The sequence below is a fragment of the Chryseobacterium sp. NFX27 genome (assembly GCF_049887855.1).
Classification (GTDB): Bacteria; Bacteroidota; Bacteroidia; order Flavobacteriales; family Weeksellaceae; genus Chryseobacterium.
This window is the reverse complement of the sequence record NZ_JAGEKK010000010.1, coordinates 1-57,671: the sequence shown is the minus strand read 5'-3', so window position 1 is coordinate 57,671 and position 57,671 is coordinate 1. Positions and strand designations below refer to the sequence as shown.

Below are 57,671 nucleotides of genomic sequence, written 5' to 3'. Positions count from 1 at the left end.
GTTTCATAAGCTTGGCAACCGTTGCCGTCCATCCGGTCTGATGAGAGGCTCCTACACCGCGGCCGTTGTCTCCGTGGAAATATTCAAAGAATGTAATATAATCTTTGAAATGTTCATCATAATTAAACTTGGCATTGCCTCCGTTAAAAGGTCTCTGCCCGTCTTCATCCTTTAAGAATAGTGAACATAATCTTTTGCTGATATTCTGTGCCACTTCATCCAGGTTTTTCTTCTCGCCGCTTCCGGTAGGAAATTCCACCTTTAAGCTGTTGCCATAGTAAAAATGAAAACGCTGTAAGCTTTCCACGATCAGAAAATTGATCGGGAACCAGATAGGACCTCTCCAGTTACTGTTGCCTCCGAACATCCGGCTGTCACTTTCTGCAGGCGTGTAATACACTACATTTTCCGTCCCGTGAACAGAGAATACAAACGGATTTTCTTCATATACTTTCGACATGGCACGGATCCCGTAAGAACTTAAAAATTCGTTCTCATCAAGCATTCTTTTCAGAACCTTTGTCAGCCTGTTCTTACGTAAAATGCTCATCAGATGCTTTCTTCCCTGTCCTTCCTCATCCCAGTGAGAAACAAGTTTCGTGAGTTCCGGTTTGTTTTTTAATACCCAATCCATTCTTGCCTGGAAATTAGGCATTTTCTCCAATAGTTTATGGTCTACAATTTCCACGGCAAACATTGGGATCAATCCTACAATACTTCTTAACTTCAATGAAACACTGTCTCCGTTACCGAGTTGCAGTACATCATAGAAAAATCCGTCCTCCTCATTCCATAAACCTTCCTTACCGTCACCCAGATTTTCCATGGCTTCAGCGATATACAGATAATGTTCAAAAAACTTAATCGCCATATCTTCATAAACCTGGTAGTACTGTGCAAGCTCCATGGCAATCCGCATCATGTTAAGCGCATACATCGCCATCCAGCTTGTTCCGTCGGCCTGTTCCAGATGCTGTCCGTCTTTCAGCACCATATTGCGGTCGAAAGCTCCGATATTATCAAGACCAAGGAAACCGCCGCCAAAAATATTCTTACCGTTTTTATCCTTTCTGTTCACCCACCATGTAAAGTTCAGGAGGAGTTTCTGGAAAACTTTTTCAAGAAATAAAAGATCAGGTTTTCCGTTCTGCTTTTCATCAATTTTGAAAACCCGGAAGCATGACCATGCATGTACCGGTGGATTCACGTCGCTCAGGTTCCATTCATAAGCAGGAAGCTGACCATTGGGATGCATATACCATTCCTTTGTTAAAAGCAGAAGCTGTCCTTTAGCAAATTCACCGTCAATAATGGAAAAAGGTACACAGTGAAAAGCCAGATCCCATGTCGCATACCACGGATATTCCCATTTATCAGGCATAGAAATGATATCCTTATTGTGAAGATGGTTCCATTCCGTATTTCTTACATACTCATTGAAATTCCTGGGAGCTTCGTGGTTGGGGTCACCTTTCAGCCATTTTCCCACATTATAATGATAGAATTGTTTATTCCAGAGAAGTCCTGCAAAAGCCTGTCGCTGAACATTCCTTTCATCTTCGGTTGTTGTTTCACTCTGGATATCATTGTAGAACTCATCGGCTTCGGCTGTTCTTGTACTGAAAATTTCATCGAACTTATCGAAAGGTTCGTCTGTTTCATCGGGGCACAATCTGAAATCAAAAGTTTTGGATTGTCCCGCACCAATCATTTCATCAATAATAAAAGATGCTTTGGTCCCTCTCTTTTCAGGATTTACCGTATTGCTTCCATAAATAATATGATCATTGATCCCGTCTTTAAAATAGGTGTTTCCGGGATAAGGGGCTCCGTATAATTTGGGAGTATTTGTTTCATTTTCGCAGAAAGCACTTTTCGCAGCCAGATTCCTTGAATAGAACTTCTTGATCGAAATGCTGTCATGGTTAATATCAATGCAGCCGTCATATGAAGCATGCATCTGGGCTTTGTAGGTATTGTAGCCCCATTTCCAGTTATTCCGGAACCAGGCAGTCGGAGCTATCACAATGGGAGCATCCTGATTGCTTCGGTTATGGATGGTTACCCTAGCAAGAATATCATTATGGTCTGCTTTACAGTATTCAATGAAGATATCGAAATATTCATCATTATTAAAAATTCCGGTATCAAATATTTCGTATTCCGGTTCCTTTTTACTTCGTCTGCCGTTTTCATCAACAAGATCATCATAAGGAAAGGCATTGACAGGATATTTGTACACCATCTTCATGTAGCTGTGGGTAGGTGTATTATCTAAATAATAAAAAATTTCTTTGATATCCTCGCCGTGGTTACCCTGGGGGTTGCTTAATCCAAAAAAACGTTCTTTTACAATTTTATCTTTTTTATTCCAGAAGGAAAATGCAAAACAGAAAAGCTGTTTCACATCGGAGATTCCTGCGATACCCTCTTCGCCCCATCGGTAGGCGTAGCTTTCTGCATTATTATGGTTCGCGTAATGCCAGGCATTTCCGTTCGGGCTGTAGTCTTCACGTACATTTCCCCATTGTCGGTTGCTGACATAGGGACCCCAGTTTTTCCATTTAGCATCTTGTAATCTTTCTTTCTCAACAGTCATATTTCATCACTTTTTCAATACGAAGTTAGTTTTTTTGAAAAATAATTCCAATTCCTTTCACCTGAATAATTATTAACATACCCTTGAAACGCTTATTATTACAGACTTTTTTAATAATAAATATTTTTTCTTTTTAATTTTAAAAGAAAAGACTTATCTTTGCAGAGCGTTCATTCAAATATTGAAAATGTTATCAAGAAAGGTTGAGGGATTAGACCCTATGAAACCTTAGCAACCCTTTGTGCAAGCAGAGAAGGTGCTACGTTCTACCAATTTATTTTGGACAGATAACTTACTGAAGTTCTTTTCAGCCATTTCCTGTGGCATTTTCAATTGTATTAAAATAATAATAGAATTGAAAACAGAACTAAACTATATTAATCTTTCGTATCGTACCCATTCCCAAAAGGAATACCATATCCCGTTGACCTATCAGATCTTCGGGAAAGACCTGTATACAGCACCCGTTATATTAGTAAATCATGCCTTAACCGGAAATTCAAATGTTTCCGGAGGAAAAGGATGGTGGAAACAGCTGATTGGTGAAAATCAGGTTATTGATACGAATAAATACACAGTTCTGTGTTTCAATATTCCCGGAAACGGGTATGATCATTTTTTAATTGACGAATACGAAGACTTCACGCCATCAGATATTGCTGAAATATTTCTGAAAGGCCTGGAAGCTTTACATATCAAAAACCTTTATGCCATTATTGGAGGCTCTCTCGGAGGAGGAATTGCATGGGAAATGCTTACCAAACAACCACAGTTGGCAGAAATCCTTATTCCTATTGCCTGCGATTTTAAAACCCACGACTGGCTTCATGCCCAATGCCTGGTTCAGAAATTTCTGCTGAACGGAAATGACGAGCCCCTGCAGAAAGCAAGAATTCATGCGATGCTGTGTTACAGAACACCTCAGTCATTAAATGACAGATTTCAAAATAGATACGATCAGGAAAAACAGAGATTAGAGTCAGAAGATTGGCTCGTTTATCACGGGAATTCATTAAACGAAAGGTTTAGTTTAAGATCTTATAGATTGATGAACCATCTGCTGATGAATATCAATACTGAAGAAGAACAGTTAGATAAAATAGGTGCCCGAATACACCTTATCGCTGTAGATACAGATTTATTTTTTCCCGCTTCAGAAATCCGAATGTGCTTTGAACAGCTGAAAGAGAAAAAGAAAGAAGTTTTCTATCATGAAATACAGTCAATTCACGGGCATGATGCCTTCCTAATGGAATACGAACAATTAAATACTATCATAAAAAATATTTTGTAGAATGAGAAATGCTAACGAGATAAAGTTTTTAAAAAACAGATCAATCATCAAGTTTGAAGGAGAAGATTTCCTGGGTGAAATCGGGATCGACGGAAGAGTTTTTAAAGCGCTTACTTTGGCGCGTATCAGTGTTGGAGTGATCTCCCAACAGGCCATTGAAAACGGAATATCCATTCTGGTAAATGAAGCCGATGCAGAAAAAGCAGTGACCTGCCTGATCGATGAGTTTGAGCCGGAGAGAAAATCAGGAAAGGTTTCACAGATTTACAGCATCAATAATGTTTCCGTACTTGGATTTGTAGCGGAAGATTTCAATAAAGTTCTTGCAGAGCTGGCCAGAAACAATGTTTTTCCCCTTCTTCTCAACCAGATTGCAGGAGAAAACAGAGTCAATATTGTTGTTACCTCTTCCCAGGATGAAAAAACGAAGAACATCATTGAATCCGAAATATTCAAAAAACCTAAAACAGTTCATCTGGCAATCATTGGCCACGGAAATGTTGGAAAAACATTAATAGAGCAGGTTTTACAGTCGTCTGAAGAAATCAGAAGACGTAAAAAGATAGATCTTAAAGTAGTTGCAGTAGCCAATTCAAGAAAAATAGCTTTCAATAAAAAAGGCTTCAATGCAGACTGGAATGATGAGGTTTTAACAGCAGAACATCCGTCAAATGTAGAGGAGCTCATCAATTTTTCAAAAGAAAATCAGTTGGAAAATCTGATCGTCGTAGACAATACAGCAAGCAAAGATTTTGTGAAAAATTATCATGCACTGGCTGAAAACGGTTTTGACCTGGTTTCATCCAATAAGATTTTCAATACACTTCCCATAGAAGAATACCGTAAACTAAGATATACGTTGAGTAAAAATAACAGACGTTATCTGTATGAAACCAATGTAGGAGCCGGTCTCCCATTGATTGACACCATAAAACTGCTGCATCTTTCAGGAGAAAATATTACAAGAATAAAAGGAGTTTTCTCAGGATCACTAAGCTATATCTTTAATAATTTCTCGGTGAGAAATGATAAATTTTCAACCATTATCGGAGAAGCAATGGAAAAGGGATATACAGAACCTGATCCGCGTGAGGACCTTTCCGGAAATGACGTGGCAAGAAAACTTCTGATCCTGGCAAGAGAATTAGATCTTATCAATGAATTCCAGGATATCAACATCCAAAATCTAATTCCTGAAGATCTTCTGTCCGTAGATAAAAATGAATTTATCTCAAGGCTGGATGAACTGGATGAAGAGTACCGGAAAATTAAAGAAGGGCAGGAGCCCGGACATGTGCTTCGTTATGTGGGCGATCTTCACGGTGATCTTCAGAAAGACAAAGGACAACTTGATGTGAAATTGGTTTCTGTACCCGGCACTTCTGCATTAGGCCAGCTGAAAGGTTCAGACTCTATTTTTGAAATCTATACAGAAAGTTATGGTGAAAACCCAATCGTGATTATGGGTGCCGGAGCCGGAGCTCAGGTAACAGCAAGAGGCGTTTTCGGAGATATTTTAAGAGTAAGTGAAACCAAGTAAATCATTGTATCAATCTAACAGTATAACAATGTACCAATAATGCTGTCTCAGAATTGATGCAGATCTCATAAGTACAACGATGTACTGATATATTATTAAATTAAACTATATGGAGAATTTTGAAACATCAGCGATAAGAACCCAGACTGAAAGAACCCAGTTTGATGAACATACAACACCATTATATCTTACATCCAGTTTTATATTTCAGGATGCAGAAGATATGAGAGCAAGCTTCGCTGAAGAAAAGCCTAAAAACTTATACAGCCGTTTTTCAAACCCGAACGTGACAGAATTTACCGATAAGATTGCCATAATGGAAGGGGCAGAAGCCGGTTATGCATTTGCAACGGGAATGGCTGCCATTTATTCAACATTTGCGGCTCTATTGAATGCCGGCGATCATATCGTCAGCTGCCAGTCGGTGTTCGGGTCTACACATACCTTGTTTACAAAGTATTTCCCGAAATGGAATATCGAAACTACTTATTTTAAAGCTGGAGATGCTGAAAATGTAGAACAGTATATTAAGCCCAATACAAAAATCTTATACCTAGAAACCCCAACCAATCCGGCTATTGAAATTCTGGATCTTGAGTTTTTTGGTCAGATTGCAAAAAAACACAACCTTATTTTTATTGTAGACAACTGTTTTGCAACACCTTATCTGCAACAGCCAATTAAATATGGGGCAGATGTTGTTGTACATTCTGCAACAAAACTTATTGACGGTCAGGGAAGAGTATTAGGTGGAGTAGCTGTAGGAAAAGCCGACCTTATAAGAGAGATCTATCTTTTTGCAAGAAATACCGGACCGGCGATGTCTCCTTTTAATGCATGGGTATTATCAAAAAGTCTTGAAACACTGGCTATCCGTGTTGAAAAGCATTGTGAAAATGCTTTGAAAGTGGCTGAGTTTTTAGAAAGCCATCCCAATGTAGAATTAGTAAAATATCCTTTCCTAAAATCCCATCCAAGTTATGAAATTGCTAAAAAGCAGATGAAACTGGGCGGAAATATCGTAGCTTTTGAAATTAAAGGAGGAATAGAAGGCGGAAGAAACTTCCTGGATAAAATAAAATTATGCTCGCTTTCTGCCAATTTGGGAGATACGAGAACTATCGTAACTCATCCTGCATCAACCACACATTCGAAACTGACGGATGAGGAAAGAAACGAAGTAGGTATTACCGCAGGTTTGGTGCGCTGTTCCGTAGGCCTTGAACATGTAGATGACATCATAGCAGATTTAAAACAGGCTTTAGACTAACTGGACAATGGTTAGCTTAGTTACGGCAGAGCAAATTCTATTAATAATAATTAGCGATCAAATGATAATTTAAAATGAAAAATTCAGAACAACTATACCAGGCCATATCTGAGAGAATATTAATTCTTGACGGAGCCATGGGAACTATGCTTCAGCGTTACAAGTTTGAAGAAGAAGATTATCGAGGGGAGCGTTTCAAAGACTGGGAGCATCCGGTAAAAGGAAATAATGACCTGCTTTCCCTGACACAGCCTCAGGCGATTGAAGAGGTTCATAAAAAGTACCTGGAAGCAGGAGCAGACATCATAGAAACCAATACATTCTCAGGAACCACTATTGCCATGGCAGATTATCATATGGAAGACCTGGTGTATGACCTGAACTATGAGTCCGCAAAAATTGCCAGAAAAGCATGTGATGAATTTACAGCTAAAGACCCAAAAAAGCCCAGATTTGTTGCCGGTTCCATAGGACCTACTAACAGAACGGCAAGCTTAAGCCCGGATGTAAATGATCCGGGATACAGAGCGATCACCTTTGAAGAATTAAGAATGGCCTACAAACAGCAGTGCGAAGCTTTGCTTGATGGTGGTTCGGACATTCTTCTGGTAGAAACCATCTTTGATACCCTGAACGCAAAAGCGGCTCTTTTCGCGATCGATGAAATTCAGGAAGAAAGAAATATAAAAATTCCTATTATGGTTTCCGGAACCATTACTGATGCTTCAGGAAGAACATTAAGTGGACAGACTGCAGAAGCATTCCTGATCTCAGTGTCACACTTAAATTTACTGAGTGTGGGGTTCAACTGTGCCCTGGGAGCGGATCAGCTGACTCCTTATCTGGAAACGTTAGCGCATAATTCAGAATTCTATGTTTCAGCTTATCCGAATGCCGGACTTCCCAATGCTTTCGGAAAATATGATGAAACACCTGAGGATATGGCTAGACAGATCAAAGAATATGTGGAGAAAGGATTGATCAATATTATAGGCGGATGCTGCGGAACCACGCCGGATCACATCAGGGCTATTGCAGATCTGGTGGCAGAATATTCACCAAGAAAATTGAAAAAATTTGTCTGATTTAATAGATTTTTTTAATTAAATATGGGGTAAGTGCTTGATTATAAATGTTATCTTTAAATAAGTCACAAAATTTAACATTATGGAAAAGCCAAGTTACTTGAAAAATTCAGAGGATATAAGACTTTTTAATGAACTGAGAAAGAAAGTGAATCAGCGTTTAGAACAGATTCCCGAAAACAGGGACATTTATATACAGATCAAAGCAGTTATCCTGCCTTTGGTCTATTTTGCGTTGTATTTCTTTGCTTTATTTAATGCGGACAAATCCTGGATGTATATCGGAAGCTTTGTTTTAATGGGGATATGTTTAGTCCTGATTTATTTAAACCTGATCCATGAAGCAGCCCACAATAACATTTATAAAAGTAAAAGACTGAACTCTCTCGTGCTGCGTATTTTTGACCTTGTAGGAGCTAATTCATACATCTGGAAAAAAAGACATATTGCCAGCCATCACGCCTATCCGAATGTGGACGGATGGGATACGGATATAGAACAGAGCGGTCTGCTGTTAATTGTTCCGTGGGTTAAAGCAAAAGGAATCCAGAAATATCAACATAGATTTTTCTTCATGGTGTATCCTCTTTACCTGTTCAATTGGATGTTTATCAGGGATTTCAGAGATTTTTTTGATAAAGAAAGAGTGATTTTAAAAACTCAGGGTTCCATTCCCTCCATTGAAAAAATAAAAATGGTGATATATAAGCTGTTCTATTTCTTTTATCAGATTGTGGTTCCCATCCTGTTCTTTAAAGTATCCCTAGGCCTGGCTTTGGGAGCCTGGAGTCTTCAGATCATTGCGGCAAGTATTTTTGCGCTGTTTGTATTACTGCCATTGCATCCGCTTCCTGATAACGCTTTTCCAAAGCTGGATACAAAAAACGGGCTTCCGTTCAGCTGGCTTCGTCATCAGTTTGAGGTGACCAATGATTTAAAAGAAAATAACTGGCTGGTGAGAAATGTTTTAGGAAATTTTAATTTTCATGTGGCCCATCATCTTTTTCCGAATTACAGCTATATGTACTATAACGAGATCACAGAAGAGATCGAAGAATTTGCAAAAGAACATGGCTTGGAATATAAAAGATTTCCAATTTTTACTGCTTTAGGCAAGCATGTAGATCTGTTGCGGCAGAATGCAAACAATGCCTATTATATTTTAGAAGAATAAAAATTAATGAAATATTTAAGATTGTCGGGCCTTGAGCCTCTTATTATAACGCCGGAAAGTAATTTCATCAATGTTGGTGAGAGAACCAATGTTGCCGGCTCCAAAAAATTTTTAAGACTGATCAAAGAGGAGAAATTCTCGGAAGCACTCGATATAGCCCGCCATCAGGTAGAAGGAGGAGCTCAGATTCTTGATGTCAATTTCGATGACGGATTGATTGATGGAAAAGCTTCCATGATCAAATTTCTGAATTTGATAGCTTCAGAACCGGATATTTCACGAATTCCCATCATGATAGACTCGTCCAAATGGGAGATTCTGGAAGCCGGGCTTCAGGTGGCACAGGGTAAATGTGTTGTCAATTCCATCAGTCTCAAGGGCGGTGAAGAAGAATTTATCAAGCAGGCCAAAGCCGTTAAAAGATACGGTGCGGCAGTTATTGTAATGGCATTTGACGAAACAGGTCAGGCAGACAATTATGATCGGAGACTTGAAATTTCAAAGCGGTCGTATGATATTTTGGTTAATCAGGTGGGTTTCCCAGCTGAAGACATTATTTTCGACCTGAATATTTTCCCTGTAGCAACAGGAATGGAAGAACACAGAAGAAATGCCATCGATTTCATCGAAGCTACAAGATGGGTAAGGCAGAATCTTCCTTATGCTTCCGTGAGTGGTGGGGTAAGTAATGTTTCGTTTTCGTTCCGTGGAAATGATACCGTAAGAGAAGCCATGCATTCCGTATTTCTTTATCATGCCATTCAGGCTGGGATGAATATCGGGATTGTAAACCCTTCCATGCTGGAAGTATATGATGAGATCAATAAAGAACTTCTGGAGCTTGTGGAAGATGTGATCCTTGATAAGAGAGAGGATGCTACGGAAAGGCTTCTGGAGTATTCTGAAAAAAATAAATCCGTCAAAAAAGAAATAGTTGAAGAGCTGGAATGGCGTACAAGGCCCTTACAGGACAGGATTACCCATGCTTTGGTAAAAGGAATCGACCGCTTTATCGAAGAAGATGTAGAAGAAGCCAGAAAACAGGCTGCAAAACCGCTGCACGTTATTGAAATAAATCTTATGACCGGAATGGGCGTTGTGGGAGACCTGTTCGGAAGCGGAAAAATGTTCCTTCCGCAGGTGGTAAAATCTGCCAGGGTAATGAAAAGAGCTGTGGCTTATCTGCAACCCTATATTGAAGCGGAAAAAGACGGCACAAGGCCTGCCAACGGGAAAATTCTGATGGCTACAGTAAAAGGTGATGTCCACGATATCGGAAAAAATATTGTGAGTGTGGTATTAGGGTGTAACAATTATGAGATTGTGGATCTTGGGGTAATGGTTCCAGCTGAAAAAATTATTCAGGCTGCTATAGAACATAAGGTTGATGTAATAGGATTAAGCGGACTGATCACACCAAGTCTTGATGAAATGGTATACATCGCTTCAGAATTGGAAAGGCAGAATCTCAATTTTCCTCTGTTAATTGGTGGTGCAACCACATCAAAAGCCCATACGGCTGTGAAAATCGATTTAAAATATAAAAATGCGGTAGTTCATGTGAACGATGCCTCAAGAGCAGTAAATGTAGTAAGCTCATTGTTAGGAGACAGAAACAAAGACTACGTTTCAGAGCTGAAGGACGAATACTCTGATTTCCGTGAAAAGTTTCTGAACAGACAAATTGATAAAGATTATGTTTCTATTGAAGAAGCCAGAAAAAGTCATTTCAGCATCGATTGGAAAAACGAAGAAATTTTTACACCGAATAATTTAGGGGTAACCGTAATAGAAGATCAGGACTTAAATGAATTGCTCCCGTTTGTTGACTGGTCGCCATTCTTCAGAAGCTGGGATCTTCACGGGAAATACCCGAATATTTTTGAAGATGAGGTGGTAGGAGCCCAGGCTAAAGAACTGTTTAAAGATGCACAGGTTATTTTAAAAAGAATCCTTGATGAAAAACTGCTGAAAGCAAAAGCGATCTTCGGAATTTTCAAAGCGAACTCCAATGAAACGGATGATATCTTAATCTTTAACGAAAATAATGAAGAGCAGGCCAGGTTCCTGACTTTAAGACAGCAGGCCCAGCGTTCAAAAGGAAAAGAATATTTGGCATTAAGCGACTTTATTGCACCCCAGGCTTCCGGCAAAACAGATTATGTAGGAGCTTTCTGCGTTACTACAGGCTTCGGTACAGATGAACTTGCGGAAGAATATGAAAAAGCAAATGATGATTATAATGCCATCATGGTAAAAGCTTTGGCAGACAGATTTGCAGAAGCTTTTGCTGAATTTTTACATAAAAAGGTAAGAACAGAATACTGGGGCAATGCCAACCAGGAAAATTTAAGCAATGAAGAGCTGATTGCAGAAAAATATAAAGGGATCCGCCCTGCACCGGGATATCCTGCATGTCCGGACCACCTGGAAAAGAAGACCATCTGGGACCTTTTAAAAGTAGAAGAGAACACCGGGGTTTTCCTTACCGAAAGTCTGGCGATGTTCCCGACAGCATCCGTTTCCGGGTATTATTTCGGAAGTCCGCATGCGAAATATTTCGGCCTTGGAAAAATCACAGAAGATCAGCTTAAGGATTATGCAGAAAGAAGAGGCTGTAGTATTCAGGAAGCAAGAAAGTGGTTGTCACCCAATTTAGCGGATTAAATAAATATATCAACAGGCACTTTAAAGCTAAAATAATAACTAAACTATAAAATGAAGATCACTGAACATATTAAAAATGCAAATGGCAAGACTTTATTCTCCCTAGAAGTTGTTCCGCCTCAAAAGGGGATCGGAATTGAAGATCTGTATACCAATATAGATCCGCTTATGGAGTTTAAGCCCCCTTTTATTGATGTAACCACTTCCAGGGAAGAATATATTTACATTGATAAAGGAAATGGCCTGATGGAACGCCGGATCACCAGAATGCGTCCCGGAACCCTGGGGATTTGTGCCGCCATCCAGCATAAATATAATGTAGATACCGTTCCCCATCTCCTTTGCGGCGGCTTCACCAAAGAAGAAACCGAATACCTTCTTGTAGACTGTATGTATTTGGGGATAGATAATATAATGGCCCTGAGAGGTGATGCTATGAAAGGACATCAGTACTTTGAGCCAACACCCGGAGGCCATGCCAGTGCTATGGATCTCGTTCATCAGATCAATGATCTGGGAAGAGGAAAATATCTTCACAATGATGAAAAAGCCTGTGATGAACTCAATAAATTCTGCATAGGGGTAGCCGGTTATCCGGAAAAGCATATGGAAGCACCCTCCATGAATTATGACCTGAAATGGCTGAAAGAAAAAGTAGATGCCGGAGCAGATTATATCGTTACACAAATGTTTTTTGACAACAAAAGATTTATTGAATTTGTAACGAAGGCGAGAGAGATGGGAATTACCGTTCCTATTATTCCGGGAATTAAACCTATTGCGACCAAAAAGCACCTGAAAATCTTACCGCAGGTCTTTAAAATAGACCTTCCCGAAGAATTGATTAATGAAGTGGAAAACGCTAAAAATAATGAAGCGGTAAAACAGATCGGGGTAGAGTGGGCCATTGCCCAATGCAAAGAACTGCTTGATTTTGGAGTTCCTGTGCTGCACTTTTACTCCATGGGGAAAAGTGATAATATTAAAAAAGTAGCCGGAGAGCTATTCTAATAGAGTTCAAAATGAAAGGAGCCCTGCTATTCAACAGCAGGGTTTTTTATTTAAAGGATAGGATGCCTTTCAAATTCTTTCTCACGGTCAAATAAATATCGGTACGTAGCCAGCTTCCTGGTAACAGTTGTATCAAGACTCTCTGCTATTTTGATCATTTTCGGATTGAAATCTCCTATCCACTGAAGTTCTGTAGTTTTAAAATCCGTATGTTTTCTCAGATGCTGTGTTCCTTCCCAGATCATATAGCCATCGATCCCTTTCTTCTGCCATTCCGGAACAACCCCGAATACCAGTCCTACCATTTTTTCATTCTTTTTGAATTGCTTTATCCACAAAAATTTAAGCTTTTCCAGAATTCCGAACTTCCCGTTCAGATATTTGAACCACTGGTTCACATCCGGAAGATTCATCCACATGGCAATAGGTTTTTCATTTTCATATACAAACCAGGAAATATGTTCATTGATGATAGGTTTCATGGTTCTGAACATTTTGAGGACTTTTGCTTCTTCCAGCTGTTTGCCTTCACCGTGGGAGGCCCATGCCTGGTTATAGATTTCTGTAAAATCTTTTGCAAATTTGGGCAGATCATTCTTTTTCATCGGTCTTGCAGAAATGGCTGGATTTCTGCTGTGCTTGGTATGCATCAGCGTGAAAATCCTTGAAACTTCCGCGAAAATAGGCCTTGAAAAACAAAGCTGTTCAAAATATATTTTGAAGCCATAATTCTCAAAAAGTTCTTTATAATAAGGAAAATTGTAATTCATTCCGAAAAGCGGCTCAGCGAAGCCTTCCGTCAGAAGTCCCCAGAATTTATCCCGTTCCCCGAAATTAATCGGTCCGTCCATTGCTTCCATACCTCTTTTCTGAAGCCAGTTTTTGCAGTGGTCAAAAATAAAATCCGCTGTTTCCTGATCATTGATACAGTCGAAGAAACCCATTCCTCCCGTAGGCTGTTTCTGTTCATAAAGACTGGAGATGAACACGGCCACTTTTCCTACCGTTTCATTCTCTTTGTTTTTAAATAAAAATCTGGCACACTCCCCATCCAGGAAAGACTTATTCTTTTCAGGATCAAAAATCTCCTCGATATCCTGATTTCTGGGTCTTATATAGTTTTCGTCGTGCCTGTAAAGTTGGGCAGGAAATTCTAAAAATTTCTTTTTTTGGTTTTCATTCTGTACTTCTTCGACAATAATCATAAGGCTAAGTTGAGAAAGGATAATGTTTTTCGTTCAAAATGAAATTGATGAACAGATTTTATCCGTATTTTTGTTGCAAATTAAATAAAAATGGTTGATTTTACCGATAACGACGATGATATTTTCACAGGAAAAGAACATACGCCTATTAGGAAAGATGCTTTTGATAAATCGCCACAGGAAAAAATAGAAAAAATTACCGAACTTTTCGGTGAAATTATGGAAACACTGGGGATGGATATGACGGATGATTCTTTAAAGGATTCGCCCAAGCGTGTTGCCAAAATGTATGTCAATGAAATTTTTGGAGGGCTTCTTCCTGAAAATAAGCCGGGAATTTCCACGTTCTCCAATAAATATAAATACCGACAGATGCTGGTGGAAAAGGATATTACGGTATATTCTTTCTGCGAACATCACTTTCTGCCAATCATCGGAAGAGCACACGTTGCCTATATTTCAAATGGTGAGGTGATAGGGCTTTCCAAGATCAACAGAATTGTGGATTACTATGCAAAAAGACCACAGGTTCAGGAAAGACTGACGATGCAGATTGTAGATGCTTTGAAAGAAGCATTGGGTACCAAAGATGTAGCATGTATTATTGATGCAAAGCATTTATGTGTCAACTGCAGAGGAATAAAAGATACGGCAAGCTCTACCATTACGGCAGAATTAAGTGGTATTTTTAGAACCAACCCGATCACCAGACAGGAATTCCTGCATTATGTAGGAAGCCATGCCAAATTAGATTATTAAAAATATGAACTATCAGATTCTAAAAAATATTGTTACTGCCGAACTTCAGAGATTTGAAACAATTTCTGAGGAAGAATGGTCTTATAAAATTTCACCGGAAAAGTGGTCTAAAAAAGAAATTTTAGGTCATCTTTGTGACAGTGCCCTGACTAATATCAGGAGATTTGTGGTAACACAATACAAGGAAAATGATAATATTGTATACGATCAGAATTTTTGGGTAAAAGCACAGAATTATCAGAATATTCCGGTTACAGAATTGATAGGCCTTTGGAAATCCTTAAATTTTCAGATCGTTCATACGGTAGAAAATATTCCTGATGAAGACCTGAAAAGAACCTGTGATACTACAAAAACAGTTCCTCAGACCTTTACGTTGGAGTACATTATTCAGGATTATATTGATCATCTGCAGTATCACTTAAAAGCAATTTAATAATGGTAATATTTAAAAAAGTTTCAAATAAAATTTTTCTCACGACAATTATTTGTTGTGGACAGAATTATTTTAACTAATTTTTAAATTCTTTAATCATTGAATCTTTTAACTTTAAAAAATGCAATTAAAACTATATAACTCCCTTACAGGAGAAAAAGAAATATTTAAACCAATTTTAGAAGGCAACGTCGGCATGTATGTCTGTGGTCCTACGGTGTACAGCAATGTACATTTAGGAAACGTAAGAACATTTCTTTCCTTTGATTTTATATACCGTACCCTGATGCATTTGGGGTATAAAGTAAGATATGTAAGAAATATTACAGACGCAGGCCACCTTACAGACGACGGGAATGTAGATAACGACAGATTCGTAAAACAGACCCGCCTTGAAAAGCTGGAGCCTATGGAAATCGTACAGAAATATACAGTCGATTTTCACAAAGTGCTGGAAATGTTCAACCTGCTGCCTCCCAATATTGAGCCTACAGCAACAGGACATATTGTAGAACAGATTGAATTAACACAGAAGCTTATTGAAAGAGGTTTTGCGTATGAAAGCAACGGTTCCGTATATTTTGATGTTCTGGAATACAATAAAAGAGGCTTGAATTACGGAGAACTTTCAAAGCGTAATATCGAAGAGCTTTTTGCCAATACCCGTGATCTTGACGGACAGGGTGAAAAGAAAAACCCTCAGGATTTTGCCTTGTGGAAAAAAGCATCTCCTGCACACATCATGAGATGGAATTCTCCCTGGGGCGAAGGTTTTCCGGGATGGCACCTTGAATGTACTGCCATGAGCACAAAATATTTAGGAGAGAAATTCGATATCCACGGCGGTGGAATGGACTTGAAATTCCCGCACCATGAATGTGAAATTGCACAAGGAAAAGCTTGCAATGATACGGCTCCTGTTAATTACTGGCTGCATGCCAACATGTTGACTATGAATTCCCAGCGTATGAGTAAATCTACAGGGAATTATATCCTTCCGATGCAGTTGGTTACAGGAGAAAATGATTTTTTTGAGAAATCTTTCCATCCGTCTATCGTACGATTCTGTTTCTTACAGGCACATTACAGAAGTGTGCTGGATATTTCCAATGATGCGATGATTGCCAGCGAAAAAGGTTTCATCAGGTTAATGGAGGCTGTTAAAGTACTGAATTCTGTTACTCCGGATAATGGCAGACAGTCTGAATTTAATCTTAACGAATGGAAGAATAAATGTTATGATGCTTTGAATGATGATTTCAATTCTCCTATTCTGATTGCTCATTTATTTGAAGCTGTAAAATATATTTTTGCTTTAAATGAAGGTAAAGAGACCATCTCAACTGAAGATTTTGAAGACTTAAAATCAACGTTACATGCATTTATATTTGATGTCTTAGGACTTCAGAATATCGAAGAGAATAATAATGAGAAGCTTGACCAGACCTTAAAAGTTTTAATAGAACTGAGAAACCAGGCAAGAAAATCAAAAAACTTCGACCTTTCAGATCAGATCAGAGATAAACTGCTTGCTGAAGGCATCGAATTAAAAGATGGAAGAGACGGAACAACTTACGTTCTGAATTAATCCAAAATACATAAGTACAGCTCCCGCTGGTGACGTGGATTCCGCAGATAAAACTGTTGCAATCCGCGTGATCAGCGGGAGTTCTTTTTTGCCTATTCTGCTTAAGGCCCAATTTTCTTATGACACGAAGCTGGCAATCTTTGCCTACTAAAAATAATATAGCATAATGATCAATCTTTGCGTTTAAAAAACATAAATATTATTAATCTTCTCTACGCCACGCATGCTACTGTCATACGGTAGTGTTATTTGTGAAAACATTTGTGCAAAGGAAAATGACGATTACCAAAACATCAACGTTTTCATTAAATGATTGTAAATATTATGTAAATGATATTATTTTTTTATGATTCAATTTGTAAATTATGTAACTTAGTTGGACTAAAATAATCACGAATCTAAATTCTACATTGTATGAAAAAACATTTATTCCCTCTTTTCCTGCTTGTGTTTGGTGCAAATGTCCAGGCACAGCAGGACTTTTTTGCTATTGCCGGAAAAGAAACTTCCAGTATAGTTTTTAGTGATTTCCGTGTTATGGATGCGGCAAGCGGTGCTTCCGGAGAAAAATTATTTTCGGCAGATACTGCAGCAAAGGTATTTTCCCAGGACAGGAAAGGCATTGTATCTGAAGATAAGAATTCCTACAGCCATTCCCAGGCGGTTACTATGGCGGCTCTGGCCTATGATTCTTCCCATAATAATCTGGTATATATGCCGATGTTTTCTTCCAATATTTATGTTTTGGATGTCAGGACTAAAGAAATTAGTCTGATAGAAAATACTGTTTCAAAAGTAACTTCCTGTGATATCAATTCCCATATGACAAGGATGACTACGGGATATGACGGAAATATTTATGCTCTTAATAATGCAGGAACACAGTTCCTTCAGATCAGCAGAAAAGGAAGTCAGTACACCGTCAGTGATCTTGGGATTATTAAAGACGATGCTTCCAATGGGAAGAATTCATTTACGGCTATTGAAACAGGTTTCGGAGGTGATATGATTGCAGATGCTGACAATAACTTTTATGTTTTCTCAGCTTCAGGAAATGTTTTTAAAGTAACAGTAAAAGAACTGAAAGCAAAATTCGTGGGTAAGATCTCCGGTATTCCTGAAAATTATTCTGTAAACGGATCTGCTGTTAATGCTAAAGGAAAAGTAATCATTGCAAGCGCTAAGGGAGACAGCTTATATGAAGTGGATCTGTTGACTCTGGAGGCTAAAGCTCTTCCAGGAGGAGAAAAACCTCATATTTATGATCTTGCGAGCAGATATTTTGCCAATGACAGAACTTCTTCGGTAAATACGCTGGCTAATATTGATATCTATCCGACCAGAGTAGATGAACATTTTATCAACGTTAATGTAAATGATAAGGCTGTAAAAGGAAATTTAAAACTTAGTGTTTTTGATATTTCCGGGAAAAATGTGATGGAACAGGGCCTGTCTGTAAAAGATGGCTCGCTCAATCAGCAGGTTTATCTCAAAAATTTAGTTAATGGAGCTTATATTATAAGCATTATAAATGAATCCGGTAAAGTAATATTAAGTAAGAAAATTATTGTTACAGAATAAAGCTTAGATTATTGATGTAAATTCCTTTTAACTCTAATAAAATATAAAGCCTTTTCAAGTTATTTTGAAAAGGTTTTTTAATGATTATTTGATCTTCATAAGTTTTATTTTTCGATATTAAAATGTATTTTTATAAAAAAATATAGATGAAGCTATACTTTAATGTAGGATATAATGCAAAGGCCGGACAAAATCTACAGCTCCTGATTGTGGATGGGGAAGGCGCTGTTATCCAGACTCATATCCTGTTTTATGCAGAAAACGGTATTTGGAAATGTGAAGTAGATTATTTCTCAAAATCAATCTCCTATAAATATCAGCTTACCGATGAAAAAAGCAATATTATTAGAGAGGAATTTGTACTCCACAATCTTAATTTCCCTCATAACTACAAGGAGTTTATTATTTTCGATGAATGGAATAACAAGAACTTTCCTGAAAATTATTTAAACAATAAAATCCTTTATAATAAGCTCAACCAGTTTATTCCTGAAAAAGTTGCCGTTTTAAAAAAACATACCCATTTATTCAGGGTTGAAGCACCTGTTTACAATCCGGACTGGGAAATTGCCCTTTTTGGAAGTACAGCTTCTCTGGGAAACTGGAATTATGATAAAGCAATCCGCCTTTCACAGACAGATTTTGGAATCTGGGAAACCTCTGTTGAAATCCCGGAGAACGAATTTATCCAGTTTAAATATTGTCTTTACAGTAAAAAGGAAGGGAAAATTATTGATGTTGAAACAGGCGAGAACAGATTTACAGTTGCCAATCCGTTTAAGGATGTTTTGCAGATTGTTTCCAGCCATTATTTTAAATTCAAGTCTTACCAGATGTATCACGATGCCGGGGTGGCAGTTCCTGTATTTTCTTTAAGAAGCGAGAGCGGTTTCGGAGTAGGAGAATTTTCCGATCTTAAAAAGCTGGCTGACTGGACAAAGGAAACCGGATTGGGAATTATTCAGATCCTTCCCATTAATGATACTACCGCCAATTACTCCTGGACAGATTCTTATCCTTACGCTGCAGTTTCTGTTTATGCTTTGCATCCGCAGTATATTTCCTTAGAAAATCTTGATTTTGCTTTACCGGAAGAATTAGTTTCTGAATATCAGTCTGAAAAAGAAGCATTAAATACTCTTGATCTGATTGATTATGAAAAAATGATCCAGGGAAAATGGAAATTTTTAAAAGCAGTTTTCAATGCAGAGAAAGAGAGAATTTATAAGGACAGGAACTTTAAAAAATTTATAAAAGATAACGATTACTGGCTGACTCCATATGCTGCCTTCTGTGTGCTTAGGGATAAATATAAAACTCCGAATTTCAACGACTGGAAAACCCATAAGAAATATATTGCAGGAAAAATTTCACAGTTTTTTACTACAAAAAGTAAAGATTATGATGCTTCCATGCTTCATGCCTGGGTACAGTATCAGCTTCATTTACAGTTGAAAGATGCCGTAGATTATACCCACAGCTTAGGAGTGTCTTTAAAAGGGGATCTTCCGATCGGTATTTACAGGTATTCTGTAGAAGCGTGGACGGAACCCGAGCTTTTCGGAATGGATTTTCAGGCCGGAGCACCACCTGATCAGTTTACAGAGCTGGGGCAAAACTGGGAATTTCCGACATACAATTGGGAGGCAATGAAGGAAGATGATTACCGCTGGTGGAAGAACAGGTTTAAGGCACTTGAGCAGTATTTCGATGCCATGAGAATCGACCATATCTTAGGATTTTTCAGGATCTGGAGAATGCCAATTTCTGCTACACAGGGGATTTTAGGCTATTTTTATCCTGCGGTTCCAATTGTTCTTGATGAGTTTAAAGCAAGACATATTCCTTTTGATTTCAACAGATATTGTAAGCCTTTCATCAATGAAAAAATTTTGTGGGAGTATTTCGGAGAAGAAAGCAGCCAAGTTTTTGAATTTATTAACAGCAATAATGACGGGACCTATTCATTCAGAGAAGAATTTGATACCCAAAGAAAACTGGCTGAATTTTTCAAAAAAAATCCTAAAGGCTCTATAGAGGAAAAGCTTATTTCTTTATGTGCTAATGTTTTGTTCCTTACTGAAGAAAGGAATGGTGAAACGGTTTATCATCCAAGATTTAATGTATTCAATACCGACTCCTATACCTATCTTCCGGAATGGGAAAGAAAAGCAATTTATGAGCTGTATCATGATTATTTCTTCAGAAGACAGGATCATCTGTGGTATGAAAAGGCCATGGAAAAACTTCCGGTTATTCTTAACGCAACGAAAATGCTGATCTGTGGTGAGGACTTAGGAATGGTTCCTGCCTGTGTACCTGTTGTAATGGATGAATTGGCGATCATTGCTTTAAAAGTGCAGCGAATGCCATCGGAGAATATTCCGTTCTATAATCCTAAAAAAGCTGATTATATGAATGTAGTGACGGCTTCCTCACATGACAGCTCAACGCTGAGGCAATGGTGGCAGGAAGATCCTGCACTGACGCAGAAGTACTTTAATCAACAGCTGATACAGTACGGAAAGGCTCCGGAAGAAATGGATTCCTATCTTGCAGAGATCATTATGAAACAACATCTTTACACTGAAGCGATGCTGGCTGTTTTCCCGATCCAGGAGTTCCTGGCAACGGATCCAGAGCTGACCAATCTGAACATGGATCATGAAAGGATCAATAATCCTGCGGTTTTCCCTCATTACTGGCGATACAGAATGCATCTAAAACTGGAAGATCTAAAAGATAAGAAATCTTTCAATGAAAAAATAGCCTATTGGATAAAAGATAGCGGAAGGTCATAAATTTAACATTTGATTATCAGTGAGTTAAAAGTAAATTAAAAGAAGTTTCATCTTAGGATTTAACTTCTTTTTTTTATTTACATCCAAAAGATAGAATAGAGATATTCTGCTATATACTAACCAATTAACGATTAGAGATGAAAAAAATACTTTTGGGATTTGCCTTGGGACTGGCAGCTTTGTCTTCCGCCCAGCAGTATCCAAATAACGGATGGGGAGATGACGGATATTACCAGAATGGAGATGGATATTATGATGATGAGGACGACAGAGATTATTTCCCGGATGACTATTACTATAACTATCCTCAGGATTATTACCCAAGCGATTATTACCAGGGATACTATAACGATTACAGAAACAGTGTTGTGAATATCAACTGGAATGTATTTTTCAGAGATAACAGGTTAAATAGATGGCAGATTGATCAGATTTTAAGTCTTAACAATCTTTATGTAAATTTTTCTACCTGGAATAATTTTTACAGATACAATCCGGACAGATGGTATTATGACAGATTTTATGCATTGGAAAGAATTTTAGGACCCAGAGTATTTGTTGTTTTCCAAAACAATTATTACCGTGGAGCCAGCCCGATTGTTTACTTTCAGAATTACAGAAGAACGTATTATGCACCGAGATATGCAGTAATGCCGAGATACAGAAATGTAAATATCAATGTATACAGAGTAGACAGGTCGAGATTCCGAAGAACGGATAATCCAACTTTTAATGTGATCAGAACAAGCAGATCTGATGGATTCAGAGGATCCAGGGATCATCATAATTCCGGAGGCTTCCGTAAGCAAGCTGAAAATAACAACGGTTTCCGCAGTAATGAAAATAATGGAGTAAGAAATAACGGAGGATTCAGAGGAAGTTCTGAAAATAAAGGAGCAAGAGACGGGTTTGGAAACAATGGTGGTAATGGTGGTTTCAGAGGAAATGATGAAGCGAACAGAGAAAGAGCTCCGAAAAGAGAAAATAACAGTGGAGGCTTCAGAGGAAACAACGGAGGTTCCAGAACTGAAAGCTCACCTTCAAGATCACAGAAGAACAACAGCAGTGAAAACAGAGGTGGTGGTTTCAGAAACAGATTAGTAAGCAACAGATAATAATTTTCATATATTATATTTAAGTGGTGTGAAGGGCAGGTTTTAGGATCTGTCCTTTTTTTATGTATTGTTTATTATTTTGATATTAAAATTTAACATTTTTTATGAATATTTCGATTTAACTTGTGTTTTAACTATTAATCAAAGATATATATAACAATTAATTAAATATTTTTTAAGATGAAAAAATTAGTTTTAGCAATAGCATTTATCGGAATCGGAGGTTTTGCAATGGCACAACAAACCACAACAGCTCCACAGGACAAACAGGCAAGAAGAGCAGAGATGCATCAAAAAATGCAGCATAAACATCAGGAGCATCTTGATCAGATGCAGAAAGATCTTAATCTGAACGATTCTCAGGTAGCGCAGATTAAAAGCCTTCATGAAAAAAGAAAGTCTGAAATGAAAGCTGACTTTGAAAAAAGTAAAGAAGCAAGACAGGCTAAAATGGAAGATATGAAAGCCAAGAGAGCCCAAATGGATGCGGACATGAAAAAAATCCTGACACCTGATCAATATGATAAATGGCAGGCTGACAGAAAAGCAAAAATGGAGCAGAGAAAGATGGCAATGAAAGATAGAAAGATGATGAAAAAGACTATGAATACTGCAGCTCCGGAAGCAAAATAACAATTCATAATTTTGATTTTTTAATGTGTGAAGGACGGGTTTTATCCCGTCCTTTTTGTATTAATTTTCATTAAAACTTTTGATTTCGGGCTTTTATTGCGTATTTTTGACTATAAATTTATACTTATGATCAGCGAAAAAATTGCAACGTTAATTAACGAACAGATAGCTCACGAACAATATGCAGCACAATATTATCTTTCAATGTCTGCCTGGTTTTCAGGAAAGGACCTTGACGGAATTGCCAATTACTTCAGAGTTCAGAGCAAAGAAGAATTGATGCATGCGGATAAAATGTTTGATTTTTTAAATGACGTAGGCGGGGAAATCATCATCGGAGAAATTGCAAAACCTCCACATGAGTTCGAAAATGCTACTGATATTTTCGAAAAAGCACTGGAGCATGAGAAAAAGGTAACCAGAAGTATTTTCAACATTGTGAAAAATGCCAATGATGAAGGAGATTTTGCAACAACATCTTTTATGCAGTGGTTTATCAATGAGCAGGTAGAAGAAGAGGCTAGTGCTTCACAGTATGTTACAAAAATCAAGATGGTGTGCGATAATCCATCTGCACTATATCTTTTTGATCAGGAATTGTCTCAGAGAGTTTTTGTACCTGCGACAACAGCTTAAATACATTATATTGTAGAATCCGCCCCGCCGTTCGGAGAACGGCGGGGCGGATTATTTTAGGGACCTTCTGAAGTTATCCACAAATATTTGTGACAATAATGCATAATTGTTGATAACATCTGTTATTTTAAATTTGCTTACTTCTTTTATTTATAGGTATTGTGAAGTGTTTTAAGAGTTATCCACATTGTTTGTGGAAAACTACAGAGTCAGACCTTTTATTGTGATAGCTCGTAGCATATGAATTGAAATTTTCTCTTTAGAAAGAGTTTAAAAAGGAAAGCTCATTTTAATTTTGATAATTCTATCCATTCATTAAATGTAGCTTCTCCTCCCAGACCCTGAACAAAATAGGTATTGTTCTCATTTTTAATTTTGAAATTGGCATTTTGTGACTTACAGTTTTCTTCATTTCCTGAATAATATAATTCAAGCATATCATTATTTGCAATAGCTTTATAGTCACCATTACATCTGATAGGTTCATGATAGGTACTGGTAGTTAGAACAGCAACATCATTTTTTATAACGAAATGATATGTAATATTGGCCATACCGGAAGTCGTTTCTTCTGTTTCTACGGCTGCTGAGAATTCTCCCTGAAATTTAGGTTCAGATAGTTTTACATTTTCAGTAAGCTTTGTAAAGTATTTTTTATTTTCATCATGGGTTTTGCAGCTGATTAAAAATAAATAGAGCATTACTAGTACCCATTTTTTTACTTTACTATCTTTATTCATTATTATATTTCTAAAATTAATTAATTCTGTCATAAGCATTTTGGGGATTTTATTTCAGGCTTTATTTCCCACACTTACTCATAATAACAGGATTATCATTGCTAATAAGAGGTTCTGTATACTGTCTTTGCTTATTTACTTTATTATAGAATCCAAGCCAATTAAATTCAATTTTGTTATTACCTAAATTTTTTACAATAGCAATTTCCTTGTCATTAAAGTAGACTTCTGAATATACATCCTTTGAACCTTGTCCTTCTAATAATTTTAGTTTATACTTAGTAACATTTTTTTCAGTTTTATCATTGATTTTTATTAAATAAATATAATACTGGTTAGGTTCAACAGCCATAATCAATTCATTATCTTTGATTGTAATGCCTATTGGACTTTCACAATTTACATTCCATGTGCCAAGTAAATTAGCATGAGAAGACTTATTGTTTGATTTCTCACAACTCAAAATAGATATCATTAAAAAATATCCGATTTTTAAATTCATGTTTTCTTAATTATATTAACAGATTATACATATCCTTAATCTCTTTTAATCATTTTTGATCATCAGCAACTCTTTATCATAATTCCATTTATTATCAGCTACAACAGGACTTTTTAAATAATATTTTCCCTCTTTATGTATGATAGAACCCAGATTAGTAAGATTAGAATGGTCAGAAAAGCCATCTCCATCAATTGCTTTTATGTATTTTAGAGTTAATTGGTTTCCATTTTTTTCTATTTTGCATAAATCAGTGAAATAGGTTTTGTAACCCATTCCCGAAAAAGTACACTTCCCATTAGTAATCTCTATATCATAGTTTATTGACATTTCTGATACATTATCTAATTTTCCATAATCTATATTTAATTTATAAGTGCCTAGCCAATGGTTATTTTCTGTTGAGTTTGGAGGTTGTATTTGATTGATTGACGTTTTTTTTATAACTTCTGATTTAAAATATTCAGGGAAGTTATTTCTAAAAAAATCAGAATTAATATAAGGAGGTAACACCTCTGATTTAAGATCTTTTAATAATTTCCATTTTTTTTCGACAGAATTATAAATATATATATATGCTATACTTTCTTTTTTAGCATATATACTCTCCTCGGTACAACTTCCATCTAAATACTCTTTTGCAATTTGGTATGAAAAAATATTATAATTATCGCTTTTATTTTTTAATAAATTAGAGATCTTTACATTATCCTTTTCTAAATTAATATTATTGAAATCGTAATCTTTTAAAAAAATATTTTTCCAGAAGTTTTGTAATACCTCGGTCTTAGGAATGTAATGGATTGTAAAATATCCTAACTGATTACAATCTAAGTAAGATCTTAATGGATGATCTGCAATGTTTGACTCGTCAATAATTAATGAATATTGAGGAACTCCAAATTTTTTATTAAAAAAATCTATACTTTTAGTTTCTTTTTTTTCTTCATTTTTTCCTGAATGCTGATTTTGTGCATCTCCTTTACAAGAAATGAACAGAAACAGGACTAATGTGTAAATTACTTTATTTAATTGCATTCCCTTTATTATCAAATTTTGTTTTCATATAATCTTCAGGCTGTAACCTATCCTTACCAAAAAAAGTAGCTGCCCCACTTCCATTAGAACATGCTTCAATATGTACATGCCAATTTTCTTTGTTTATACCTCTACCCGGAACTCCATTTGGTAGACTTCCATCCGATGCATTTCCAGTAGACCCTGATAAAGCTATTTTTTGACCATGTTTGACCGTTTCTCCTTCTTTAACATATACTTTATCTAAATGACAATATAATATATATACTATATTTCCATTTTTGTCTTTGGACTTTATATTTATGACATTACCAAGTTTTTTTTCTCCATATTGATTGGTTTTAAAAGAGGTAATTATTTTTTCTACCTTACCACACATTAATGAATGTACTTCTTTATAGATTGGCCCGGATAATATATCTACGCCTTTATGTCCTCTGCTGGATCCTTTATCAAATCTATTATTATTTTTTCCTCCGTTGTCGCTGCTTATTATTGGACTTTCCCATACATCTGCATAATCAAGACACTGCGAACCATCCTTAGAACATAATGAAATTTCTGATGGATTGTTTTTATCATTATTCTTTCCACATTCAAAATTACTTTCTTTATTTGCGGTTCCTTCGGTAATATAAACTTGGACTTTTGCTTTAATTTCGGATTTCCAAATTTTACCATCTTTATTAGTATCTAAGCCGTCATTCTGTTTATAAGCAGTTACTCTTAAGTTTCTGAGTTTTTCGGGTTCATTTGTCCTTGTAGTTAATTTATCTAAAGATGACGCAAAAACTATATGATCATCTTTACGGGAGGATACTGGAAATAATACTTGTAGATAAAAATCAACAAATTCAACTGTTTTATTTCTTAAAGGTTCAAAATATTTTTTAACGTAATCTAACTGTTGTACTGCTGTCATATCAGCAAATTCTTTTACTCTTTTTAAATACCAATCTTCTTTTTGTTTTGTTTTTTTATTATATTTTTTTCCATAGTAATTCTTAACATTTTCTACAGTAATTTTTTTCCCAAGCAAACCTGCTGCTGTGTTTGGCATGAACTGTATTAACCCTGTTCCTCCAGAATCAGCTTGGTTAGGGGCATCAGGCTTAAATGTTCCGCCACTTTCCCAACGGAAAACAGCCATTAAGTTATTGGCCATTTGTATTTTATTTTCCTCACCCCATAGATCTTTACATATTTCTACAACTTTCTTCCTGAATTCACAGTTTACATTGGGATGACCGCCCCAAATTAAATCATAATCTCTACAAACACATGTTCCAGTATTAGGCTGTGGCGCCTGCTCACTTCCCACAATCACCGCACCAGTATAGCTGGCTTCTTTTAGAAGAATACTTTTAGGAATTAATGTGGTGTTACATAAAGTATCTGAGCTGCTGCCATTCAGAAGTTCATTGTCTTTTTCATCATAAATAATGGCATAATACTTCTTAGTTTTTTTATTCTGTTTGGCGTCTTTCAGTTTACCCCAGTTAATTTGGGCTGCTAAAGTTCCATCTTCTCCTACTGTTCCTGTAGTTAAGAGTTCTTTACACTCCTGATCTATCGCCCAGTTGATATCTTCAAATATTTTTATTTTCAGTTTCGTTCCCTTAGGATAGGTTGTACTGGCGTATACCCAACTGATAATGTCATAGTCTACAGGCATATGTCTGGCTCTGCCATTCTGCTCTCCTATAATAGCTCTGTACACTGTTTTTTCATTATTTACAGTGAGGTATTTGCTTGTTTTTTCCACAGGAGTAATATCTTTCAGAGGACTGTTTTCAAAGCCCAACAATTTTGCCTTACCATACAGTTTAACTTCTGAAGATAAATCGTTGGCAGTTCTGTCTTTTACTTTTTTAGTAAGCTCAATGCGGTGTGAGGCATAAGTTTTATCATTTTTTCCTGTGATTTTCAGCTTGTTTTCAGTATTTGAATACCCAAGATCATCACCAGATACATTGTCAGAATCGTAGATAGCAAGTTCTATTTCTTCACCTTCAATATTTTCTCCTTTCACACAGAAATCTACTTTCTGGCCCCACGCTGCGTGGCTGATCTCACTTCCGCCGAAATCATTCCAGAATCCCTTGGTTATTTTTGCCTCAACTACATTTACTTTCTGTGTCACTCCCTTACCCTTTATTTTACTGGTAATACTTAAAGTTCCCGGAGTTTTTGGAGTAAAAGCTATGGATTTTCCGGTAACTGGGGTAGAGAATCCTTGCCAGTGTATGGTTTCATTGGGAAGAAGGTCTGCAAATACCATTTTATCCACAGTGGCTGTTATAGGTTTTCCTACTTTCGGAGTTCCGCTTAAGGTGAAACTGATAACGTCATTTTCCTTCACTTCAAAATGCCAGTCATCATCTTCTTTTTTTGCATTTTTTCCGGTAGCGTTGGCGGAGATGCTGTAGGCTTCCACGATATATTTTCCCGGAGCCATCAATTTGGAACCTGGTATGGTGAAGCTTTTTCCGGTTCCCTGGAGAATACCGTTAAGGTTCCATTTGATTGCTGAAGATTCATCAGAAGTAAGGTCATAGGGAGAATTATCTGCTCCGAATTTATATTTCATTCGGGAAACACTGAAAGACATAGCAGTTCCGGGTCTTACAACCTCTGCGCCATGACTGATGCCCAATACAGCATTGCCTTCCGTTTCTCCGGCTATCTGCTTTTCTACGATTTCACCTTTATCATTGGTGAATCTTGCTGTAATGGTATATTTTGCTTTGGTGTTTGTAGGTGTGAAGGTGAGGATTTCTCCATTCTCCTGAACGCCTTCCGTAATGGTATTCCCACTTCCGTCCTGCACGGATAGTGTAAGTTTTGATTTTTCTTCTGCCGTAAGATCGGGAATGAAAAATTTAGCTTTGAAAACTGAAGGAACTCCTTTTCGGAATTTTCTGTTTTTGGAAGGATCGATTCGCGTAGTAAAATCAGCGGATGTACATTCAATATCGATCAGCGTATTTTCAACCACTTCCACATCAATGGAGCAGGAAGGATCGCATTTGTCATATTTTCCTTTTTCAAAATCCTGATTTTTAGGTTTTCCGTAACCTTCTATTCTGAATTTCCCCAACCCTTCAAAACTCTGTGAAAACTCTGTTCCGATTTGCTCTCTCAGGAAAATTCTGTTTTCTTTCTTCCCTTGATGATCACTGTAAATTATCCATGAAGTAAGCTGTTTGTTACCGTTTTTCAGATTGGCCTTAAAAGAAGCTTCTTCATCTTTTCGGAGATAAATAATACTGCTTTTATTTTTAGAATCGATTTCTTTAAAAGCTGTTCTGTTTTCTATTTTAGTTAAAATAATAGAAGTCACGGAAGGGTACTCTTCTCTTTTCTTAGGCTGTTCTATTGCCGGATTGACCATGGCAAGTTCCATCGAATTGGTATTGTCGGCGTGGGCATTACTCACTGAGTCGGTTTGTCCATGCTTAAATATCTTAATTGTTCCACCTGCGGTACATTGCAGTTCCGAGATTTCCGTAAGGGTGTTTTTGCCCATGACCTGTGTGCTTTCATAGGTCTTGATCCATTTTGGAGCCGGAGTTAACGCACAGGGGAGATAACCTCCCGATGAAGGTTTCAATTTACATTTTCCAAAGGTGGCAACGGGAGGGATAAACGTTTTATCCTCTTCAGTCGCAGCTAATTTACCCTGCTCATCATTCAGAACAATAATGGAGTGGGTGGTCACCTGTAAATCGGCAGTCTGTTTTGGATTTTCAGCTTTGTCGCACACGCATTTTGCATTGTGAACGACAAAATATTTTCCGTCATGGTCGCTTTTGGAAGCTTTCTCTTCTTTTTTCTGCTCTTCTTCCTTTTTCTTTTCCTGATCTTGTTTCTGTTCAGCACTTTTTTGCTCTTCTACCGGATCGGGTGGAGGAGTCTCACCATTCATGGTATAAATTTCATCCTTTGGCGGAGTCTGGAGAATGAACCCTGCATAAGGGATATCGGATGCCGGCTGACCGGAGCCAGCATAGTCATTATGATACTGTTTAAGCTTTGTCCAGTCTTTGATACCCAGTTTTTTAGCGATATCCTGCAGCGTTTCTCCGCTCTGAACTGTATATGGAATAGGTGCTGACATATTCTTATTTTGTTTCTAGGGTGATGGTGTGCTGGTAGTAAAATTTATCTTCTGCCTCAATACAAATGCAGGTTTCTGCTTTTTCCATCCTTCCGGTTTTACCGGTATAGCTGATGTTGTTCTGAAAGTCTGCATAGAGCGGAAGATGCTCTTCGTCGAAGCTGACGTAATAATCATGTTGATGAATGTATCTGATCAGATCGTTCATGATATCCTGGGCATTGTCAATTTTAGGTTCAAAAGACAGTGTGTTTTTCTCCTTTTCATATAGGGTTTCCCCTTTCCATTCTGAAGTTCCAATGGGTAGAACTCTCCACGAAGTTTCATACTGCCTTTTAGGATTAAATTTCTGCATACCATATTCCAGCATTTTGATAAAGTGGAGCTGTTTGATGAAATGGGTGAGTTTTTCATCAGTTTCAATGGCTCTGAAGAAATTCGTCTGGATGTGGTCGATACCTTCTCCACTGTAGATATCATAGATACTGATGTCTGCTTTTTGAATACGTTTTCTGATCTCCCCAAGGTTTTCAATGGAAAAATTGTATTTGTTTATTTTACAGGTTATGGGAAACAGGGCATCCATATAGGTGTTGGATACCTCAAGAAATTTGGTGTCTATTTTCTGTCCATTGACCTTAAAATTCGATCTGTTGATTAATATTTCTTCACTGTCTTTTTTTCCGGGTTCTATGTACAGGGTGTAGGAGAGTAAGGCATCATGCTGCTCTCTCCCTATTTTTATAGTGCATTGATCCTGCACCGAATAGGTAGAAGTCGGGGAAATATCTGGTGCTGAGGTGGTCATGTTTAAATTTTTTTCAGTTTTTGTGTTGTGATTTATTTTTTTTGATCTTGAAAAGTTTAAATCAAATTTTGTAAATTGTTATAATTAGCTTATTATCAATGAATAATAGGTAATAGTGAAATTCAAAATAGGCTATTAATGATGAGTAGTACTTAGTATTATTTTAAATGAAAATCTATTTTATTCGTTGGCTTAGTAATATCCTGAACAATAAGAGATTTGCTGTATCCCTCTTTTACATTATCAATCTGAACATTACAGCTTTTATCAAAATGAATAGAATAATGTCCATTTTCATTTGTAATTACTGGCGTTTTTTCTCCTCCCATATAACTTTCACCGTCTCCACCCTCATAATAATAATTTGTAATGTATAAGGTGTAATTTTCAACAGTTTTTTTATTTTGATCATAGACATACCCTTCTATATTTACGTTATTAACGTCTTTATTTGTAAAGGAAAAAAGATTCTTTATCATCGTTGGAAATATTAAATAATATACTGCAAGTCCTAAAGCTATTAATGAAATTACTATAATCATTATTTTATTTCGGGTATTTGTACTCATCTATTCTCTTTTTAAAAATTGAAATTATTGTATCGAATTTTTTTTGTTGAATATTTCCATGGGTAACATCTGGAGAGGTGGCATTAATATTATCAACTTTGTTCCTTCCTTCTGCTGTATGCGGATACCCTCTGGAAGCCGGGGAATTTGAGAATCCATCACTTGAACTCCCTTCGCTGGAATTAGGGTTATCACTGTTTTTTCCTGATTTACTAGAGCCGCCTGACGCTTTAGTCTGATAAATATTTAATGTATATCCAACATTATCCGGGACTGAAGTATCCACTGAAATTTGATGCAATGGCCCATCAGTACTATCAACTATAACCATAGTGTCAACAGGTAAATTAGAAGCATCTATTCTTTCCGCTAAGTTAACAGCATTATCACCTCCATAACTGTAACCATATATGATTATTTCATAACCTGGCCGGTAATTTTGAATGATAAAATCATAACCTGTGGATACCCCGTATTTTTCTAGGGCAGCGGGTGCTATAATAGCTCCAACAGTTTCATGACCTTTAGATTTTGCATACTTCATTATATGATTATAAATTACTCCGGTATATCCTGTGTCATCATTTGATTTACCTTTTATTTGTCCCCGTCCAAATGGGCCGCCATGAAAAAACACTAATAATACTTTATGTTTCCTGTATACTTTTAATACTTGATTATCTTGATATGCTAAGTCAACTGCTTTATCTTTATAGGTAACTTCACAATAGGCTTCTATTTCTTCTCCCTTTTCACCGGTTCCTTCGATCATATTATCCCAATCCCCACGAATTTTAAAATCATATTGAACTACCGAACCTCTAATGCTCACTTTCTTGGCAGAACCTAATCTTGTGTCATTCATCCAATCTTTTTCATAAAATTGCAGCGATAATAAATCTCCGGTTGAGACAAATGGACTGAGGAGGATGTTAAACCTGACCGTATCACCAAAATAAGCACGCTTAATGGGCTTATTATTTAGGTTTGTCCAGTAACCATATATCACATTACCTTCTAATTTACCATTTTGCAATTTTTCAAAACTGACTCCAGCTGATGTACCCATAATCATTTTAAATTTTTGGTGAATTTTTTATTTATTAATACAAAAAAGATAACATAAAGAATAATAGATATAATTATTGGAATTATTGATTTTGATAAAACTTCTATATTAATTTCATTCTCTGAAAAGGTACTCCAATCCGCCTCTCTTGTTTCAAATATGCCAACATTTATATATTTAAACCACATAATGATCAAATAGAACAGAATCACAATTAAGCTAAACCATTTACTCCATTTTATTCTATCAAAGATAATTTGGATAATGAAAATTGGTACAACAGTAATAAATGCTTGTATAATTAATTCAACATGAAAAGAACAATCTATACAAGCAGACGAAATATTACTTGAATATTCTCCCATCGCATAATATGCCTGGAAAACTGTTAAAATAAAACAAAGGATGCATATCACTATGCTTTTAAGAATATTCATTATCTAGGAATTGCTTTTTTATTTTTTTCAAATTTATATACTTGCGCGGGAAGCCCTTTAGGTGTTGTGCCAGCCATTGGTGGAGCATAAGCACCCTGTGGATTCCACAATGCCTCATCCCATTGATGTAGACGGTGTGCTTCTCCATTTAAATCTTCATCTTCAATTTGTATGTACTTATTTTTATAGGCTTTATTATCTTTATCATCCCAGGTTGATTGATATTCTGACCTTTTTATATAAGCATATACAGTTGCATTAAAATAATCTGCTAATTTTTGAGCTAAACTTTCCTGCGGTTTCACCAGTTCTATCCAATTTGAATCATAAGTATACTCTTTTTTTGATGCTTCGGGTCTATTGTCTAAATTCCCTGTTCTACAAGCAAAGGAATGTATTATGGGACTGGATACAAATGACTCTTTCTTTATTTCGGAAATATGTTTAATTTCAAATCTTTGGTTTAGTTGGTTTTTACCGTCTAAACCAAAGTCAAAAATGCTTGGGAGGCCATGGGCAAATACTTTGATAGTTGATATTTTTACATCTCCTCGAATGACTTTAGAATCGCCTTTGTTAAGATAATTTATGAGGTCTGTGACAGTATTGATTTTCTTAAAGTTTACATTGGCATTAAATGCTTTGGCACTATTTTCAGGATTCGAAAGTTCTTCTGAATTATAGCCATCTGTAAACATAAGTATCGTTAAATTTTTATACGCAGAATAATTTTGTCTAATTTCTCTTACCGCCTGTGCTGGGAACATCATTTTATTTCCATAGTTTGCAGAGTGCTGCTCCGTTCCCACGATCAAAATAACTTCTTGTTGTGCAATTTTAGCTTCAGCACTTACGTCTTTATTGGCTTTCTCAAAATAGGCGTAAATTCTTATTTTAGATGCCTGAGTAGCGGATTTAACCATGAAGGATATGTTTTTAGACCCTTTAGCTCCAGAATCTGTAGTTTCAACTATTTTACTGTCATCATATTGACGCGCCCACTTTAATTCCTTTAATTCCTTTTCTTCTGCTTTCCTATTAAATTGAGTTGCTTTAAATGTATACCATTTATCTTTTTCCATTAAAGAAATTTTCATCTCTTTATCATCAAAAGGACCCTCAACCTTCAATACTCGAAGTGCTACTTTATTTTCTCCAGCGGATTTTCTTCCATGGCCCTGTAAAATAGCTTTTTTTTGGCTGGAAAGTTCAAGGTTCTGTTGTGTTGCTTTAATAATCACTTCTCCGGATTCCTCATGAGAAACCTTGCTTAGAGAAGTATAATTATTCGTAACCTGTACGGTGATATTGTTTGCTTTTTTTACAATGGCCATATCCAGACTTTTTAGTGGGTGTTGCCCTGTTCGCCGCTTTGCGATTTTACTGTTTTTTCACTCTGTAAAATCATATTTTCTTTCGTGCTTACGACCGTTACCTTTTCAGCATAAGAATCACTTTTCTTAGCCTGGATATTTCTTTCGTTTTCGGAAATTTCCGTTCTCATATCTGAAGATTCGTGGATATTTCCAGTGGCAGTCTGCATAAGATCTTTCCCTGCAGTGTCAATCATATTTACTCCTGCATTGGAAACAATATTTACGTTGGCTGTGGAGAACATGCTGTTTCCTGCGATAGAAGTGATATCGTGACCTGCGGTCATCCTGATATTATTACCTGCAGTGAAAGTCATGTCTTTCGGAGCGTTTACGGCAATATTTCCTTTACCGTCCATAAAGTAGGTATTTCCACTAGGATCCTCAATAAAAATACTGCCTTCGGCATCATTGAAGATCACTTTATTGCCGCTCCGTGTTTGTATCGATTTGATATGATTGTCGACTCCTCCTCCCAAACCTACCGCTCCGTGGAACATTCCTCCCATAGCAAAAGGGAAATCCGGATGATGGTATTCAAAACCTACCATAACCTGGTCTCCGACCTCCGGAACGGCTACAAAACCTCTGTTTTGGGTAATAGCATCAGTTCCTCCTGCGTCAGGGCTCATCATTCGGATGAAATGGGTGGTGTCATGTAACTGCCAGTCAAATTGCACTTGTATCCGCCCCTGATTCAGAGGATCGGTATTGGAAATCACAGTGGCAATCTGAGCCTCTGCCTGTGGATGCGTAAATTCCGGAGTAGGAATATACCCTGTTCCTTCTGCAATGGCTTCAAATGATCCGGTGTAGTAGCCTCTTGTATTCACCTCATGGGAAACTTCTGTGATCATCAGTTTCGTAAAATAAGAGGTTTGGTTGGTATTGGGTTTTCTCATTTCGATGTCTGCAATACAACCGGGATGCAGAAAAGGAACCGTAGTATTTCCGGAAACCGTAAAAACTTCTACTGCAGCACTTCCTGCAGCACTTTGCTGGGTGTCATCTACATTTAAAGACATATTTGCATTCACAGGAGAAGGATTCAGTGATCTGGTTTTATAAATACTGTCATTAAGTTCATAAGCCTTTGAGGCGAGCTGTCCCAAATGTTTGATATTGGCTTTTGAGCTGAGCAGTTTTTCATGTTTGCTGCTGTTATATCCGTAAAATTCAGGTTTTGTATGCACTGCTTTCAATTCAATACAGATGTCACTTACGTTACTTCCGTAAATAAGCCTGATGGGTTGCTCTCCTGGTGGCAGTTTCCCAAAGTGAAGAACTTCACCGTCATAATAGAACTGTTCTCCATAAGTTTCCGCAAGCCTTGCCAGATAATTGTAATGAGTTTCCTTATACTGGGCGCTGTAATTGATATAGCTTTGATTTTTTGAATCTACCTTAAAGTCATACTTACCGGAACCTAAAGCTTCCTTGAGCACCCTGTCGGCAATAATCGAGGTATTGACTGACTGGTCGCCTCCAAAGCTCTGCGTGTGAGGAGCAGAATCCATCAGAATGGTCGGACTTTTACCTTTCAGAACAATATTTCCCAGACTCATTTCTTTCTGGCTGAATGCTACCTGGGTGATGAGCCCTACAAAAGTTCTTTCAGGACTTTCGTTTTCCGCATCTTTATATTTAAAAACTACAGTTAAACGCTTCCCCAGGAACTGCTGGGCTTCTTCCAGATTGTAATCCTGACTACCTCCCAGACTGTCATGAGCGAGTGTAAGTTCAAAATCATGGTGTTTTCGTATGCTTTGTAGTAGGCGGAAATGTTTGAAATGACTGATGATTTTGCCTTCAATAATAACATCCAGTTTTACCACACGCTGTATGCCGGCAATATGATTCTCGGTAATTTTATCCGCATTGGTAGCCTTCATTTTCATCGTTAGTGTTTTTGTGATTATGTCACTAAAGTTAGAAATGTTTTAGATTAATTGGCTAAATAGATAGTTAAATTTTAATAATTGTAGTAGAAGTACGATACACGATATGAAAAAGGATAATCAGTTAGCTGAAAGAGAATATTTTATAATCCTACGGGTTATCTGTTGTATCACGAAAATAATTCCCTTTTTTTTGAATATTTATGATTGAAATATAAATATTATTCCCATGTGTGAGAATAATATTTTTGGCTTTTGGTAGTCAGAAATTAGCTTCTGGTCATTAGCTTTCGGATTGAAAATGATTAAAGGAGATGGCTTCTGTGATATTTTTGGCACAAAGTGATTGAAAATTATAGATAAATCAGCTGCGTCTTTAGCACTTTTCTCCCCAGACTTTCCAGAATACGCTTATAATTCTCAATTTGTTGTTCATTCTTTTCCGTTTCTTCACCTGTTTTAAAATCTACAATTACATATTCTTCTTCACTCTTAAGAATACGGTCGGGCCTGAAAATATGACTTTGCCCTCTTTCTGAGATCATAATATCCTTTTCGTTGATCACTTCCCATTTTTCGTCAAAGAATTCAGCATATTTTCTGATGATCTGAACTAAGGTTTCCTGAATCTCATTCTTTTCTTCCAATGTGATCTGTCCGTCCAGAACATAGCTTTCCAAAACCCTGGCAATATCTTTTTCTGTATTGATTTTCGACAGTAATTCATGAACAAAAAGCCCGATCCTTACCTTTTCATTCCGTACCTGATAGTTTTTGGAAGGAGTTGCGATCTTTATGGACGCTCTGTTTTCATTAATATTCTTAAGGTTCTGAATATCCTTGGTCTTAAATAACGATGTTTTATCCTTAGAATGCTTTTTCAGCATTTCCGGATACACTTCATACAGATCGAATTCATCAGATCCTTCCGTGTTCTTTGTGTTAAAAAACTCCAGCAGTTCAAGATTATTGGATGTTTTATTCGCTTTCTGAAGATAGAAAAACAGCTGTTCAACAGGTCGTGTAGTTGCTACATACTGGAGACATAATCTGTCAATAAGATTCTTATAGGAGTTTTTCCTGTTAAATGCCTCTATCTCTTCATCATAAACCTCAAGATTCTTACTAAACTGATTGATGTTGACTGATTTTAAGGCATCGTCATTGTTTGTATCAAACCAGTTGGTAAATTCACTGTCCCGGTTTTTATTCATCATCGGGATAAATACAATCGGGAATTCCAGGCCTTTCGATTTATGGATGGTCATGATCTGTACGGCATCAATATTTTCCGAAGCCTGAATCGTATAAGCAGAAGCCTCTTCATCCCAGTATTTCAAAAATTCTTTCGTGCTGGCTCCGGCATTTTGTGTGAAATTGAAAAGCATTTCAAGGAAATTCAGGAGAAAATCTGTCTCTTTATTCTCTACAGCGAATTCATTGATATAATATTCCACAAAATTATACAGATTGAACCTTGGGAAATTCTCCTGTTTCAGTTTCAGTGAATATCTGTTCTGGACAAACTGCAGAATCTCTTCATGGGTTTCTATATCCAGAATCTCTTTCATTTCTAACGTGAAATCTGCCATATGAATTCTTCCCAGAGCATTCAGATAATACATCATCATGATCAGATTAGGCTTATTCTTAGGGTTGATTTCCCATCGAAGAAATTCAATAACTGCTTTTAATGTATTCGAAAGTTCCAGGGTCAGACCTTTGTCGGAAATTGTTTTGATATTCGTTTCCTCTCCACGGTAGTTTACTTTCAGATTTCCCAGTTTTTGAGAATAGCTGAAAATATCAAAGTTACCACGGCATAAGATCGTAATATCAGAAAATTTAAAACCATTATCCAGGCTTTCCTGAATGTCCTTCCGCATTCTTTCCGAAGTATCATTATAAAAGTCTTCATTGGTAAGATTTTCAATCAGGCTTACTTTTACACGTCCTTCGATCTGGGATTTTGAGCTTTGTTCAGCATCTTCCCCGAAAATATTGCGGTGTTCCTCTTCCAGGCCTTCCGAATGATACCGGTACAGCTCATTATTGAACTGTACAATGTTTTTGGCACTTCGCCAGTTATCCTTTAAAACAAGAAGAGCGGCTTCCTTTGGAGAAAACTCTTTCTTGTTGATAATATCCAGCATTAGTTTGCTCTCCCCGCCACGGAATCTGTAGATACTCTGTTTGGGATCTCCCACAAGAGTAAAAGAAGTATTTTCCGTAGAAACACTATGGTCGCGCAGCGGAACAAAATTCTGCCACTGCAGTTCCGAAGTATCCTGGAATTCATCAAAAAAATAATGCTGAAACTGTGAACCTACTTTCTCGTAAATGAAGGCTGACGGTTCGTTTTTAAGGTTTTCATTGATCAGGATATTAAATTTTGAAAGCAGCACAAGATCATTCTCTTCCTCAATCTTTTTTAATTCATCCTGAATATCTTTATTCACCTTTAGCGGAAGAAGTGCAGACAGGATCTTTTCCTTCTTTTGAGTTTCAATGTACAAAAGGATCAGCTGCATTCTGTTGTCAAGAAGCTGATCCATGATCTCCAGAATCTCAGGTTCCTTAGTTTTGGATTTCGAAGAAGCTCCTTTTCGGTAATTGTTGACAACAGACTCTTCATGCGTTGTGGGAAACGGAAATCCCGGTCTTTTCTGATTATAAAAATCCTGAACTTTAGTAAAAAATCCTCCGAGTCCGTTTTTACCCTGTGCAAAATCTTCAATCTCAATATTTCTCGACCGGAACAGCTCAATAGATTGGGCAGCAAGCTCGGCAGACCGTTTTTTATTCTGAACGATTTCTCTTCTGAGCGTATTTTTTATATTCTCGTAATTCGTGTCATCAAAGCTTTTGTTGCTTTTCAGATGTTCGTAGTGAATATCTTTTACAAACTCTTTTGCAGAATCATAAAGGTTTTTATTGAGATTAATCCTTTCATTGTTTTCCAGGCTGTAATCCACATAATCCATGAAAGAATTGGAAATATTTTCGTTCTCCCCGATCTGGTCCAGCATTTTATCCACGGCTTCGATTAGAAATGGTTCAGCTTCTATTTCAAGATTAAAATTTTTCGCTAAACCCAATTCGTACGAAAAACTTCTTACCAGTCTTGAATTAAAGCGGTCAATCGTTCCGATATTCAAGGTTGAATAATTGTGGAGCACATAATCCAGCAGCTTTTTTGAACGGTGATGGAGCTCATCAATCGTTATTTTCAACCCATCAGCCTCAAATGCTTTCTGAATGTTCTTCAGATCACTGTTTTCCGCAAAATTATCCGCAGAAAAATTTCCCAGCCAGGATAAAATTCTCTCCTTCATCTCATTGGCTGCTTTGTTGGTAAACGTAAGCGCGAGAATATTCCGGATCGACTGCTGCTGATTGGGATAGCGGAGACAGATCATCAAAAGCCTCTGGACAAGGGCATATGTTTTCCCCGACCCGGCTGAAGCATTGATCACTGTATAAGAATTTTGCATTGCTGAATTTAGAATTGAGACTGCAAGTTAGCTAATTTTTAAGTGAAATTTTAACAATTAAGAGTGGTGATTTAACAGTTTGCTGAGCAAAAATCAAAAAGAAATCCTAAAACACGTTAACTGTGGTTAAACTTGCTATTTAATTTAAAAATAATTTTAGATTTGCTCTATAAAAAACTGTCCGTGAAATTTAAACTACTCTTTTTTTTAACCACCCTTTTTTTCGTTAATACCCAGGCCCAGAATTATATTTTTGGAAAAGTGACTTCTGAAGACCGCTCGGAAATTCCGGATGTAACGGTCATTAATATCAGAACGGATGAAAGAACAATGACCAACCGGGACGGACATTTTATGGTTTCCGGAAGGGCAGGGGATGAGCTTCGCTTTGTAAAATCAGGCTATGATCGTCTTGTTAAAAAAGTTTCCGGAGAAAATATAGAATCTCCCATTAATATCACTTTAGAAAGAACCACCATATTGATTCCTGAGGTAGAAATCAAACAGGGAATTACCGGAGATCTTAAGATTGATGCAAAAAACCTTAACAGGCCCAAAAAGGTAGAAAAACTGGTAAAAGATATAGACAATTATATTTCACAGAAATCAGATCCCAGAATCCTGGCAGCAAAACCCGGAGAATTCGTACAGCCGAAAGGACAGGGCTTTTCTATTGGAAAAGTCAAAAATAAATGGGATGATATTGATTTGGGCAGCTATCTGAAAACAGCGCTTGGCGAGGAATATTTTACAGATTTAAAAATTGAAAAATCTCAGATAGATCATTTTATAAGCTATGTGCTGGCAGGAGGTTTTGAAAGGAAAACTATCCTGAAATACGGGTTCTGCAGTGATGCTGATCTGTATAGATTTCAACGTTTTGTCCTGACAAGGATTTCCTCTTACCGCGCTCCACAGACTCAAAGATAAACACAGATGAGAACTTATATTAAACAAGTCTTTTACATAATTCCTTTTTTTATCTCGATGGAAATTTTTGCCCAGCAGCAGGTAACCGGAATAGTGACAGATAACAGCAAACAAAATATAAACCCTGTTTTAATTATCAATGTTTCCAACCGGAAAAGTACATTGAGCGATGCTTCAGGAAATTTTACCATAGAAGCATCGGAAAATGATGAACTTCGGTTTGTAAAAGAAGGATATTACCGTTTTGATAAAAAAATAAAGCAGGAAGACTTTAGTTCTCCCCTGATGATAAGCCTTGACAAAACTGAAATAGAGATTCCGGAAGTAAAAATCGCCTATAAGCCCACCGGTAACCTCGAACGGGATAACAGTCATCTTAATGAATCCAGAAAAGTAGTTTCTTTAAGATCAGAATTAGATGAGTATATGAAAAGTCCGCTGAATGAAGCTTTACCTGATAATACGGTTTCAAAAACCTTTAAGCCGGATTATAATGCAGGACAGGTAAGCATTTTAGGAGTTTTAGGTGCTGCTGTAGGATTGTTCAAAAAAGCGACAGAACTTAAAATCACCAAAGCCAATTTTACGGAAACACAGAATTTTCTTAAAAGAGTAAAGGAAGAAATAGACTTACAGTTTCTGAGAAAATACGGTATGGATGAAGAGCAGATAGATCATTTTTTAATCTATGCCAATGATACCCGTATGATGGCGAAAAAATACAGAAAAGATTTTAAGGCAGATACTGTGGAATATGAATTAAGGGTAGCTTTTGCGGAATACAGAAAAACCCGTAAACTGGACAATCTTTAATCTTAACAACTAAATACATGAGCTTTGAAGGTGGAAATACAGACATTGGCAACTGGAAGAAAGTTTCGTTTCTACTTATTTTTGTATTTAATAATTTCTTCTCACAGCAGGCAGTTACAGGCCGTATTACCGACGACAGTGGCGAAAGTCTAGGTTCAGTGACCATTATCAATATGTCTACTGATCAGAAAACATATTCCAATTCCCTGGGGATGTTCTCTATTGAAGCGGTTCCGAATGATGAACTTAGATTTGTAAAAGCAGATTTCAGAAGAGTTTCCACCATAGTTCCGGCTGATGGATTCAGTGCCCAGATTTTGGTTGTTTTAATTCCGATCCCAAAAGAAATTGAAGAAGTAAAGGTGGTTAAAAAACCGACCGGAGATCTTGCAACGGACGCCAGGCAGGCTTCAAAAGTAGATAAAGGTGAGATTGTACAGCAGGCAGTAGGGTTACCCCAACCTGTTGGAAAAATGAGAGAAAAACCGGCAGAAGTGAAGCAGGTACTTATTCCGATACTTTTAGGAAGCCTCGATGTGCAGGGAGCGTATGATCTGATAAGCGGAAAAGCAAGGCGTCAGAAGAGACAGTACAGATATGATGATCTGCAGGAGCATATTGCATGGGTAAGAAACAGAGTGGATAATGAATACTTTACTCAGGCAGGAATTCCGGAAGAAAGAATTTCAGAGTTTATACAGTATTCCTTTGAAGCTAAACCCCAGGTCCGTACTTACGTAAAAGCAAAAAACTTATCCGGAGTATTATTGAGGTTGGAAGAAACCATGCCTGTTTACCTTGAAAGATTAAAGCAGCAAAAAATACAGCAATAATGTTAAAGAATTCTTAAAATTCGGAATAGAAATTGATGTACTTTTATTTAAAATTAATCAATCACAATTTCTATGAGTAAAAATATTATTGCGGTAGCAGTCGGAGCATTGGGATTTGTCCTTGGGCTTGGCTTTTTAGGGAATGCTATTAAAAACAGAAATAAAGCTGAAAATACTATTTCCGTCACAGGATTGGGGACTAAACAGTTTACTTCCGATCTGATCACGTGGTCCGGAAGTTTTTCCAAGAATAATTCCGATTTAAAAGCAGCTTACGATGAGCTGGCCATCGACAGAAAGGTGATCAATGATTATCTTGTTTCTAAAGGCATCAAACAGAATGAGATCGTTTTTTCTTCTGTGGATATTCAAAAACAGTTCAGAAGCTATAATGATTCTAACGGAAACTATGTGCAGGGTGAATTCTCCGGCTACAACCTTACCCAGAAAGTATCTATTGAAAGCAAAGAGGTGGTGAAAATTGAGAATCTTTCCAGAAATATTACAGAGATTATCAATCGCGGTATCGAGTTTACTTCTTCGGCACCTTCTTATTTTTATACCAAACTGGCAACAGTAAAACAGGAAATGATCGCCAGTGCAACCAAAGATGCTAAAGAAAGAGCTGAAAAAATTGCCGAAAACTCAGGAAGCAGCCTGGGAAATCTTAAAAAGGCTACGATGGGGGTGATCCAGATTACTGAACCCAATTCCAATGAAGACTATTCCTACGGCGGAACATTCAATACTTCTTCCAAAGAGAAAGAAGCCAATATTACTATAAAACTGGAATACGAAGTCAATTAAAAATCTCTGTAAATAGACGTCTATTTATTCCCCTACTCAGGAGGAGGGGCAGATCGAAGATCTGACCGGGTGGTCAAAAAATAACCGCAGGAAAATTTCCGGCGGTTTTTATATTTTTAATGATACACAACATCATAAATTTCGTCTTTTACACGTTTCAGATCTTCAGGGGTATAATTGGCCAGCAGCCAAAGATCCAGGGATTTCTTTCCTTCACCATAGCTAGGCTGTACATACATTTCGTCGATCAGGGTAAATCCGTTTTTCAGATAGAAAGAATAACGTCTTTTTGCATCATCACCCAGATGATCGGGCTCTATTTCCAGGATAATTCTCGGATAATTTTCAAACAGATATCCGGTAATATGTGATCCCAGTTTCTGGCTTCTGAAAGCCTCGAAAACTTCAAAATGCTCTACAAAAACATAAGAACTCAGCTCCCAGATAATAAGATAGCCAATGGCCTGGGATTCATGAAGCACTGAAATTACTTTCACGTGAGGATTTGAAAATAAGGCGGTAAATTGTTTCCAGTCTCTTTGCTCATCTGTGGGAAAAGTGCTGGAGTAAGACGTATAGATGTCCCGGACTCTATAGTCTTCGGCAGAAGTAATCGGTAAAAATTCCATAATTATAAATCAAAAACGCTTGGTCTTCTGGTAATAAAAATATCTTTGATCCAAAGCGTGAATGCCAGTCCCAGATAGATCAGAAAGAAAAAACCGGCAGTTGCAAAAGTGGAATAGATGAAGAATACCCTTAATTTGGATACAGGGATCCCCAGTTTAGCTCCTGTCCTCGTAAGAACACCAAACCATTCTCTTTCCATTTTGTGGCGGATATTATCAAACATTTGAAGATTCTTTTAAAAGTTTAAATCCAATACCGCAATTTAAGCAATTTTTTGTTTCACACGAGGTTTTATGATGATAAATAAGGCTCTGACTTTCCAATGCGTCTTTAACTTTCATGCCAAGTTTTCCCCATCCTGAGGTAATGGCGTTTTTTTCTGCTGTAATGTTTCGGTACAATTCCAGGATCTCATCTGCAGCTTCTTCATGATGGTATTTGTGATAGGTATATTGTAAAGGAAGCACAGTATTTAAAATTACCAGGTCAATAAAATCCCGGCTCAATGTTTTAGGCTGAAATTTTGAAACAGCTCCAAAATTAAAATGAAAATCCCAGTATTCAGATGCTTTTACCGGTGTAAAAACCTCGTACAATTTATCTATGCTATCAGCCTTTATGATCTTTGAAAACAGATTCTGATGCCTGTAATAAAGATCTGCCAGCTGGGAAAGACGGATCGTGGGGAAATTGGGCGGGCGGAGCCTTAAGAACTTCGGATGTAATGTCAGATCCGGAATGCTGAATTTTTTTCTGATGAATTCAAATTCCCTTTTCCACATTGCCATTTTTTCGTCTTTTGGATGATTTAGCCACCCTGAGACACCAAATAATAAAGCCTCCAGCTGAGATTCATTCTGACGGATTTTGTTAACGACACTGAAATCTATGGATTCCGCGATCTGCCTGAACATATGGGCATTTACTTTTAATCCGAAAGAGTAGGCCAGGCAGTGAAAAAGGACGGCTTCAAAATTATTCTTGTACTTTTCTAAGCTTTTTTCAAGTTCCTGGGATTTTTCATCCAGTTTTTTAAGGACGTTGGATTCGTGAAAATTAAGTGGAATTTTATTGGACTCAAAAATATTTTCACAGGGAATAAACTGAGTTCCGTTGATCATTTTTTCGTATTTCCAGAGAATATCCTGGTCAATATGATCTTTCAGTTCCAGGGTGGGAACATTTTTAGAGATAAGGTCGTTGATCTCAGCATCATTCTGATATACAACATGAAGGATAATATTCTGGTAATTAGGATCCTGTGTGTGGTTGTGGAAGATCCAGTCGGAGGCGCGGAGATGCAGCTCAATATTTCCGGCAATAACCAGATCTTTTGTTTTTATTTTGGCATCGAGAAAATCAGGGCCAGCATTGGTATTCCACTTTCCAAAGCTGATGATTTCAACGGAATGCCCTTCAATATCCTTGAAGTTGAAATGTTTGAAAACCTTATAGTTCCAAAGATATTGAAGCAGTTTTTCCGTCATAGTGACGATAAATAAATAGAAATATTATACTTTCGCCGGCTCTTTTTTGAAGTTTTCTATAGTCGTTCTATACATTTCTTCATATATAGGAAGAATGTTTTTTAAATCGAATTTTATAGCCTGATCTTTCGCATTTTTTTTCATTTTAGCTAAAAGTTCATCATTGCTTAGCAGCTTGATCGTGTAATTGCTCATGGCCTCCACATTTCCGATTTCAGCTAAGAATCCCGTTTCTCCCTGGATATTCACTTCAGGAATTCCGCCAGCATTGGAGCTGATCACCGGAGTGTAAGCTGCCATCGCCTCAAGAGCGGCCAGCCCGAAACTTTCCTGCTCAGAAGGAAGTAAAAATACATCAGACAGCTGAAGAATCTTATAGAGATCATTCACTTTTCCTAACAGACGGATTTTTGAAATAAGCTCAGGATTTTCTTCCAGAAACTGATTCACTTTTTCCATATCCGGTCCTTCACCTATGATGATCAGTTTTGATTTTACTTTTTTCTCAACACTTTTGAAGATCTGAAGAACTTCTTCTACACGCTTTACAGGACGAAGGTTGGAAACATGGATCAGAATTTTCTCGTCAGGATTGGCAAACTGTGTCCTCTGGCATTCCGTGCAGTCGTCAAATTCAGAATTATCAATAAAATTGGTAATCACCTGGATCTCCTTTTTAATATTGAAAAACTGCAGCGTATCTTTTTTCAGACTTTCAGAAACCGACGTAATAGCATCTGACTGGTTGATCGAAAATTCCACAGCATGTTTATAGCTTGGGTGCTGCCCTACAAGGGTAATATCTGTTCCGTGAAGCGTAGTGACCAATGGGATGTCATTATTATCCTCTTTCAGCATCTGTTTGGCTGTAAATGCAGCGTAGGCATAAGGAATGGCATAATGAGCGTGTAGCAGGTCCAGCTTATAAAGATTCACGACACGATAGATCATCGAGCTTAATGCAATATCATAAGGCTGATACTGGAAAAGCGGATAGGTCTGTACATTCACCCTGTGAAAGAAAATATTCGGGTTGGTAATGTCTAGTCTTGCGGGGAGCGCTGAACTTATAAAATGAACCTCGTAGCCTTTATTGGCCAGAGACATTCCCAGCTCTGTTGCTACGATTCCGCTTCCGCCGTATGTTGGATAGCAAAGTATGCCTATTTTCATTAGATTATTGTTGTTTTGATGTTGTAGAAACTGTTGTATTCATATTGGAACCAGAAGCCGGAACACTGTCGATTCCCATACCTGCCTTCAGCTGATCATTGACCAGAACAGGCAGTCTGCCCCATATTTTTGTTTTTCCGTTCAGGGCATTAGCTGCAGCCGTCATAGAATCATCATTATTCTCATAAGAAACAAGAACGGTAGATACTTTTGTAATATCGATATCTTTTAAAGCATAAGCACTTCCGAAAATATTTAAGATGACGTTTTGGGTTTTAGTAAGGTCAGCAAGAATTCTCTTGGATTCTGCCGAAATTTTATAGGGTTTATACGCTGTTGAATTATCCTTGTGGAATCCTACAATTACTGTGGATCCTGCAGGGATTGTATTGATTTCGTTGGCTTTTTTGATCATTATATTGGGCCCCAGCTGATTGGCGAAAGTCTGATAAGGAGCTTCTTCCAGAGGAACGTAATATACCTGTTTTCCAGTAACAGGAAGCAGTTTTTGATCATCTTTTAATAAAGTCAGTGCATTGGCATAAAGATTCTGTACCAATGTTTTGTGAGAATCATTGTTAAGGTCGCTGTTGATATTTTCGGGATTTTTTGGAGTGTATTGATTAAGCCCCAAAAAATATTTTGTCAGTAAAATCTTCTTTACACTTTCTTCCACTCTTGATTGTGGAATTTCACCGTTTTTAATAGCTTTCTGAATTAATTTTTTTCCTTCCGAAACTCCCTGAGAGAAAAGCATAATATCATTTCCGGCTTTAAAAGCCAGTGCATCCAGTTCGCCTGGTTTGTATTTGTTGGCTACAGCTCCCATATTCAGAGCATCGGTAATGATTAAACCTTTATAACCCAGTTTTTCTTTTAATACACCTGTAATAATATTTTTAGAAACCGAAGCAGGAATTCCTTTTCCGGATTCAAGGCTTGGGACATACAAGTGAGCTACCATCACACCGCCGATCCCTTTATCCATTAAAGCTTTAAAAGGTGCCAGCTCAACGGTATTCAATCTGTCTAAATTATGTGAAACAACAGGCAGATCCAGGTGCGAGTCTGTACTGGTATCACCGTGTCCCGGAAAATGTTTGATGGCGGCGAGAATCATATTATCCTGAAGACCGTTGGAATAAGACAATGCTGAACTGATTACATTATCCACCTCTGAGCCGAAGCTTCTGTTTCCGATAATAGGATTATTGGGATTGGTATTCACATCAACAACCGGCGCGAAATCCCAGTTGATCCCCATTCTGTGGCAGTCTTCCGCTATTTTGGCGGACATCTGATAAATGAGGCTTTTATCCTGAATCGCTCCAAGAGTCATAGCCCAGGGAAATTTATGTGCTGTGGCAATTCTCTGGAACAGGCCCCATTCTGCATCCATGCCGATCATCATCGGAATTTTTGATTTCTGCTGAAATTCATTAACCAGGTTAATTTCTCTGGCAGCATCGTCCTGCATTAAGATTAATCCTCCAATCTTATCATTAACCACAATATTTCTGATCTGGTTAATATAGTCTTCACCTTTATTTGTGTAAAGCGCTACAATAAACAGCTGGCCCAGCTTTTCATCCTGAGAAAGTGACCTGTAGGTTCTGTCTACCCAGCGGTGAGCCTTTTTCAAGTCTTCTTCGGAAATGTTTTTGGGCTGGTACTGAGCTTTGGCTGTAAAGCTTATTAATGAAAAAATAAAGAGGGAAGTATATAACAATTTCTTCATGATCTTTTGAATAAGAACAAAAATACAATTAAAAAAATGATGAAAACAAAGTTTTTGCAATTTTTGGTATATGATTTGAATACGCTTTATAAATAATAACTAAACTTTTCTAAAATGAAAAAAATACTTCTCTTTTTATTCCTGGGTGCTGTAGGTTTTACTGCTTATAGCTGTGACAATGATGATGATGTTGTTCAGACAGTAGATTATGATACAATTTCTCAAATGAAAGATATTACAGGCACTTTTTCAAGTAATGGTAACTATACTATTTCTCAAGGGCTTGATATTCCAACTACAGATGTTGTTTTAGTGTATAGACTGGCTGCTGGCAATGTTTGGCAGCAAATTCCGAAAGCTGTTTACCTACCTGATGTAACTGGTAAACCAACAAACAGAGTATTTGATTATAATTTTGTTTTCAATACTCAAAAGGTAGAAATCAGAATTGATGACGAGAATTTCAATCTGCCAACAGATCTTACATCTGGTGAGATTACTGCATATTTAAATAATCAGACTTTTAGAATTGTACTTGTTCCTGCTAGTGGGTCAGGTGTTGGCGGTGCAAAAAATAAGCAAGCTTCTGTAGATTACAGTGATTACAATGCAGTAGTTAAATATTACAATCTTGATGAATCTAAAGTACAAGTGCTAAAAGCAAATTAATTAAGAAATATCTTTTCAGTTTTTTATAATTATTAAAAAAGCTCCGGGAGAAATTCCGGGGCTTTTATTGTATTTAAACTTTGTTCAGGTTAAGGTAATGTTGTCAAGAAGCCAGCCGGAAGTATGGAATTACTGAGCGCAAAAACATTATTATAAAACTGTTTATTATCTTAATAAGCCCCTTGAGATAAAGTCTGAGGATCCTTGTCAAGGTTTTAAACCTTGACAAGGGTTTCATAGCTTACTTTTTGTGTTGTCATTTCCTCTCATTTATTTAACCCAGCTTATTTTAGCGTATAGGAGATACTTAATTATAGAGAGATTTGCAATAAAAAAGCTTCAGAAATTTCTGAAGCTTTTTTTTTAGTTATCATTGTCATCCAGGAGATGGCCAAAGAAGTCTTTTTTTGTTTTTAAATAGCCTTTACTCATCTCATTGGCCGGAATCTGTAAAGGAACCCTGGAATTGAGGTTAATATTGCTGTTGACCACATATTTTACCTTTTCAGGATTATTGGTCAGAAGATTAATATCTTTTACTTCTAAAAGGTTAAGGATTTCAATAGCAACTCCAAAGTTTCTGTCATCTGCGGGAAGTCCAAGCTCTAAATTGGCCTGTACGGTATCAAAACCTTTCTCCTGCAGTGAATAGGCTTTCAGTTTATTGATGATTCCTATATTCCTCCCTTCCTGACGGAGATAAACAATAATTCCTCCGTGCTCATGGGTATATTTCATTGCGGCATCCAGTTGCTGTCCGCATTCACATTTTTTTGAATGGAAAACTTCTCCGGTAATGCACTCAGAATGGAAACGTACGTTCACCGGTTTTGAAAAATCTGTATTTTCTGCAACGATGGCCATGTGTGGCATCCAGTCGTTTTCGTTTTCAGAGAAAGCGATCATTCGGAAAGAGCCGTGCTCAGTAGGAACATTGGCTTCTGCCTGAATTTTAATCATTAATAGTGGTTAGTTTTTAATTTCCTTTTAAAGAATCTTCGATGACAGAAATATTGGTTTTTAAGCGAACCAGGTATCTGTTGAGAACTTCATCATCATCTTTGTTAAGCTGCTGTCTGAGTTTCTGAATTTTCTTGTATGATTTTTCGAAGCTTTTTATGGCTCTGCTTTTTCCTGGCGAATTGTTGGCATCAATGGCATATAAATAATTCTGAAGGCTGTATTTCAAGCTTGTCACTTCATCATTCAAACTGTTATTCTTAAACTTTGGAAAAGTAGAAATCAGATTTGAAATTTCAGAAGCGTTTACATTTTCTTTGATATTGATATCAAAGCCTTTTTTTGCCCCTCTGTCGGAATCAGAACCTTTAGTTTCGCTATAAAAATTATTTGACAACGGGGAAAGATTAAGCTTCTCCGTAGCGCAGGAATTGGTGATTAATAGTAGTACTCCAAAAAAAAATAGTTTTCTCATTTCTGTTGCCCCTTTTGATAAAGGATCGGGTTAAGACTATCATCGTTATACATTTTCATTTGTTTGTATACTTTCATCTTAACATTACCGCATTCAATATCAGTAAGCAACTGATTAATAGAAGTTGACAGGTCTTCTTTCTGAGTAAGCAGTACATCCAGTTTAGCCTGGCAGTTGGCACGGTGCTCTACAGAAGCGGATTCCCTATTGGCCTCTAATGACATATGATAAACCTTTAATGCAAGAATTGATAATCTGTCTACAGCCCAAGCGGGTGTTTCTGTATTGATTTTTGCATCAGGTTTCGGAGTTATATTTTCAAACTTTGTAAGGAACCAGCTGTCGATAAATTCTACCAGATCTGTTCTTTTCTGGTTGGATGCATCTATTGTTCTCTTCAGTTGAAGAGCTTCAGCAGGATCAATATTTTCATCTCTAATAATATCTTCCAAATGCCATTGAACGGTATCAATCCAGTTCTTTGCATACAAAATCCGTTCCAAACTGTCTTTTTCGAAAGGGTTATTAATTAGAGCGTTAACGTCATCGGACACGTGATAATCTTCAATAGACTGATTGAAGACTTTCCATGCAGTCTCGGTAAAATTCATTATGGTGAGGAATTTTAGTTGCTGGTAGTATTGTTATTGTTGGTAGAAGAGGTTTTGTTTTCAGAACCTGGTTTGTCTTCTTCCTTCACCGCATCTTTAAATTCTTTGATTCCTGAACCAACTCCTCTCATTAATTCCGGAATTTTCTTTCCTCCAAACAGCAATACCAAAAGTATAGCTACGATAAGGATGTGCTGCCAAGATAAGGCAAGTATTGTTAGTGTGTTCATCTCTTAAGATTTTTGCAAAGTTACGCTTTTTTTAATATGAAATCCAACCTAATGGATCAACTGGCGTATTTCCGTTCCATACCTGGAAGTCAAGGGTATAAGAACCGTCGAAATCCTGAGCTACCGTACCTACCGGAGTGCCGGAAGAAACCTGTTGTCCTTTGGATACGCTTACGTTTCCTAAGTTGGAATAGATCGTAAAATAGTTTCCGTGTTTTACCATAACAGTTTTTGTTCCGTCACTATTTGCCAATACCGAAGAGACTGATCCCGGATAAACAGATTTAGCACGGGTACCAGATGGGACTGATATTTTGATACCTGTATTTTCCTCCACAATATTTTTGAAAACCGGGTGTGGCTGTCTTCCGAACCGGTGGGTAACTTGTCCCGCTCTATCTGCAGGATATCCAAGTCTTCCTCTGCTGTCTGCAAAACTGCTGCCTGGGGTTGTAGTTACTCCATAGCTGGTCATTGCTTTGGTTTCAGCAGCTTTTTTCTCTTCTTCTTTTTTCTTATTCAGTGCGGCTTCTGCTGCTCTTGCTGCGATAAGTTTATTAGATGCTTCTTTAGCTTTTGCATTAGCTTCGTCAGATGCTTTTTTCGCGGCCACTCTTCGGGCTTCGTCTTTTGCACTGGCTTCTGCTCTTGCGGCCTCTTCATTACGTTTTTTCTCCTCTTCGGCTCTTTTAGCAGCAAGATCGGCTGCTTTTTTAGCTTCAATTTCAGCGAGTTTTCTTTCTCTTTCCAGTGCTTCAGCTCTGGCTTTTGCCTCAGCTTCAATTCTGGCTTTTTCTCTTTCCGCAATTATTTTAGCCATACGGATTTTTTCTGCTTCTGCTTTTCTTCTGGCTTCTTCTTCCGCTTTTGCTATTCTGATTTCTTCTGCGATGATGGCCCTGATCTGTCCTTCTAATGTTTTAGACTGAACTTGCTTCTGTTTAAGTTCTACGGTAAGCTTAGCTTCATTTTTCTTGAAATCTGCCAGTAGCTGTTCTTTCTGGGCTCTTTCTGCGTTAATGGTTGCGAGATCCTTCTGTTGGTTGGCCAAAAGATTTTCTTTTTCCCTTGCAGAGTTCTGTTTCTGTGCGATTGATTTTTTGATCTGGGCAGCTGCGTTGCTGATCTCGGCAGCTTTTTTATCCTGATAGTCAGCGTACTGTTTCAGGTACTGAACTCTTCTGATGGCTTCACCCAAGTTTTTGGACGAAAGAATGAAGGTTACTTTGTTCTGTACCCCTTTGTTTTTGTATGCATTGACAAGAACTTCAGCATAATTCTTTCTGAGAACTGCCAGTTCTTTATTTTGACGGTTGATTTCCAGCTGACGCAGATAGATCTCATCTTCAATAAATCTTTTTTCCTTCTGAGTGTTGGTATATACCTTTTCTCTTAAGGTTAATTTTTTATTGACATTATTAAGATAGGCTACTGAAAGTTTAGATTCAGTTCTGGTTTTCGCCAGGTCTGTATTTATCTGTACAATTTGTTTTTTAAGATCGGCATTCTGTTTCTGAAGCTGTTCCTTGTTCTGCTGTCCCTGATGCAGGCCGAACAGTAGAATACCTATTAAAAAGCTAATTTTTTTAATCATTTAATCTCAATTTTCTTATAACTGGATGGTACAGAATAAGCTGTTTCCATCCTCGAAAAGTCAAATTTCGTGTTTTCCAGTAAAATTTGGCTAGATTTTGAACCTTTTATAATTATTTTAACATTTTTTGGAAGGCGGATTCCATTGTATTCATCCCAGTTGCTGTAAGAGATTTCCAGCTCATCAGGAGATAAAACATCCTTTAAATTCACACTCAGCAGATCATAATTGGTGTCGTACTGAAGCTCAATTTTGTACTCTCTGATTTTCTGGTCCGTGACAATTTTCTGATTGGTATTGGAAACCATTTTAAAGCCCTGCATATTTTTGGTCAGGGTAAACTGAGAATCACTGATCTTCACAAAGGTTCTTCCCATCAGTATTTTTTCCAGCGATTTGTAATCGATGAAATTTACATTCAGTAAGTTATTTAAATAATCAAAATCTGAATCAATGTAAGTTTTGCTTGTTTTATCCTGTCCTTTGATCCCTTCAGGTGTAGCAATACCTCTTGCCACGGTAAATAAAAATGCCTGAAGATTCATCCATACTTTTTTATCATTTTCAATATAGATAACAGCATCAAGGGTTGGAATAAAGTTTCCGGTTTCCACGTTCACTTTACTATTGATCTTGATCTGGTCAAATTTTGGTGGAAGAAGGACGTGCTCGTAGAAGGTAAGCTTGTCTCTCACCGGTTCATTGGCATCTTTGGGATTTCTGTTGTCTTCTGCTGTGACGGTACTATCCTGGTTGCTGCCATTATTTTTAGCTGCATTTCTTGTTTTACAGGATGATAGGGTAAGTAACAGGAGAAGTATCGGGATCCAGTTTTTCATGTATTTTGTCTTTCGATTAAAAAAAATACGCTGCAATATTAACGCCAAACCACACAACAGATGTTATGTGGTTTGGATGTATCTTATTTTATATTAATTATTTCTGATCTTATTTAGATAAAAAATCTAAAACCGAGTAGTCACCCAAAGAGATCTCTCTGGAAACTCCAAAGTACTGTGCAGAATTTCCGATCATTGAATTGGAAAGATTCCCGTGGTTGATTCTGGTGTTTTCCTGGATCAGGGAATTTTCAATGTTGGAATTGACAATGATGGTATTATTTCCCAGTGAAACGCCCGGACCAATCTTTGAGTTGGAAATTTGCACGTTTTCACCGATAAAGCAAGGCTGAATGATCAATGAGTTCTCAATAACCGCTGAAGCAGGATGGTTAAGCATTGCTTCTCTTTCATACTCAAGGATCTTGCTGTTGGTTTCTACGGTAGCATTTTTGTTTCCGCAATCCATCCAGTCGTTTACCTTTCCTAAAGTGAATTTTGCTCCTTTTGCCCTAAGGTTTTCCAGTGCTGTCGTCAGCTGGTATTCGCCGCCATTTTTTATATTATTATCCATAATATAATTGATCTCGTTCATCAGTTTTTCAGCACTGTTGAAATAATAAATACCGATGATGGCAAGATCTGAAACAAAAGTTTCAGGCTTCTCAACGAAATCGGTAATAAAGCCGTAGTTATCTAATTTTACCACTCCGAAAGCTGAAGGATCTTCTACGCTTTTTACCCAGATTACCCCGTCCGAATTTTTATCCAGCTGGAAATCTGCACGGAAAAGAGTGTCTGCAAAAGCAATCACTACATCTCCCTGCATGGAATCTTCTGCACATTTAATGGCGTGCGCCGTTCCAAGCGGGTCGTTCTGGTAATATATACTGCCTTTTGCTCCTAGTTTTTCGGCTATCTGAAGGAGAGATTTTTCAATCTCGGGTCCGAAATCTCCAATGATAAATGCTACTTCTTCAATTTTTTCACCTGCCACTTTAGCAATATCTTCTACCAGTCTTTGTACAATAGGCTTCCCTGCAATCGGGATAAGAGGTTTTGGAACTGTCAGTGTATGTGGACGTAATCTGGAACCACGTCCAGCCATAGGAACAATTATTTTCATAAATAATAGGACAATGTTTAGTTGTTATTTGATTAGGTTAAAGTTAATAATTAAAATCATTGCTGATCGTAAGAATTATCATCTTTATCAATCTTCTGTTTAATTTTTTTTTAAAGAACTCAATAGTATCAAATTAGAGGCCATACCCCTAAGATCTTTTTAGTATTTTAGATAAAACAGGCTTTTCTTTATAAGCTACCAGAGCGATAAAAAGAAATAGAAGCAAATTTCCTACTGCATAATTGGTTCTGAAAAAATAAAAGGATATAAGTGAACATGTGATTGTGAAGATCAGATAAAGAGCAATTTTTCCAGTATTATAATGAATAGGATATTGTTTCTGTCCCCAGACGTATGAAATGACCATCATGGACATAAAGGTAATCAATGCGGCCATAGCACTTGCCCAGTACCCATATTCCGGAATAAAAAAGAAATTAATGAAAACGGTAATACAGGCACCTATCACTGAAATATATAAACCCACTCTGGTCTGGTCAGATAATTTATACCAGATGGAAAGGTTGAGATAAATTCCCAGGAATAAAGCACCCAGCATCACAAACGGGATAATTTCAATACCTTCGTAATAAAGCGGATTGCTCAGGTATTTTTCTGAAATCCACTGAAGATTCACCATCAGTCCCATATAAATAATACAGCTGCATATCACAAAAACATCCATTAATACAGCATAGGTTTTATGTGAATCTTTATTCTTGAAACTTGAAAAGAAATAAGGCTCGATACCCAGCTGATAGGCCTGCCGGAAAACCGTGATAAAAGTTGCGATTTTATAAACTGCTCCATATACTCCAATTTGATGACGTGCTTCGTCAGGAGGAAGCAGATATTTAAGGAACTGTCTGTCAAGAGTCTGGTTTACAATGCCGGCCAGTCCTGCGATCATCACAGGCCAGGAGTAGCTCATGATTCTTTTCCATAATTTAAAATCAAATTTAGAAATACTGAAACTGAAAAATTCTTTTCCTACAATAAGTAATGTAATAATACTCTGTACCAGGTTCGCAATAAATACATAACCCACCCCCAGTTGAGGATCATATTTTAAACCGAGAATTCCTTCCGGATGTTTTGGGAGCCATTGGATAAAAAATATAACCAAGAGAAAGTAAACGACAGATCCTGCCACTTTGGAAAACATATACTTGAAAGCTTTTCCCTGCAGCCTTAATATGGCCGAAGGAATAGTGGAAAAGGCATCCAGAGAGAGTATGAACAGGAATATAACAAGGTAATTCACCTGGTCCGGAGTTTCAAAAGCTATTGCCAGTTCGTTCCGGAAGACATACCCTAGGCCAAGATAGATCAGAGCAATACTGATAATACTTACCGAGCATGTCGAAATTAATGTCTTCTTGTCAATGCTTTCTTCCTGTGCAAAGCGGAAAAAAGAAGTTTCCATACCATGGGTAAGGAGAACCGTAATCACTCCTGCGATGGAATACCAGTCTACAAAAGGTGATGAAGCAGCTGGCCCGAAAGCCTTTGTAACAATTGGTGCAATGATGAACGGGAAAATACGGACTAATACTGAACTAAGTCCATATACGGCGGTCTGGCCGAATAACTTCTTATACAAACTCGAAAATTTTATGCAAATGTAAATATTTAGAAATTGATTTATAATTGATAACATTAAAATTCATTCATAAACCTTAATTTTGTTTTTTGTAGATGTTAGAAATTAGAAGTTAGAAATTAGTGATTGCAGTTGACCAACCACTTAAAATTTTTGACTTAAAATTTTCTCACATCTAACTTCTAATTTCTAACATCTAATTTCTAAAGTAAAAAATGAAGACGTTAATCAAAAATGTAAAGATTGTGAACGAAGGTAAGGTCTTCGAAAGCGATATCTTAATAGATAATGACCTGATTTCTGAAATAAACCCCAATATTTCTGAGGAAGCAGATCAGATCATTGACGGTTCCGGGAAATATCTTCTGCCTGGAGTGATAGACGATCAGGTACATTTCAGAGATCCTGGATTAACACACAAAGGAGATATTGAAACTGAATCTAAGGCTGCCATTGCCGGAGGGGTTACAAGTTTTATAGATCAGCCGAATACAGTTCCCAATGCTGTTACTCAGGAATTATTGGCCAATAAATATGAGATCGGGGCTCAAAAAGCCTATGCAAACTATGGTTTTATGATGGGCGGAACTAATGATAACCTGGAGGAAATTTTAAAAACAAATCCAAGAAATGTTCCGGGAATTAAGTTATTCCTAGGTTCTTCTACCGGAAATATGCTCGTAGACAATCCCGAAACACTTGAGAATATATTTGGAAGTACAAAAATGCTGATTGCTGTTCACTGCGAAGATGAAGCGACAATTAAAGCCAATACTCAGAAATATATTGATGAATACGGGGAGGATATTCCTGTGAAATTCCATCACCTGATCAGAAGTGAGGAAGCCTGCTATAAATCTTCTTCCAAAGCAATTGAGTTGGCAAAAAAAACAGGGGCAAGACTTCATGTATTCCATCTTTCAACGGCAAAAGAGATGGAGCTGTTCAGAAATGATATTCCTTTAAAAGATAAAAAAATTACGGCTGAGGTATGTGTCCATCATCTGACGTTTACCAATGATGACTATGAAACTAAAGGGTCTCTGATCAAATGGAATCCTGCCGTAAAAACACAGAAAGACAAGGATGCCCTGTGGGAAGCACTTCTGGATGACAGAATTGATGTTATTGCTACAGACCATGCACCTCACACTGCCGAAGAAAAACTTAATCCATATACAAAATGCCCTTCCGGTGCACCTTTGGTACAGCATTCGTTGCCGGTAATGCTGGAAAATTATCACTCCGGAAAAATTAGTTTGGAAAAGATCGTTGAAAAGATGTGTCACAATCCTGCGATACTTTTCAGAATTGAGAAAAGAGGTTTTGTAAGAAAGGGTTACAAAGCAGATTTAGTTTTAGTTGATTTAAACGAAAACTGGACCGTTGCCAAAGAAAATATCCTTTACAAATGCGGATGGAGCCCGCTTGAAGGAATGAATTTTCATTCTAAAGTGACCCAGACTTTTGTTAATGGAAATCTGGTTTACGATGATGGTAAAATTAATGAAACAAAATTCGGGGAGCGACTGCTTTTTGAAGTTCAGGAATAAATTAAAGAGGCTGTCTCAAAAGTGAGACAGTTCTTTTTTTATGCGCAAAAAAGGAAAGCTCAAAGCTTTCCCAGTTTTTGCAAATTGATTAATTTGCTGTGTGTTAAGTAAATCAAAAATAGTCTTTAAAGATTATAATCCCAAGCAAAATTTTCTTT

General features: G+C 37.2%; 46 protein-coding genes and 1 riboswitch (1 of these 47 running past the window's edge). Of the genes, 21 read left to right on the top strand and 25 right to left on the bottom strand.

Going from position 1 to position 57,671, the window contains the following annotated elements; translation table 11 throughout:
- On the bottom strand, window positions 1-2,599 hold the 5' portion of the coding sequence (locus J4Q03_RS12850; RefSeq protein WP_426048565.1) for an MGH1-like glycoside hydrolase domain-containing protein. It extends 17 nt beyond the left edge of the window; 2,599 of the gene's 2,616 nt are visible here — the first part of the coding sequence; its start codon is at window positions 2,597-2,599; the stop codon falls past the left edge of the window.
- Between the two features lie 187 nt (window positions 2,600-2,786).
- Window positions 2,787-2,893: riboswitch (SAM riboswitch) on the top strand.
- A 61-nt stretch (window positions 2,894-2,954) separates the two neighbouring features.
- Between J4Q03_RS12850 and J4Q03_RS12845 the strand changes: the two genes are divergently transcribed.
- From J4Q03_RS12845 to metF, 7 genes are all read left to right on the top strand, one after another.
- Window positions 2,955-3,893: an alpha/beta fold hydrolase gene (locus tag J4Q03_RS12845; protein ID WP_426048564.1), complete on the top strand. Its 939-nt coding sequence runs from the start codon at window positions 2,955-2,957 to the stop codon at window positions 3,891-3,893.
- 1 nt (window position 3,894) lies between these two features.
- Entirely contained in the window at window positions 3,895-5,433 is a 1,539-nt protein-coding gene (locus J4Q03_RS12840; RefSeq protein ID WP_426048563.1) for an ACT domain-containing protein, read from the top strand.
- A 109-nt stretch (window positions 5,434-5,542) separates the two neighbouring features.
- A complete protein-coding gene (locus J4Q03_RS12835) occupies window positions 5,543-6,703 on the top strand; it encodes an O-succinylhomoserine sulfhydrylase (RefSeq protein ID WP_111957194.1) in 1,161 nt (386 codons plus the stop codon).
- A gap of 74 nt (window positions 6,704-6,777) precedes the next feature.
- Window positions 6,778-7,788: a homocysteine S-methyltransferase family protein gene (locus tag J4Q03_RS12830; protein ID WP_426048562.1), complete on the top strand. Its 1,011-nt coding sequence runs from the start codon at window positions 6,778-6,780 to the stop codon at window positions 7,786-7,788.
- 82 nt (window positions 7,789-7,870) lie between these two features.
- A complete protein-coding gene (locus J4Q03_RS12825; RefSeq protein WP_426048561.1) occupies window positions 7,871-8,962 on the top strand; it encodes a fatty acid desaturase family protein in 1,092 nt (363 codons plus the stop codon).
- Window positions 8,963-8,968: 6 nt separating this feature from the next.
- Entirely contained in the window at window positions 8,969-11,629 is a 2,661-nt protein-coding gene (gene metH, locus J4Q03_RS12820) for a methionine synthase (RefSeq protein WP_426048560.1), read from the top strand.
- Window positions 11,630-11,680: 51 nt separating this feature from the next.
- Window positions 11,681-12,640, top strand: a complete 960-nt coding sequence (metF, locus tag J4Q03_RS12815; protein ID WP_306840381.1) for a methylenetetrahydrofolate reductase [NAD(P)H] — start codon at window positions 11,681-11,683, stop codon at window positions 12,638-12,640.
- A gap of 50 nt (window positions 12,641-12,690) precedes the next feature.
- Here the strand turns inward: metF and J4Q03_RS12810 are convergent, their stop codons facing one another.
- A complete protein-coding gene (locus tag J4Q03_RS12810; protein ID WP_426048559.1) occupies window positions 12,691-13,845 on the bottom strand; it encodes a hypothetical protein in 1,155 nt (384 codons plus the stop codon).
- Between the two features lie 90 nt (window positions 13,846-13,935).
- Between J4Q03_RS12810 and folE the strand changes: the two genes are divergently transcribed.
- From folE to J4Q03_RS12770, 8 genes are all read left to right on the top strand, one after another.
- Window positions 13,936-14,604, top strand: a complete 669-nt coding sequence (folE, locus tag J4Q03_RS12805) for a GTP cyclohydrolase I FolE (protein ID WP_034725871.1) — start codon at window positions 13,936-13,938, stop codon at window positions 14,602-14,604.
- Between the two features lie 4 nt (window positions 14,605-14,608).
- Window positions 14,609-15,040, top strand: a complete 432-nt coding sequence (locus J4Q03_RS12800; RefSeq protein WP_426048558.1) for a DinB family protein — start codon at window positions 14,609-14,611, stop codon at window positions 15,038-15,040.
- Window positions 15,041-15,161: 121 nt separating this feature from the next.
- Entirely contained in the window at window positions 15,162-16,628 is a 1,467-nt protein-coding gene (cysS, locus tag J4Q03_RS12795; protein ID WP_426048557.1) for a cysteine--tRNA ligase, read from the top strand.
- Between the two features lie 414 nt (window positions 16,629-17,042).
- On the top strand, window positions 17,043-18,209 hold the full coding sequence (locus J4Q03_RS12790; protein WP_426048556.1) for a T9SS type A sorting domain-containing protein: 1,167 nt from the start codon (window positions 17,043-17,045) through the stop codon (window positions 18,207-18,209).
- A 146-nt stretch (window positions 18,210-18,355) separates the two neighbouring features.
- Window positions 18,356-21,010, top strand: coding sequence for a 4-alpha-glucanotransferase (locus J4Q03_RS12785; RefSeq protein WP_426048555.1), 2,655 nt, complete (start codon window positions 18,356-18,358; stop codon window positions 21,008-21,010).
- 137 nt (window positions 21,011-21,147) lie between these two features.
- Complete coding sequence (locus tag J4Q03_RS12780; protein WP_426048554.1) at window positions 21,148-22,125, top strand: hypothetical protein; 978 nt, start codon at window positions 21,148-21,150, stop codon at window positions 22,123-22,125.
- A gap of 180 nt (window positions 22,126-22,305) precedes the next feature.
- The gene (locus J4Q03_RS12775; protein WP_426048553.1) at window positions 22,306-22,758 is read left to right on the top strand and encodes a hypothetical protein; all 453 of its coding nucleotides are present in this window, start codon (window positions 22,306-22,308) and stop codon (window positions 22,756-22,758) included.
- 126 nt (window positions 22,759-22,884) lie between these two features.
- Window positions 22,885-23,394: a ferritin gene (locus tag J4Q03_RS12770; protein WP_034725863.1), complete on the top strand. Its 510-nt coding sequence runs from the start codon at window positions 22,885-22,887 to the stop codon at window positions 23,392-23,394.
- Between the two features lie 284 nt (window positions 23,395-23,678).
- Here the strand turns inward: J4Q03_RS12770 and J4Q03_RS12765 are convergent, their stop codons facing one another.
- From J4Q03_RS12765 to J4Q03_RS12720, 10 genes are all read right to left on the bottom strand, one after another.
- Complete coding sequence (locus J4Q03_RS12765; RefSeq protein ID WP_426048552.1) at window positions 23,679-24,134, bottom strand: hypothetical protein; 456 nt, start codon at window positions 24,132-24,134, stop codon at window positions 23,679-23,681.
- 61 nt (window positions 24,135-24,195) lie between these two features.
- Window positions 24,196-24,636, bottom strand: a complete 441-nt coding sequence (locus J4Q03_RS12760) for a hypothetical protein (RefSeq protein WP_426048551.1) — start codon at window positions 24,634-24,636, stop codon at window positions 24,196-24,198.
- Window positions 24,637-24,681: 45 nt separating this feature from the next.
- Complete coding sequence (locus J4Q03_RS12755) at window positions 24,682-25,674, bottom strand: DUF5991 domain-containing protein (protein ID WP_426048550.1); 993 nt, start codon at window positions 25,672-25,674, stop codon at window positions 24,682-24,684.
- Window positions 25,661-29,794, bottom strand: coding sequence for a PAAR-like protein (locus J4Q03_RS12750; RefSeq protein WP_426048549.1), 4,134 nt, complete (start codon window positions 29,792-29,794; stop codon window positions 25,661-25,663). Before J4Q03_RS12750 ends, J4Q03_RS12755 begins: the two co-directional genes overlap by 14 nt.
- Window positions 29,795-29,798: 4 nt before the next feature.
- Complete coding sequence (locus tag J4Q03_RS12745; protein ID WP_426048548.1) at window positions 29,799-30,602, bottom strand: hypothetical protein; 804 nt, start codon at window positions 30,600-30,602, stop codon at window positions 29,799-29,801.
- Window positions 30,603-30,760: 158 nt separating this feature from the next.
- Window positions 30,761-31,171: a hypothetical protein gene (locus tag J4Q03_RS12740; RefSeq protein WP_426048547.1), complete on the bottom strand. Its 411-nt coding sequence runs from the start codon at window positions 31,169-31,171 to the stop codon at window positions 30,761-30,763.
- Entirely contained in the window at window positions 31,149-32,240 is a 1,092-nt protein-coding gene (locus J4Q03_RS12735) for a hypothetical protein (protein ID WP_426048546.1), read from the bottom strand. Before J4Q03_RS12735 ends, J4Q03_RS12740 begins: the two co-directional genes overlap by 23 nt.
- A 436-nt stretch (window positions 32,241-32,676) precedes the next feature.
- Window positions 32,677-34,011 carry a hypothetical protein gene (locus J4Q03_RS12730; RefSeq protein WP_426048545.1) on the bottom strand — a complete coding sequence of 445 codons (1,335 nt, stop codon included), beginning with the start codon at window positions 34,009-34,011 and terminating at the stop codon, window positions 32,677-32,679.
- A gap of 11 nt (window positions 34,012-34,022) precedes the next feature.
- On the bottom strand, window positions 34,023-35,948 hold the full coding sequence (locus J4Q03_RS12725) for a type VI secretion system Vgr family protein (protein ID WP_426048544.1): 1,926 nt from the start codon (window positions 35,946-35,948) through the stop codon (window positions 34,023-34,025).
- A gap of 353 nt (window positions 35,949-36,301) precedes the next feature.
- Window positions 36,302-39,457 carry a UvrD-helicase domain-containing protein gene (locus J4Q03_RS12720; protein ID WP_426048643.1) on the bottom strand — a complete coding sequence of 1,052 codons (3,156 nt, stop codon included), beginning with the start codon at window positions 39,455-39,457 and terminating at the stop codon, window positions 36,302-36,304.
- A 168-nt stretch (window positions 39,458-39,625) separates the two neighbouring features.
- On the opposite strand from J4Q03_RS12720, the gene J4Q03_RS12715 reads away from it, so the two are divergent.
- The 4 genes from J4Q03_RS12715 (at window position 39,626) to J4Q03_RS12700 (ending at window position 42,825) form a co-directional block, all read left to right on the top strand.
- Entirely contained in the window at window positions 39,626-40,372 is a 747-nt protein-coding gene (locus J4Q03_RS12715; RefSeq protein ID WP_426048543.1) for a carboxypeptidase-like regulatory domain-containing protein, read from the top strand.
- A gap of 6 nt (window positions 40,373-40,378) precedes the next feature.
- Entirely contained in the window at window positions 40,379-41,185 is an 807-nt protein-coding gene (locus tag J4Q03_RS12710) for a hypothetical protein (protein ID WP_426048542.1), read from the top strand.
- A gap of 17 nt (window positions 41,186-41,202) precedes the next feature.
- Window positions 41,203-42,018 (top strand): carboxypeptidase-like regulatory domain-containing protein, encoded by an 816-nt coding sequence (locus J4Q03_RS12705; protein WP_426048541.1) that lies wholly within the window; start codon window positions 41,203-41,205, stop codon window positions 42,016-42,018.
- A 72-nt stretch (window positions 42,019-42,090) separates the two neighbouring features.
- Window positions 42,091-42,825, top strand: coding sequence for an SIMPL domain-containing protein (locus J4Q03_RS12700; RefSeq protein ID WP_426048540.1), 735 nt, complete (start codon window positions 42,091-42,093; stop codon window positions 42,823-42,825).
- Between the two features lie 116 nt (window positions 42,826-42,941).
- Here the strand turns inward: J4Q03_RS12700 and J4Q03_RS12695 are convergent, their stop codons facing one another.
- From J4Q03_RS12695 to J4Q03_RS12675, 5 genes are read right to left on the bottom strand one after another with little or no spacing between them, the layout of a single operon-like run.
- Window positions 42,942-43,454 carry a GNAT family N-acetyltransferase gene (locus J4Q03_RS12695; protein WP_426048539.1) on the bottom strand — a complete coding sequence of 171 codons (513 nt, stop codon included), beginning with the start codon at window positions 43,452-43,454 and terminating at the stop codon, window positions 42,942-42,944.
- A 2-nt stretch (window positions 43,455-43,456) separates the two neighbouring features.
- Window positions 43,457-43,678, bottom strand: a complete 222-nt coding sequence (locus J4Q03_RS12690) for a PspC family transcriptional regulator (RefSeq protein WP_169234843.1) — start codon at window positions 43,676-43,678, stop codon at window positions 43,457-43,459.
- Window positions 43,671-44,942 carry a DUF2851 family protein gene (locus J4Q03_RS12685; protein WP_426048538.1) on the bottom strand — a complete coding sequence of 424 codons (1,272 nt, stop codon included), beginning with the start codon at window positions 44,940-44,942 and terminating at the stop codon, window positions 43,671-43,673. Before J4Q03_RS12685 ends, J4Q03_RS12690 begins: the two co-directional genes overlap by 8 nt.
- 24 nt (window positions 44,943-44,966) lie before the next feature.
- Window positions 44,967-46,115, bottom strand: a complete 1,149-nt coding sequence (gene bshA / locus J4Q03_RS12680) for an N-acetyl-alpha-D-glucosaminyl L-malate synthase BshA (protein ID WP_116011979.1) — start codon at window positions 46,113-46,115, stop codon at window positions 44,967-44,969.
- 4 nt (window positions 46,116-46,119) lie between these two features.
- On the bottom strand, window positions 46,120-47,853 hold the full coding sequence (locus J4Q03_RS12675; RefSeq protein ID WP_426048537.1) for a glycoside hydrolase family 3 protein: 1,734 nt from the start codon (window positions 47,851-47,853) through the stop codon (window positions 46,120-46,122).
- 114 nt (window positions 47,854-47,967) lie between these two features.
- Between J4Q03_RS12675 and J4Q03_RS12670 the strand changes: the two genes are divergently transcribed.
- Window positions 47,968-48,522 (top strand): hypothetical protein, encoded by a 555-nt coding sequence (locus J4Q03_RS12670; RefSeq protein WP_426048536.1) that lies wholly within the window; start codon window positions 47,968-47,970, stop codon window positions 48,520-48,522.
- Between the two features lie 363 nt (window positions 48,523-48,885).
- Here the strand turns inward: J4Q03_RS12670 and ribA are convergent, their stop codons facing one another.
- The 8 genes from ribA to J4Q03_RS12630 all read right to left on the bottom strand — a co-directional run bounded on the left by ribA (window position 48,886) and on the right by J4Q03_RS12630 (window position 55,960).
- Window positions 48,886-49,482, bottom strand: coding sequence for a GTP cyclohydrolase II (ribA, locus tag J4Q03_RS12665; protein WP_426048535.1), 597 nt, complete (start codon window positions 49,480-49,482; stop codon window positions 48,886-48,888).
- Window positions 49,483-49,498: 16 nt separating this feature from the next.
- Window positions 49,499-49,957 carry a hypothetical protein gene (locus J4Q03_RS12660; protein ID WP_426048534.1) on the bottom strand — a complete coding sequence of 153 codons (459 nt, stop codon included), beginning with the start codon at window positions 49,955-49,957 and terminating at the stop codon, window positions 49,499-49,501.
- The gene (locus J4Q03_RS12655) at window positions 49,954-50,568 is read right to left on the bottom strand and encodes a DUF4254 domain-containing protein (RefSeq protein ID WP_426048533.1); all 615 of its coding nucleotides are present in this window, start codon (window positions 50,566-50,568) and stop codon (window positions 49,954-49,956) included. Before J4Q03_RS12655 ends, J4Q03_RS12660 begins: the two co-directional genes overlap by 4 nt.
- A 14-nt stretch (window positions 50,569-50,582) precedes the next feature.
- The gene (locus tag J4Q03_RS12650; protein WP_034702992.1) at window positions 50,583-50,798 is read right to left on the bottom strand and encodes a twin-arginine translocase TatA/TatE family subunit; all 216 of its coding nucleotides are present in this window, start codon (window positions 50,796-50,798) and stop codon (window positions 50,583-50,585) included.
- 31 nt (window positions 50,799-50,829) lie between these two features.
- The gene (locus tag J4Q03_RS12645) at window positions 50,830-52,392 is read right to left on the bottom strand and encodes a peptidoglycan DD-metalloendopeptidase family protein (RefSeq protein WP_426048532.1); all 1,563 of its coding nucleotides are present in this window, start codon (window positions 52,390-52,392) and stop codon (window positions 50,830-50,832) included.
- A complete protein-coding gene (locus tag J4Q03_RS12640; RefSeq protein WP_426048531.1) occupies window positions 52,389-53,231 on the bottom strand; it encodes a DUF4292 domain-containing protein in 843 nt (280 codons plus the stop codon). The genes J4Q03_RS12645 and J4Q03_RS12640 overlap by 4 nt, the downstream gene beginning before the upstream one ends.
- A gap of 109 nt (window positions 53,232-53,340) precedes the next feature.
- Window positions 53,341-54,357: a sugar phosphate nucleotidyltransferase gene (locus J4Q03_RS12635; protein ID WP_426048530.1), complete on the bottom strand. Its 1,017-nt coding sequence runs from the start codon at window positions 54,355-54,357 to the stop codon at window positions 53,341-53,343.
- A 148-nt stretch (window positions 54,358-54,505) separates the two neighbouring features.
- On the bottom strand, window positions 54,506-55,960 hold the full coding sequence (locus J4Q03_RS12630; RefSeq protein ID WP_426048529.1) for a lipopolysaccharide biosynthesis protein: 1,455 nt from the start codon (window positions 55,958-55,960) through the stop codon (window positions 54,506-54,508).
- A 215-nt stretch (window positions 55,961-56,175) separates the two neighbouring features.
- Between J4Q03_RS12630 and J4Q03_RS12625 the strand changes: the two genes are divergently transcribed.
- Window positions 56,176-57,513, top strand: coding sequence for a dihydroorotase (locus tag J4Q03_RS12625; RefSeq protein ID WP_426048528.1), 1,338 nt, complete (start codon window positions 56,176-56,178; stop codon window positions 57,511-57,513).
- Window positions 57,514-57,671 lie beyond the last annotated feature (158 nt).

Excerpts from the sequence above, each read along its gene's own strand:
- J4Q03_RS12755 (WP_426048550.1), bottom strand. The coding sequence starts at position 25,674 with ATGCAATTAAATAAAGTAATTTACACATTAGTCCTGTTTCTGTTCATT.
- J4Q03_RS12840 (WP_426048563.1), top strand. The coding sequence starts at position 3,895 with ATGAGAAATGCTAACGAGATAAAGTTTTTAAAAAACAGATCAATCATC.
- J4Q03_RS12635 (WP_426048530.1), bottom strand. The coding sequence starts at position 54,357 with ATGAAAATAATTGTTCCTATGGCTGGACGTGGTTCCAGATTACGTCCA.
- J4Q03_RS12640 (WP_426048531.1), bottom strand. The coding sequence starts at position 53,231 with ATGAAAAACTGGATCCCGATACTTCTCCTGTTACTTACCCTATCATCC.
- J4Q03_RS12685 (WP_426048538.1), bottom strand. The coding sequence starts at position 44,942 with ATGACGGAAAAACTGCTTCAATATCTTTGGAACTATAAGGTTTTCAAA.
- folE (WP_034725871.1), top strand. The coding sequence starts at position 13,936 with ATGGTTGATTTTACCGATAACGACGATGATATTTTCACAGGAAAAGAA.
- cysS (WP_426048557.1), top strand. The coding sequence starts at position 15,162 with ATGCAATTAAAACTATATAACTCCCTTACAGGAGAAAAAGAAATATTT.
- J4Q03_RS12670 (WP_426048536.1), top strand. The coding sequence starts at position 47,968 with ATGAAAAAAATACTTCTCTTTTTATTCCTGGGTGCTGTAGGTTTTACT.
- J4Q03_RS12645 (WP_426048532.1), bottom strand. The coding sequence starts at position 52,392 with ATGATTAAAAAAATTAGCTTTTTAATAGGTATTCTACTGTTCGGCCTG.
- J4Q03_RS12765 (WP_426048552.1), bottom strand. The coding sequence starts at position 24,134 with ATGAATAAAGATAGTAAAGTAAAAAAATGGGTACTAGTAATGCTCTAT.
- J4Q03_RS12660 (WP_426048534.1), bottom strand. The coding sequence starts at position 49,957 with ATGAGAAAACTATTTTTTTTTGGAGTACTACTATTAATCACCAATTCC.
- J4Q03_RS12835 (WP_111957194.1), top strand. The coding sequence starts at position 5,543 with ATGGAGAATTTTGAAACATCAGCGATAAGAACCCAGACTGAAAGAACC.
- J4Q03_RS12730 (WP_426048545.1), bottom strand. The coding sequence starts at position 34,011 with ATGGCCATTGTAAAAAAAGCAAACAATATCACCGTACAGGTTACGAAT.
- J4Q03_RS12810 (WP_426048559.1), bottom strand. The coding sequence starts at position 13,845 with ATGATTATTGTCGAAGAAGTACAGAATGAAAACCAAAAAAAGAAATTT.
- J4Q03_RS12775 (WP_426048553.1), top strand. The coding sequence starts at position 22,306 with ATGAAAAAATTAGTTTTAGCAATAGCATTTATCGGAATCGGAGGTTTT.
- J4Q03_RS12700 (WP_426048540.1), top strand. The coding sequence starts at position 42,091 with ATGAGTAAAAATATTATTGCGGTAGCAGTCGGAGCATTGGGATTTGTC.
- J4Q03_RS12710 (WP_426048542.1), top strand. The coding sequence starts at position 40,379 with ATGAGAACTTATATTAAACAAGTCTTTTACATAATTCCTTTTTTTATC.
- metF (WP_306840381.1), top strand. The coding sequence starts at position 11,681 with ATGAAGATCACTGAACATATTAAAAATGCAAATGGCAAGACTTTATTC.
- J4Q03_RS12830 (WP_426048562.1), top strand. The coding sequence starts at position 6,778 with ATGAAAAATTCAGAACAACTATACCAGGCCATATCTGAGAGAATATTA.
- J4Q03_RS12725 (WP_426048544.1), bottom strand. The coding sequence starts at position 35,948 with ATGAAAATGAAGGCTACCAATGCGGATAAAATTACCGAGAATCATATT.
- J4Q03_RS12790 (WP_426048556.1), top strand. The coding sequence starts at position 17,043 with ATGAAAAAACATTTATTCCCTCTTTTCCTGCTTGTGTTTGGTGCAAAT.
- J4Q03_RS12655 (WP_426048533.1), bottom strand. The coding sequence starts at position 50,568 with ATGAATTTTACCGAGACTGCATGGAAAGTCTTCAATCAGTCTATTGAA.
- J4Q03_RS12695 (WP_426048539.1), bottom strand. The coding sequence starts at position 43,454 with ATGGAATTTTTACCGATTACTTCTGCCGAAGACTATAGAGTCCGGGAC.
- J4Q03_RS12735 (WP_426048546.1), bottom strand. The coding sequence starts at position 32,240 with ATGGGTACATCAGCTGGAGTCAGTTTTGAAAAATTGCAAAATGGTAAA.
- J4Q03_RS12825 (WP_426048561.1), top strand. The coding sequence starts at position 7,871 with ATGGAAAAGCCAAGTTACTTGAAAAATTCAGAGGATATAAGACTTTTT.
- J4Q03_RS12740 (WP_426048547.1), bottom strand. The coding sequence starts at position 31,171 with ATGAGTACAAATACCCGAAATAAAATAATGATTATAGTAATTTCATTA.
- J4Q03_RS12750 (WP_426048549.1), bottom strand. The coding sequence starts at position 29,794 with ATGTCAGCACCTATTCCATATACAGTTCAGAGCGGAGAAACGCTGCAG.
- ribA (WP_426048535.1), bottom strand. The coding sequence starts at position 49,482 with ATGATTAAAATTCAGGCAGAAGCCAATGTTCCTACTGAGCACGGCTCT.
- J4Q03_RS12705 (WP_426048541.1), top strand. The coding sequence starts at position 41,203 with ATGAGCTTTGAAGGTGGAAATACAGACATTGGCAACTGGAAGAAAGTT.
- J4Q03_RS12800 (WP_426048558.1), top strand. The coding sequence starts at position 14,609 with ATGAACTATCAGATTCTAAAAAATATTGTTACTGCCGAACTTCAGAGA.
- J4Q03_RS12690 (WP_169234843.1), bottom strand. The coding sequence starts at position 43,678 with ATGTTTGATAATATCCGCCACAAAATGGAAAGAGAATGGTTTGGTGTT.
- J4Q03_RS12650 (WP_034702992.1), bottom strand. The coding sequence starts at position 50,798 with ATGAACACACTAACAATACTTGCCTTATCTTGGCAGCACATCCTTATC.
- J4Q03_RS12780 (WP_426048554.1), top strand. The coding sequence starts at position 21,148 with ATGAAAAAAATACTTTTGGGATTTGCCTTGGGACTGGCAGCTTTGTCT.
- J4Q03_RS12760 (WP_426048551.1), bottom strand. The coding sequence starts at position 24,636 with ATGAATTTAAAAATCGGATATTTTTTAATGATATCTATTTTGAGTTGT.
- J4Q03_RS12785 (WP_426048555.1), top strand. The coding sequence starts at position 18,356 with ATGAAGCTATACTTTAATGTAGGATATAATGCAAAGGCCGGACAAAAT.
- bshA (WP_116011979.1), bottom strand. The coding sequence starts at position 46,115 with ATGAAAATAGGCATACTTTGCTATCCAACATACGGCGGAAGCGGAATC.
- J4Q03_RS12675 (WP_426048537.1), bottom strand. The coding sequence starts at position 47,853 with ATGAAGAAATTGTTATATACTTCCCTCTTTATTTTTTCATTAATAAGC.
- J4Q03_RS12625 (WP_426048528.1), top strand. The coding sequence starts at position 56,176 with ATGAAGACGTTAATCAAAAATGTAAAGATTGTGAACGAAGGTAAGGTC.
- metH (WP_426048560.1), top strand. The coding sequence starts at position 8,969 with ATGAAATATTTAAGATTGTCGGGCCTTGAGCCTCTTATTATAACGCCG.
- J4Q03_RS12770 (WP_034725863.1), top strand. The coding sequence starts at position 22,885 with ATGATCAGCGAAAAAATTGCAACGTTAATTAACGAACAGATAGCTCAC.
- J4Q03_RS12745 (WP_426048548.1), bottom strand. The coding sequence starts at position 30,602 with ATGACCACCTCAGCACCAGATATTTCCCCGACTTCTACCTATTCGGTG.